The organism is Anaerotaenia torta (assembly GCF_050433395.1).
GTDB classification, from domain to species: Bacteria; Bacillota; Clostridia; order Lachnospirales; family Lachnospiraceae; genus Mobilitalea; species Mobilitalea torta.
Genome location: NZ_JBNPXH010000010.1, coordinates 173015 through 230685 on the forward strand (window position 1 = coordinate 173015; position 57671 = coordinate 230685).

Here is a 57671-nt window from a genome sequence, read left to right on the forward strand (position 1 = left end):
CCAATGGACTGCTTCTGCCCAGCTATCTGCGCTTTGTGGCGAAACAGGAGCCGGAAGCGGTGAAGAGGATTCTGACCGCCATGGGAGTGGATACCATGGACGAGCTGGAAGCGATTTTCTTAAGACTTCTGGGCGAGCGGGAGAAGATCGCGGCAAAGGAGCTGGAGCGCTATGCCGCTATTGCGATCCAGGCGAAGAACGTGGCGAACTCCATTGTCGCCCCCAGCAGGGAGGACATGGAAAATATTTATGCAAGGAGCCTGCAGATACTATAACAAAAATATAATAAAAGTAGGAATGCCGGAAAATAATATATTGACAAAACAGTAATTCTGTTGTTATCATCATAGGTAATATGGGCAAGGGTGTTCCGTAAAGAGGATACCCAGCCCTTTTTGTTTCATGGGAAGGTTTATGGCAGCTTATTATATCAAGTAAGGAGTAGTGATGAAAATGAAGAAGTATACGCGGGAAGATATTATCAGAATGGTAGAAGAGGATGATGTGGAATTTATCCGCCTGCAATTCACGGATATGTTCGGCAATCTGAAAAATGTTGCGATTACTGCGAACCAGCTGGAAATGGCACTGGATAATAAGTGTATGTTTGACGGTTCTTCCATCGAGGGCTTCGTGCGTATCGAGGAATCGGACATGTATCTGCATCCGGATCCGGATACCTATGTCACATTTCCCTGGAGACCGCAGCAGGGCCGGGTGGCCCGCCTGATCTGCGATGTATACCGGGTGGACGGCAGCCCCTTTGAGGGAGATCCGAGATACATCTTACGCAGAACCCTGGCGGAGGCAAAGGAGCTGGGCTATACCTTTGATGTGGGGCCGGAACTGGAGTTCTTCCTGTTCCATCTGGAGGAGAACGGCGAACCTACTACCTTGACTCATGAGAGAGCGGGGTATTTTGATGTGGGACCGCTGGATTTTGGGGAAAATGCACGGCGTGATATGGTTCTGACCATGGAAGAAATGGGCCTGAGAGTGGAGGCTTCCCACCATGAGATTGCGCCGGCACAGCATGAAATTGATATTAAATATGATGATGCCCTGGCCACAGCAGATAATATTATGACCTTTAAGCTGGTGGCCCGTACCATAGCCAAGCGTCACGGCCTGCATGCAACCTTTATGCCAAAGCCCAAGTATGGGGTGGATGGTTCCGGCATGCATGTGAATATGTCCCTTAAGAAGGACGGGAAGAATATCTTTGACGATCCTTCTGATCCGCTGGGACTCAGTAAGGAGGCCTATCATTTTATTGCAGGTATTATGGAGCATATCGAAGGTATCACCGCAATTACCAATCCGCTGGTGAATTCCTATAAGAGACTGGTGCCCAACTATGAGGCTCCGGCCTATATTGCCTGGTCCGTATCCAACCGCAGCCCGTTGATCCGCATTCCGGCCAACCGGGGAGTCTCTGCCCGTCTGGAGCTTCGCAATCCGGATCCGTCAGCAAATCCCTATCTGACATTGGCGGTATGTCTGGCGGCAGGTCTGGACGGGATCCGGAGACAACTGGCCCCTCCGGAGAGTGTTGACTGCAATATCTTTGATATGCCGGAGAAGGACAGAAAGGCTCAGGGAATCCGGCATTTGCCGGCAGATCTGTGTGAGGCAGTCGCGGAGATGGAGAAAAGTGATTTCATCAAGTCGGTGCTGGGAGAACATATCAGCAGGAAATATATTGAGGCGAAGAAGGTAGAATGGGAGGAATACCGGTTCCAGGTTACCCAGTGGGAACTGGACCAGTATTTATACCGGATATAGCAGTTACTCCGTCTTAGACTAATTAGAGCTTCCGGGGGCTGTATCAGGGCCCGGAAGGTATTCATCAGGGGAGAACGGAGGTGAACAGATGTGTTTAGCATAATTGTAGGATTTCCCAAGCTGGAGGATGCCAATAATATTAAGAATCTGCTGAGCAGAGGCGGGTATCAGGCGGAAGCCTGTACCACAGGCTCCCAGATCGTCAGCCGTGCCAATGATTTGGATGAAGGGATCGTGATCTGCGGATACCGGTTTTCCGATATGCATTTCAGCGAGCTTGACAGCTATCTTCCCAAGGGATTTGAGATGCTGCTGATTGCCTCACCGGAGAAGCTGGAATATTGTCAGGATAATAATATCGTCTGTTTGCCGATGCCGGTCAGATCCCATGATCTGCTGAATACGATTCAGATGATGTCATACCGGTATCAGCGGAGGATGAAGAAGGAAAGGGAAGAAAGGCAGCCGAAGGAGAGGTCACAGGAGGAAAAGGAAGTCATTCAGAGGGCGAAGCTGGTACTGATGCACCGGAATCACATGACGGAGGAGGAGGCTCACCGGTATTTGCAAAAGCATAGTATGGACAGCGGTACGAAGCTGGTAGAAATGGCGGAGATGGTGCTGAAGATGTTCACTGAGGAGTGAGTTTGAAGGGCAAGTGTATAAGAATGTGAATAGTGCCTTCTAATGCTAATATCGTGTCCTGCTGTGCCGGATATCTTTACCCAGAGGAGAATGTTTGCTATAATGTCCAAGATGAGCAGTCCTTGAGTTCCTAATCTGCGGATTGCGCATTCTATTAGGGGAAAGGTTGGTAATTACGATGAAGTTTACAAAAATGCATGGCTGCGGCAATGATTATATTTATGTGGATTGTACCACACGGGACAAGACCCCTCTGCTTGAGGAAGATATTCCGGAGATAGCAGTGAAAATCAGTGACAGGCATTTTGGCATCGGTTCGGATGGTCTGATTTTGATCCGGCCTTCTGATACCGCGGATTTTATGATGGATATGTATAATAGCGACGGCTCCAGAGGAAAGATGTGCGGCAATGGCATCCGCTGTGTGGCAAAATATGTGTATGACTATGGTCTGACGGATAAAACACAGCTTCGGATTGAGACTCTGAGCGGCATTAAGGAGCTGAAGCTGACAGTAGAAGACGGCAAGGTAACCTGGGTTACTGTGGACATGGGGGCGCCTGTCATGGAACCGGCCTTAATCCCGGTGATTTCGGATAAGAAGAGCCTGCTTCGGGAACCGGTAGTGATGGATGGGAAGAGATATGAGCTAACCTGTGTCTCCATGGGGAATCCCCATGCGGTCATATTTGTGGAGGATACCGCTTCCCTGCTTCTCGAGGCGGTCGGACCGAAGTTCGAGAAGCATGAGATGTTTCCGGAACGGGTCAACACGGAGTTTGTTCAGGTGCTGGACCGCAGCCATATCAGAATGCGCGTGTGGGAACGAGGGTCCGGTGAGACCCTGGCCTGCGGAACCGGAGCCTGCGCCAGTGTGGCAGCCTGCATTCTGAACGGTCTGACAGAGAACGAGGTTACCGTCAGCTTACTGGGCGGGGAGCTGAAGATCCGATATGATGAAAAGCAAAACACCGTATTTATGACGGGTCCGGCAGTGACGGTTTTTGAAGGTGAGATAAAACTATAGTATAAAATAGAATTTATGCTTGTATCATTTTACATTATAGGTTATAAATAGAATAAAGTTTACTGGAGCATCATTCGCTGTGAGGTGTATATGGCTGCTGGAAAATGATGCTCCGATGGAAAGGTTGGTTACGATATGTTTAAGATTAACGAGAACTATTTGAAGCTGCCGGGAAGCTATCTGTTTTCCACCATAGGCAGGAAGGTCCGGGAATACAATGAGGCACATCCGAACAGCAAAATTATCCGCCTGGGAATCGGTGATGTAACCCTTCCTCTGGCTCCGGCGGTAATCAGCGCCCTTCATACCGCTGTGGAGCATATGGGAAACAAAGAGACCTTTAAGGGATACGCACCGGATCTGGGATATGAATTCCTGCGTAAGACCATTGCGGAGAAGGATTATCAAAGCCGGGGAGTATCCATTGCCATAGATGAGATCTTTATCAGCGACGGAGCCAAGAGTGATTCCGGCAATATTCAGGAGATCTTTGGTGAGAATAACAGAATAGCCGTATGTGATCCGGTGTATCCGGTCTATGTGGATTCCAATGTTATGGCGGGGAGAACCGGTGAGTATCTGGCAGACAGCGGAAGATGGTCGAATGTCATCTATATGCCCTGCACGAAGGAGAATCAGTTTGCTCCGGAGCTGCCGAAGGAAACACCGGACATGATATATTTGTGTTTCCCCAATAATCCCACGGGTTCCACCATTACAAAGGACGGGTTACAGGAGTGGGTAGATTATGCCAATCGTGCCGGAGCCGTGATTATCTATGACGCGGCTTATGAGGCATATATTTCCGAGGATGATGTTCCCCATACCATCTATGAATGTGAGGGGGCGAAGACCTGTGCCATTGAGCTTCGCAGCTTTTCCAAGAATGCAGGCTTTACCGGAACCAGACTGGGCTTCACTATTGTTCCCAAGGAACTGAAATGCGGAGAAGTATCCTTAAACAGCCTGTGGGCCAGAAGACATGGCACCAAGTTCAACGGTGCTCCCTATATCACCCAGTTTGCCGGTGCCGCCGTATATTCCGAGGAGGGCCGGAAGCAGACCATGGAGCAGATCGCTTACTATATGAATAATGCAAAGGTGATCCGGGAAGGGCTGCAGTCGGCGGGCTATACCGTATCCGGCGGAGTCAATGCTCCCTACATCTGGATGGAGGTGCCCCAAGGAATGACCTCCTGGGATTTCTTTGACTATCTTCTGGAGAAGGCCAATGTGGTGGGTACTCCAGGAGCGGGCTTCGGCCCCAGCGGAGAAGGGTATTTCCGCTTGACGGCTTTCGGAACTTATGAAAATACCTTAGAAGCAATTGAGAGAATCAAAAAGCTGTAAAGGAAACGAATTGATCTATGATGAGATCGCAGAGATAGAAACCGGGACGGACAGGGTATCATGATCGATATTTTGTTCGTCCCGGTTATTTATATCATACCTTTTTAACTCAAAAACGCTTGCTTCCAATACCAGGAGAAGTCGGTCCTCATTAATAATCAAAAAGCTCATAGGGATAGAAAAATTCATAAAAGAATACGATACTTCCAAGTCTTAAAGATAACAGATGTTAGATTGGAGAATATCAAAAAAAATTCAGGCAAAGCTAGTAGAATAAAATTTTAAGTATTGACAGATTAGAAAAAACAATTTAATATAGGTATATACCCCCCGGGGGTGGGGTAGTTAATATAAATTGCAAAGGAGTGTGTTAGAATGGATCAGAAGTTTAGTGTTACGGGTATGACCTGCTCGGCCTGTTCGGCTGCCGTAGAGCGCAGCGTGCGCAAGCTGGAGGGAGTCCGGTCCGTGAACGTGAATCTTCTTTCGAACAGCATGAGTGTAGAGTATGATGAAGCTCTGCTGAATAAGGATACTATTATAAGCGCCGTGGAAACGGCGGGATATGGCGCTTCCGATTTTGTACGGGAACGTGCAGCAGCGGATAAGCTTGCCAAGGTGGACACCGTGGAGCAGGAACAGAAGGAAATGAAGAAGCGGATTATTGTATCCTTCGCGTTTCTGATACCGCTTTTATATCTGGCGATGGGGCATATGTTTCATTTCCCTCTTCCCATGGCCGTCATGGGAACGGAGAATGCTATCACCTTTGCCTTCTCCCAGCTATTGTTGACGGTGCCGATTCTATATGTGAACCGTAAATACTACCAGGTGGGCTTTAAGACCCTGCTGCACCGGAATCCGAATATGGATTCCCTCATTGCTATCGGATCTGCAGCCGCCGTATTCTACGGTGTGTTTGCAATCTACCGGATCGGCTACGGGTTGGGACATAACAATCTGGAGATGGTGAAGCATTACACCCATGATCTGTATTTTGAATCTGCGGGAACCATATTAGCCCTTATTACTCTGGGGAAATTCCTGGAGGCAAGATCCAAGGGCAAGACCTCCGAGGCCATTGCGAAGCTGGTGAACCTGGCGCCGAAGACCGCCAATGTCATCCGGGACGGCGTCGAGCAGGAGATCCCGGTGGAGGACGTGGTAATCGGAGACATTCTGGCAGTGAGGCCCGGCCAGAGCATACCCGTGGACGGTGTTATTGTGGAGGGAAGCTCCTCAGTGGATCAGGCCGCTCTGACCGGCGAGAGCATTCCGGTGGAAAAGCAGGCCGGTGATAAGGTAATTGCCGCCACCATTAATAAAACCGGATATTTTACCATGCGTGCCGATAAGGTGGGCGATGATACCACTCTGGCGCAGATCATCCGGCTGGTGGAGGAAGCAAGCTCTTCCAAGGCTCCCATCTCGAAGCTGGCGGACCGGATCAGCAGTGTGTTTGTCCCTGTGGTTATAGTGATAGCCCTGGTGGCTTCCATTGTCTGGCTGCTGCTGGGATATGATTTCGAATTTGCTCTTTCCATCGGAATAGCCGTACTGGTAATCTCCTGCCCCTGTGCTTTGGGCCTGGCTACCCCGGTAGCTATTATGGTGGGAACGGGAAAGGCCGCCCAGAACGGGATTTTGTTTAAGTCGGCAGAGGCATTGGAGGTGCTGCACCAGGTTAAAACCATTGTTCTGGATAAGACAGGGACCATTACAGAAGGAAAGCCCAAGGTGACCGATATCATTACGGTGCCGGGAGTCACAGAGACACAGCTGCTGCGGATTGCCGCCTCCATAGAGAAGCCCTCGGAGCACCCGCTGTCGGAGGCTATCGTGGAGAGGGCAGGGGAGCTGGGCTTGAGTCAGGAGGATGTGAAGGAGTTCCAGGCGGTCTCCGGCAGGGGGATTCTTGCACGGCTTGCCGACGGGCAGCAATACATTGCCGGTAATGAAAGGTTAATGGAGGAGCAGGGAATCAATCTCGGGGAATACTCCAGCAAAGCCGAGGCCTTTGCAGAGGCGGGCAAGACGTCGTTGTATTTTGCGGACAGTGCCAGACTGATGGGCGTGATAGCGGTTGCGGATGTGGTTAAGCCCACGAGTCCCCAGGCAATCCGTTCGTTTCAGAATATGGGTATTGACGTAGTGATGCTGACGGGTGATAATAAGAAGACAGCTATGGCGATCCAGAGGGAGCTGTCCATTGACCGGGTGGTGGCAGAGGTGCTTCCCCAGGATAAGGAAAGCGAGATCCGCAGAATTCAGGAGAAGGGGCGGAAGACAGCCATGATCGGGGATGGTATTAATGATGCTCCGGCGCTGGCCAGAGCGGATGTGGGAATTGCAATCGGAGCCGGCACCGATGTGGCCATCGAGTCGGCGGACGTGGTGCTGATGAAGAGTAATCTGCAGGATGTGGTTACGGCGATTCAATTGAGCCGGGCGACACTTAAGAATATTAAAGAGAATCTGTTCTGGGCCTTCTTTTATAATACATTGGGAATACCGCTGGCAGCAGGTGTATTCTACCTGGCTCTGGAATGGAAGCTGAATCCGATGTTCGGTGCGGCAGCCATGAGCTTTAGTTCGGTGTTTGTAGTAAGCAATGCATTGAGACTGAGATTTTTTAAACCGAAAAATTAGGCGGCAGTATGGAGCAAGTCAATAAAATATAATATAAAAAAGGAGTAAGTGATTATGAAGAAGATTATTGAAATTAACGGAATGTCCTGCGGACATTGCCAGGCCAGAGTAGAGAATGCGCTCAATGCCCTTGACGGAGCGCAGGCAAAGGTGGAGCTGAAGAAGAACAGGGCGGTGGTTACCCTGGAGAAGGAAATTAGCGATGAAGTACTCCGCAATGCAGTAACGGAAGCGGGATATGAGGTAGTGGGTATCTCAGAGAAAAAAGGACTTTTCTCGTAATGCTTAATTTTTACACGGCAAATTTGTGCTGCCGCCCACATTCGCGGGTTGCGGCAGGATGGAGAATATTATGAGAGCAGATAGAGAGAAGGTTGTCCGCCTGCTGAAAACAGCCAGAGGGCAGATTGACGGCATTCTGAATATGATTGAAGAGAATCGGTACTGTATTGACATTTCGAATCAGCTGATTGCCACGGAAGCAATTCTGAACAAGGTCAACCGGGAGGTGCTTCACGGGCACATTGACATGTGTCTGAAGGAGGCGGTCCAGGAGGGAAATGTCGACGAGAAGCTGGATGAAATCCGCAGCATCATTGATAAACTCACAAAATAAAACGGCGGACATCATGGTATGGACTTTTCAGCCGGAGCTGTGCTATAATGGCTTTAACAAAGGTGAGGGATGTGATTTTTTTGAGCGATAATGAACTATTGCTGGCTTTATCCGCAATGCTGGATAAGAAATTATGTGCTCAATTAGAGCCAATGAAAGAGGACATCAATCATATAAAGAATGAGCTTAAAAAAATCAATATCATTCTTGAAAATGACATACGTCGGGATATCAGGCTCCTGGCAGAGGACTATCTGCCTTCCGCTGAACAGCATGAGAGAGCCGGCAGGGAGTATGAGGCAATGCGAAGTGACATAGCGCTGCTGAAGAAGGTGGTCACGGAGCACAGCGAGAAGCTGCAGAGTATGCAGGATAAGCCAATCTAATAATGAGTTTACAAGGTCTTCGACTGTTTTGTGCAGGAGAAGACTTTTTTCTGATATAATTAATTAGATGGGTAGCTTATCCAAAAAGTGAGTTTGCGAATTATCGGGAAAAGTAATAAAAAAGATGAATGACATTTGCAGATTTTGTGCTAAAATAAGGAAGGGAAGTATTTCGTACAAACAGAGAAAGTGTGTACTTTAATAGAATGGAGAATGATTATGTTAAAAGAGCTTAAATTAAATCCCTTTACAGTAAAGGAAATAAAACCTCAGGGATGGTTGAAAAAGCAATTGGAGATACAGGCGGATGCTTTAAGCGGGAACCTGCATAAATTCTGGCCTGACATAAAAGAGAGCAAATGGATCGGCGGAGACAGGGAAGGCTGGGAGAGAGTGCCTTACTGGCTGGACGGTTATATTCCTCTGGCATTTCTTCTGGAAGATGAGGAAATGAAGAAGGTGGCAAAGCAATACATTCATGCCATTCTTGACAGCCAGAAGGAAGACGGCTGGATCTGTCCCTGCGAGGACGGAGAGAGGCCGCATTACGATATGTGGGCATTGTTTTTAATCCTGAAGGTTTTGACGCTATATCATGACTGCATTGACAACCGGGAGGAACAGGATAAGATTCAAACGGCTGTTTTCCGTGCTCTGAAAAACCTGGAGGAGCATATTGATACCTTCACGCTGTTCGGGTGGGCGGCGGCCAGATGGTACGAATGCCTGATTTCTATTTACTGGCTGTATGATAAGGCGGGGGAGGAATGGCTCCTTATGCTGGCCTATAAGATCAGGGTGCAGGGCTTTGATTACCAGGCTCTTTATGAAAACTGGGATTATGAAGCTCCCAAGAGGCGCGGCGCATGGAGCCAGATGAATCATGTGGTCAACCAGGCCATGGCTGTTAAGGCGGGAGGCTTGTTTTACCGGGTGAGCAGGAAAGAGGATGACCTGGTATTTCCCAAGGAAATGCTGGAGAAGCTCTCCTGGTATCACGGTACGGTTACCGGGGTATTTACCGGAGACGAATGTCTTGCAGGAAGAAGTCCCATCCAGGGCACTGAGCTCTGTGCGGTAGTGGAGCTGATGTATTCCCTGGAGCAGCTGATTGGGGTCTCGGGAGATGTGGAATATGCGGACCGTTTGGAGAAGGCGGCCTTCAATGCTCTGCCGGCTACCTTCAGTGAGGATATGTGGACCCATCAGTATGACCAGCAGGTAAATCAACCCTGCTGTCAGAGAATACCCGAGGAAGAGGTGCATTTTACCACAAATAGCGGGGAATCCCATTTGTTTGGCCTGGAGCCCAATTACGGATGCTGTACCGCCAATATGCATCAGGGGTATCCTAAATTCGCCCTGTCCTGTTTTTACAGAACGGCGGAGGGAATTGCGGCGGCAGTATTGGCCCCCTGTGCGGCAGAGACAGTGATCAAGGGGAAGGCCGTTAAGATTTCCCTGGATACCGAATATCCGTTTTCGGATGCTCTAACCTTTACCGTTGAGGCGGAAGAGCCTGTAGAATTTCAATTAGATATCCGAATTCCTGGATTTGTTCAATCAGCCAGAGTGAATGGAGAGGATGCGGAGACAGGCCGGTTCTATTCCATGAAGAGGATCTGGGAAGGAAAGAGTACGATAATCGTGGAGCTGAATACCGACATTCGGCTGGTGGAGAGAGGCAACGGCCTTGCTGCGCTGGTTAAGGAGCCCTTGGTATATTCCCTTGCCATTGAAGAAAATTGGAAAATGATCGACTATGGAAAGGACGAGAGCCTGCGGGTATTTCCTCACTGCGATTATGAGGTTTACCCTGCTTCTTCCTGGAATTACGGATTTGCCGGAGAGAAATTTGAATTCCGGTACCATGGTATAAAAACCTCGGCTTTCTCTGCAAAGTATCCGCCCTGTACCATAGAAGCAGCAATGGCGGAGGTTCCCTGGTCCATGAAGCACGGGATTCCCGGCGGGATGCCAGATTCTACGGAAGCGGTGAAGGAAGCGGAGAGGAAGATATTCTATCCCTTTGGGTGTACCACCCTTCGGATGACAGAAATGCCCAGGATCAATTCCTGAGAATGAGGATGGAGGTCAGGATATGTTATACCCAAAAAATCTGGAAAAGGGCTGTAAAATAGGAGTGACGGCGCCCTCGGCGGGCTTTGCTGACGAACCGGATCTGATCCGGCTGGAGAGCGGGATCAAGCATTTTAATCAATTGGGATATTCGGTGGTTACAACGGAGAATGTGCGAAAATGTGAGAAGGGGAGGAGCGGCGACGGAGCCGCCAGGGCCAGGGAATGCATGGAGTTATTTCTTGATCCGGAGGTGAGAGCGATCATTTCTGCCAGCGGAGGGGATTACCTGGTGGAAATGCTTCCCTATCTTGATCTTGAAGCCATAGGAAGGAACCCTAAATGGGTGCAGGGCTTTTCGGATAACACAGGACTGGTGCTTACCCTAACGACGAGTCTGGATATGGCTACGGTCTATGGATATAATTTCAGTTCCTTCGGAATGGAGAAATGGCATCCTTCCCTGGGGGATCATATAGCTCTGCTGGAAGGCCAAAATATTGTACAGCAGAGCTCTTGCCGTCATCAGACAGGATATTATCCTAGGATTACCGGTCTGGAGGAATTTGTTCTGACTGAGGAGACCCGCTGGGTGAATCTGAAGCCGGGCAGCAGGCAGGGCGGTGAGGAACTGGCAATGCGCGGACGCGCTCTGGGAGGCTGTTTGGATGTCTGTCTCTGTCTTGCGGGAACCAGGTATGATAAGGTGAGGGAATTCTGTCACCGCTACAGAGAAGATAGGATACTATGGTATCTGGAGAGTTATGAACTGAATACCGAGGCCATGATACGGGGACTGTGGCAGCTCCGGGAGGCCGGATGGTTTGAGCATGCCTGCGGCTTCGTCTTTGGGCGGCCCTGCATGTATGAATCCCATACGGATACCTCCTATGGGGAAGCCGTGCTTTCTGTACTGGGGGAATTGGGCCTGCCTGTTATATTGGATGCGGATATCGGGCATAAACCGCCCCAGTTTGCTATGATAAACGGAGCAATTGCCACAGTCAGAAGCAGCCATGGAGCGGGAAATATTAGTTTTGAGAGAAAATGATCTGACAAATAGATAAAGGATGGATGAAGAGAGCCATCGGATTTACCGAAGCAAAAGAATTAGGAGGAATGAAGAGGCATCATGGAAGAGAAGGATATCACCGAGCAGAAAGAGGAGGCAGAACAGACCAGGAACGAAGACCCAGAAGGAGAAGGACAGACTGGAGTTGAAGAACAGACGGAAGGACCGGAACAAGCCGTGGCGGAAGAGCAGTCAGAAGGACCGGAACAAGCAGGGATCGAAGAACAGGCGGGAAGACCGGAACAAACAGAGGAAGAAGGGCCAGGGAAGCTGGAGCAGGCAGAGTTGTTATTACCGGCAGGGGATATCGATGCAGGCGGAAGTACGGCTTCTAAGATCAGCCGCATATGGAACGGACTTCATAAGACAGGCCGAAGGTTCATCAACAAAGCGGCGGAAACCCGGGAGAATCCGGATGGAAGAGGCAGTTCATACATAGGGAGACTGTGGTTTCCATTATTCTATTTTATCGGGCTGATCGTATATCTGGAAGTGGTATTTCATTTTCTGGTTTTTGGAAGCTTTGATGTTAAAATTATATACCCGGTGTTATTTGCCCTGCCCTTTGCCGCTATATTGACCATAATCACAGGGGTATTCTCCGGCAGAGGGAGAGTGGCGGCAATATGGGTGGTTTCCGCGTTGATCTGTATTATATTCCAGGTGCAATTGATCTATCACTATGTCTTTAAGGTGTTTTTTACTTTTCAATTGCTGGGCATGGCAGGGGATGCCGTAACGGAATTTGGAAGGGACATTCTGACAGCAATGAAGGAAAATATAGTGGGGCTCGCTCTTTTATTACTGCCCTTGATTCTTCTTGGCTTTCTCATGAAAGGCAAGAGGAAGGAGAGCCGGAGGGGGCTGAAGGAGCAGGGGATGCTGCTGGGAGGTGTTGCAGTATTTCACGTCGCGGCATTACTGGCCTTGCTTAGTCTGGGACAGGCGGATTATTCCCCCTATGATTTGTATTTCAATTCCCATATTCCCAGTATGTCCGGTGAACAGTTGGGCGTGATAACCCTGACAAGGTTTGATGTCTCCAGTCTGCTGTGGAAGCAGGAAGAGGAACTGATTCTGGTAGATGCCATGAAGGATACAGAAAGAAAGACGGACCTTGATATAGATCCGGTAACGGATTCCCAGTCTGTTTCCGGTTCGGTGTCCATAGAGATTGGACAGGGACAGAAGGAAGAGCCGAATTCTGGTTCGGAAGCAGAGCCGGTTGCGCCTGCAAAACCGAATGCAACACCGACTCCGACACCGCTGCCCACTCCGACGCCCATTGATACCTCGCCCAATGTAATGGACATTGATTTCCAGGCATTGGCGGACAAGGAAAAGGATAAGACAATTAAGACGCTGCACAGTTATTTTGCTTCGGCAGAGCCTACCAATAAGAATGAATATACCGGCAGATTCAAGGGATATAATCTGATCCTGATTACTGCCGAGGGCTTCTCCCCCTATGCGGTTCATGAGGAGACCACCCCGACCCTGTACCGGTTGGTGCGGGAAGGCTTTGTCTTCAATAATTTCTATACCGCATTATGGCAGACCAGCACCAGCGACGGCGAATATCTTCCCCTGACGGGCCTGATTCCCCTGGGAAGCCGGAGCATGTACCGGGGAAGAAAGAATCTGTGGCCTTTTTCCCTGGCACACCAGTTTAATAAGCTGGGAGCAGAGAGTAAGGCATATCATAATCATACCTATACCTATTATCAGCGGGATGATACGCATCCCAATCTGGGTTATCTCTGGAAAGCCATAGGGAATGGGCTGAAGCTTCCCAGCAACGGATGGCCCCGTTCTGATGTGGAAATGATAGATGCCACGGTGGAAGAGTATGTGGACGAAGAGCAGTTCCATGTATATTATCTGACGGTTAGCGGACATATGAACTATACCTTTGCCGGTAACAGCATGGCTGCCAAAAACAAGGCACTGGTAGAAAATCTGCCGTATTCCAATGATGCCAAGGCTTATCTGGCTTGCCAGCTGGAGCTGGACCGGGCTCTTGAGCTGCTGATTGCAAAGCTGGAGGAAGCCGGAGTGGCGGATAAAACCGTAATTGCACTCAGTGCGGATCACTATCCTTACGGATGGGAGAAGGAGAAGCTGGATGAGCTGGCCGGACATGTGGTGGATCCGGATTTTGAGGTATATCGAAATCATTTTATTCTGTGGAGTGAAGGAATGGAGGAAACGGTTGTAGTGGATGAGCCTTGCTCCAGTCTGGATATTCTTCCTACCCTGTCCAATTTGTTCGGGTTGGAGTATGATTCGAGACTGCTCATGGGACGGGATATCTTCTCGGATGCCGAACCCCTGGTGATGCTGTCCAACCGGAGCTTTATCACGGACAAGGCAAGGTATAATTCCGAGACGGGTGAGGTGACGGTGCTTACGGAGGATCCTCTGCCGGAGGATTATACTGAGAATTTAATTCGTGAGGTTAAAAACAAGTTCTCCGTATCCAAGAGCATCCTGAAGGAGGACTATTACCGCATTTTGTTTCAAGAGATAAAGGAATAAAGAAAAGGGTTCCGCCAAGGATAACTGGTTTAAAGCCCTTGCAGGTTGGATTGTAATATTTTTATAAATTATTAATTATTACTCTTGATTTTGTAAAAACTATGTGCTAATATAAGTCAACAGCAAAGGTGTTGTTTCTCACAATACCTTTGTATTTTTATAATTTGTTTTTATAACTCAATAGAAATATCGGCTGAGAAGGAGACTTTATGCTGCCCAATAACCGAAAGACAGGAATGGTGAGCCACCGACTGAGAGCACACCTGTGGTGATAAGCTGTATACGGAACACTCCGGAGCCCGCGGATTGAAAGATCAGTAGGTTCGCGCGCGGCACGCGTTAAAGTGTAACAGAACATGGTTCTGTAAAAAGCGGAGAGCGGATTCGTGCTCTCAAAGCGGGTGGTACCGCGGGAAATTCGACTTCTCGTCCCGAAGAATGCAAATCGGCATTCTTCGGGGCTTTTTTGATTCCACCGGAAAGTTTTGATACTCTTCCAGCCCAAGAATGCAGCTCCAAGGCAGTCGAAGCCAAGGAATTGTAAGGAAAAGGAGGAATTGGAATGGATTTTATTACAGGCATATGCCCGAAGGAAACCAGGGAAATCAGCGAGATACTGAGAGAGAAGGAAGAACGTCTGCAAAAAACGGCCGGAGAAGTAAAAATCAACGGATGTATCCATACGATCCGGCATATGGGCGAGGTGGCATTTGTAGTGCTTCGCAAGAGAGAGGGTCTGGTGCAGTGTGTCTATGAGGAAGGTGTTACCCAGTGCAGCCTGAAGGAGCTGAGAGAAGGCATGACCGTGGAAGCGGCCGGTTTTCTTCAGGAAGAAGACCGGGCACCCCAGGGCTTTGAGATAAGGCTCACAAGGATACGCGTCCTGACCTCTCCGAAAGAGGATGCCCAGTCTCCTCTCCCCATATCTAAGTGGAAGATGAAGACTTCCCTGGAGACTAAGCTAAATTACCGGCCCATCGCTCTGCGTAATATTCGGGAGAGGGCAATCTTTAAGCTTCAGGAGGGAATTGTCAGGGGCTATCGTGATTTTCTGTTCTCCCAGGGCTTCACGGAGATCCGCAGCCCGAAAATTGTGGCGGGCAACGCGGAGGGAGGCGCCAATGTGTTTAAGCTGGAGTACTTCGGAAGAAAGGCGTTCCTCGCCCAGAGCCCCCAGTTCTATAAGCAGACCATGGTGGGTGTCTATGACAGGGTATTTGAAGCGGCGCCGGTGTTTCGTGCGGAGAAGCATAATACAACGAGACATCTGAACGAATATACCAGCCTGGACTTCGAGATGGGATATATTGACGGCTTTGAGGATATCATGGCTATGGAGACCGAGCTGCTCCGCTTCGTCTTTCTCTTCCTCAAAGAGAAGTATGCCAGGGAGCGGAAGCTGCTGGAGGTAACTCTGCCGAGGGTGGAGAAGATCCCTTCCGTGCGCTTTGACGAGGCCAAGGCTCTGGTTGCCGGGAAATACAGCCGGAAGATCAAGAACCCCTATGATCTGGAACCGGAGGAGGAAGTATTAATCGGCAGATATTTTAAAGAAGAGTATGACAGTGATTTCGTATTTGTAACCCACTATCCCTCCAAAAAACGCCCCTTCTATGCAATGGACGATCCGTCGGACCCCAAGTTCACCCTAAGCTTTGATCTTCTGTTCAAAGGGATGGAGATTACTACGGGAGGGCAGAGGATTCATGACTATGAGGAACAGACGGCCAAAATGAAGGCAAGGGGTATGAATCCGGAGGAGTTTTCCGATTTCCTGATGATTCATAAGCACGGAATGCCGCCCCATGGGGGTCTTGGCATTGGTCTGGAGCGGCTGACCATGAAGCTTCTGGATCAGCAGAACGTAAGGGAGACGACGCTGTTTCCCAGAGATGTATCCCGGCTGGAGCCGTAATCGATTGGATAGCAATGTGCCGGATAATTAAGAGCAAAGAGAGGTGGATGACCGATGACAATAACGGAGGAAACAATTCAATATGTGGCAGCCCTTGCAAAGCTGAAGGTGACAGAGGAAGAGAAGGTAAGAGCCGCCCAGGATCTGAACCGCATTCTGGATTATATGGAGACCATGAATGAACTTGACACGGAGGGAGTGGAACCCATGTCCCATGTTCTTCCCATCAAGAATGTATTTCGTGAGGATGAGGTGACCAACGGGGAGAACCGGGAGGAGCTGCTGAAGAATGCCCCCAGGCAGATTGCAGGCAGTTTTGCCGTGCCGAAGACCGTGGAATAGCCGTCATAGCGATGATACAGGCGAGTTTATAAGGAGGTTGAAGGTTGAGAGAAATAGAATATATAGATGAAAGGGGGACCGGGTCCATGCCAGCACTTTCATGGCGATTTGTGCGGGATCGGGCATGGACATAAATATGAAGGATATCACATCATTATCTGCGCTGAAGCTTGGACGGATGATCAGAGAAAAAGAGATCACCGCTGCGGAAGCAGTGAAGGCGCAGCTTGACATAATAAAACAGCGGGAGAGCAGATATCAGTGCTATATTACCCTTCTGGAGGAGGAAGCCTATGCCCAGGCGGCGCTGGTACAGCAAAGAATCGATGCGGGAGAGCTTATGGCCTCTCCTCTTGCCGGGGTTCCCATGGCAGTGAAGGATAATATCTGCACCAGAGGAATAAAAACCACCTGTGCTTCCAGGATGCTCTATAATTTTGAGCCCACCTATGATGCCGGTGTAATAGAGAAGCTGAAGGCGGCGGGGGCGGTTATCATCGGCAAGACCAATATGGATGAGTTTGCCATGGGCAGTACCACGGAGACTTCTTTTTTCAAGGAAACCAGGAACCCGTGGGATACGGGGTGTGTCCCCGGCGGTTCCAGCGGCGGATCTGCCGCCGCGGTTGCGGCCGGAGAGGCTTTCTACGCCCTGGGCTCCGATACCGGCGGTTCCATAAGACAGCCCGCAGGCTACTGCGGTGTAACCGGAATGAAGCCCACCTATGGTACGGTGTCCCGTTATGGGCTGATCGCCTATGCCTCATCCCTGGATCAGATTGGAACCTTCGGAAGAAATGTGTCCGACTGTACGGCGGCACTGGAGGCGATCTCCGGTCATGACCTCAGGGATTCGACCTCGGCACCGGAGCAATGCTATGATTATACTACGGCGCTGGTGGATGACGTAAAGGGGATGAGAATCGGTATTCCCAGGGATTACCTGGCAGCAGGGATAGAAGAGGAGGTGCGGGCTGCGATATTGGATGCAGCAGAGGCATACAGGAGCCTGGGAGCAATCGTGGAGGAATTTGAGCTCCACAGCGTGGAATATGCGGTACCTTCTTATTATGTAATTGCCTGTGCGGAAGCGAGTTCAAACCTGTCCAGATTCGACGGCGTAAAATATGGTTACCGCACACCGGAGTTTGAAGGACTTCAGGAGCTGTATAAGAATACGAGAACGGAAGGCTTTGGGGAGGAAGTGAAACGCAGAATGATGATCGGCGCCTTTGTGCTCAGCTCCGGCTATTATGATGCTTTTTATAACAAAGCCTTGAAGGTTCGGGCGATCATCAACCAGGGCTTTATGAAAGCCTTTGAGCGCTACGATGTCCTTCTGGGGCCTACGGCCCCCCAGACAGCTCCCCGCCTGGGAGAAAGTCTTTCTGACCCGCTTAAGATGTATCTCTCCGATATTTATACCGTGTCGGTTAATCTGGCCGGGCTGCCGGCGGTCAGCCTTCCCTGCGGAAGAGATCACCGGGGGCTTCCCATCGGCCTTCAGCTAATAGGAAGGCATTTCGGGGAAAAGGATATCATTCGTGCCGCCTATAGCTTTGAGCAAACGAGGAATTATGAAGCACCTCCGATGCAGGAGGCCGCCCGGAGCCAGAGAGCGGGCACTGCCTCCGGTGTAAATTCCGGCGCACATTCAGATACAGAAAAGGAAAGGAGGCAAGCGCTGTAATCAACGCTGGTTGTGACCAACGCTACATGATATGAAAGCATATGAAACTGTCATTGGTCTGGAGGTTCATGTTGAGCTTGCCACCAAATCCAAGATCTTCTGCGGGTGCACCACCCAGTTCGGCGGAGAAGTGAACACCCATTGCTGTCCGGTCTGCACCGGTATGCCGGGAACCCTCCCGGTACTGAATAAGAGAGTGGTGGAATTTGCCATGGCCGCCGGTTTGGCCCTGAATTGCAGTATTACCCAGCGGTGTAAATTTGACCGCAAGAATTATTTCTACCCCGATCTTCCTAAGGCGTATCAGGTATCCCAATTATACCTGCCCATCTGCAGGAACGGAGGGATTGAGATTGAGACGGAAGCCGGGAGGAAGGAGATCCGCATCCATGAAATCCATATGGAAGAGGATGCCGGAAAGCTGGTGCATGATCCATGGGAGGACTGTACTCTGGTGGACTATAACCGCTGCGGTGTCCCTTTAATCGAGATCGTAAGCGAGCCGGATATGCGCTCAGCCCAGGAGGTTGTGGCTTATCTGGAGAAATTAAGGCTGATTCTTCAATACCTCGGGGTATCCGATTGCAGAATGCAGGAAGGCTCCCTGCGGGCGGATATCAACCTCTCCGTCCGTGAGGTGGGCGCGCCGGAATTTGGAACCAGGACGGAGATGAAGAATATGAACTCCTTCAAGGCTATTTCCAGGGCCATTGAAGGGGAGAGAAAACGGCAGATTGAGCTGCTGGAGGAGGGAAGAAAGGTAATTCAGGAGACCAGGCGCTGGGACGATAACAAGGATACCAGCTTCGCCATGCGCTCCAAGGAGGACGCCCAGGATTACCGGTATTTCCCCGAACCCGATCTGCCGCCCATTGAAATCAGTGATGAATGGCTGGACAGCATACGGAAGCGGCAGCCGGAATTAAGAGATGAAAAGATGCGGCGCTATGAAAGGGAATTTGATATTCCGGCTTACGATGCCTCCATTCTCACGGGCTCCAAGCAGCTGGCGGATCTCTTCGAGGAGACAACGGCGATCTGCAAAAAACCGAAGGAGGTATCCAACTGGCTGATGGTGGAAGCCATGCGTCTGCTGAAGGAGCAGGAGATGAATCCGGAGGAAATCACCTTTACTCCCGCACAGCTGGCGGCATTGATACAGATGGTAGACAGCAATGAAATCAACCGGACCGTAGCCAAGGAGGTCTTTGAGAAGATATTCAAGGAAAATGCAGACCCTCGGGAATATGTCAAGCAGCATGGCCTTGGAATGGTATCCGATGACGGACTGCTGCGCGGCACGGTTCAGAGGATCATGGAAGACAATCCCCAATCCATCGCCGACTATAAGAGCGGCAAGACAAAGGCGATGGGCTTCCTGGTGGGGCAGGCCATGAAAGAGATGAAGGGCAAGGCGGATCCGGGCAAGGTGAATCAGCTGGTCAAGGAAATGCTGGACGGGATGTAATACACCAAAATAATAGATTTACGATAATAGAATTACAGACTCTTGACTCTCCCCCTGGGACATAGTTTACACTATATCACAGGGGGGGATTTTATTATGAAATTACTGAAGAAATTAATTTTCAAGAGAGGGTACCTAAGCTTATTAACCATTGGAATCAGTGCGGCTTCCATTGGCATATCCCTCTGCTGGAATGCACAGCTTAGCGAAATGATCAATGCAGTCAATTCTGCCCGCAGGATATCCTTGGAGCATATTTTGATTGCCGTTGTCATTATTATAGTGAGTTCAGGCATGGCATATACTCTGGGCATGTGCTCAAGCTGGTGCCTTGAGACAATCTGCCATGATCTTCGTATGGGCTATGCCGCGTATTTTACCGCCCTTCCTCTCCAGGAGCTGGAGGAGCGCAATGTGGGCAGGGAGCTGTCAAAGCTGCAGAATGAAATGAATGATGTATCCGTCTTTTTGCGTTCCAACCTGTTTACCATAATCGATGATCTGGTGAAGTTCATCGGCACTTTTTCATGGATGCTCTGGAAAAATCCCAGGTTAACCCTGTTGGTCAATCTGCCCACCCTTTTCCTTCTTGTGTATACGGTATATTCCAGCCGGTTAATCGGAAAGACCGCCGTAGAAAGCCAGCAGGCTAATACTCAAATGAATGGATTTACCGATACGCTGATTACTGTTTTCCCGGTTCTAAAGCTGTTTGATGCCGCCTCTCTTATGAAAAAGCAGTACAGGGAGGCTCTGGACCGATGGCAGGACCGGACGGTGCGGGAGGAACGCAGGAGGGCGGGGCTGATGTCCCTCTCCGCCTTCCTATCCTGCCTGCCGCTGATTATGCTGTTTCTCATCGGAGGAAGACAGGTGATCCGGGGAGCGGAAGAGATCGGGACATTTTATGTCTTTATCAACCTTTCCGGCAATGTATCGGGAGTAATGATGAATATGCCGGGGCGCATTGCAGGCTTTCGAAGATTTGCGGCGGGAATGAAAAGGCTGGAGTCATCCGTATTAATAGAAGAGGGGGGAAGTAAATCATGAGCATTTATATTACAGGACTCTGTTTCAGCTATGGCAGCAAGGAGATTCTGCATGATATCAACCTGACCGTTCCCACAGGAAAAAAGGCAGGGATCATTGGTGTAAGCGGAGGCGGTAAGAGCACGCTGCTGAGGCTGGTTTCCGGTTTATACCCATCACGGTTCGGAAGAATAGAGGTGTTCCGGGAGACGAAGCAGGAGGAAATCCGCAGAAACGTGGCCATGGTCATGCAAAATGCAATGCTGCTGCCGGTATCCATCCGGGAGAATATTACCTGCGGGCATCCCATCTCCGGTGAGATGTTTCAAAGGGCCTGTGACGCGGCGCAGCTTACGGAGTGGATCGGCACCTTGCCGGAGGGAGCCGATACCTTTGTGGGAGAGCGGGGCGGCAAGGTGTCCGGGGGCCAGGCACAGCGCATTGCCATTGCCCGCGCCATTGCCAGAGACGCACCGGTCATCCTGCTGGACGAAGCCACAAGCGCCCTGGATCAGGAGACGGGCAGCGCGGTATTGGAGGCCCTTGCAAATCTGACGAAAGGGAAGACGGTCCTCAGTGTCAGCCACCGGCCGGAAGCTCTGGCGGATATGGATGAGATTTACCGTCTGGAGGGAGGCCGGCTCTTTCATGCGTGACTTAAAGAAGCTTTTTTGTTCCATCGGCGGAGTGCGCCGTTTTATCCTGCTCACCCTGTGCCGCTGTCCCTTCGATGCGCTGAACACGGCACTGCAGGCCAGCTTTCTTCATTATGCCTTCCGGGCAATGAACAGCAATCATTTGCATGAACTTTATGTCACCTGTGCCATGTACGGTATTGGAAGTTTGCTGCTTTTCCTGTATAATGGAACGGTATGGAGCTTATATGCCGCCTACGTTATAAAGTGGGTGGGAGTGCTCCGGAGAAAGCTGTTTGAGCATATCGCCGGCTTATCCCTCCGGCAGATAGAGGCCGGAAGCTCCGGCGACTGGATTACCCGCCTGAACTCTGATGTCCAGGCGGCGGCAGCGGTGCTGAATCAGTCCATCCATCTGCCTCATGCGGCGGTAGCTTTGGTAAATATTATTGTGTCCTCCGCGATACTTGTGGTAATGAATCCTTCGATCTATGGGCTTGTCCTGCTGTTCCTGATTCCCCACATGCTCATCAGCCGGTATCTGATTGCAAAGCCAATGACGAAATTATCCCTGGAGGCACAGCAGGCGGCAGCAGATAATACCACGGATATGGCGGCGCTGATTACCTGTGCCGACACCGCAATATTATACGATGCCCGGGGATTTTTAACGGGGCACTTTGAAGAAAGCAGCCTGAGGCTGAGAAGAGCCAATATGAGAATGCGGCGGCGGAATGCTCTGGGAAGCGGAATACAGCCGTTAATGGGACTAGGCGGCTATCTGGTCATCCTGCTGTTGGGCAGTATCTGGATTGCTGACGGGAGGATGAACTTTAGCGATCTTACGGCAGCCTTTCAGTACAGGGGGGGACTGCTGGTAGGAGGGATGATGCTTATGAACAGTCTCATTAACATGAAAGCCGCTCTTGCCGGAGTAAAACGTATCAACGAGACCATGGAGATATCACTGGAGGAATAAGAGGATGGAAGATCAGGAAGTATTCATGAAAATTGGAGAAATAGCGGCATTTTTTAATGTGTCCGTAAAGGCGATACGCTTATATGAAAAAAAGGGTATTATTGTTCCTGCCAAGACTGATCCGGCAACGGGGTATCGCTATTATTCCGCTGATCAGGTGCAAATCCTGAATGCCCTTATCGAGCTCCAGTCATTGGGGTTTTCCTTATCCGAGATAAAAGCCGTCTTAACAGAGGAGACGGATACGGAGCACCTGAGAGCGGCCCTCATTCAAAAGCGCATAGCCTGGCAGGATGCCATTGCCGCGGCTGAAAATAAAATAGATGCCATTGATAAAATATCACAGCGTTTATCAAAGTCGAAGGATGCCGCCAAACTCCAACAATTAACCGAGGAGCAGCGAGCATGGCTGCTGGTAAAGATGGTCTGCGTTGAGGATATGCGGGGGCAAAGTGTTCTTAGTGAGGCATTATGGCTGTAACAGACGGTAAAATATAAAATAGGAAAGGAATGAATGTTTTCTCTTAATTTGGTAATAATCTTGGTCATAGAAATTACAAAATCATCACCAAATTAAGGAGGGAACTTTATGAAAGCGAGAGCAACATTACTATCCGTGATTTTACTGGTGACTGTTTTAGCAGCCATGACGGGATGCGGGAAGAAAGCAGGACCTGGTACCAATACAACAGGTACACCCAATCCAACGGCAGGTGTAACCGCCACAGCCGCCCCCGCAACGACGGAGCCCAGTGCCACAGCCGAGCCCACGAAATCTGCCGATGTGACACCGGATGCGGTGAGCAGCGCTTCTATTGTGGATACGGAGGAAGCATTTCTAAAGGCAATCGGTAAGGACGGAACCTGGATCATCTGCCTGACCAAGGATCTGAGCATTGACAAGGAGCTGCTTATGGAGGGCGAATTCAAAAACGGCAAGAAGGACGATGCCGGAAAAGAAGAGATTCAGCGTAAGCTTGCCCTGTATGACCAGGATGATAATCGCAATATTACCGCCAGATATACTCTGACGGCGCCGAAGCTGGTGGTAACCAGCCCCATGGCAAGCATACAGAGAGGAACCTTCAAGGGAGATCTCTATATCAACGTGGAGAATTTTGAGCTGGTGGATGCGACCATTGACGGAGACATATATTTTATGACCGAGGAAGCAAAATCCACCTTCAAGATGGACAATACCAGCAAAATTACCGGAAGCACGAAGATGGCAAAATAAGCAGGGAAGGGGTACTGTTTTCCTGCAAAAACATGAATTGTGAATATGGGTGTATGTACAAGGTGAATGGCACAAAGCTTCGTCTTGTATATACACCCCGTTTCATTCCTGTTTCCGAATGACGGTAATTTGCATGATTGTTTTCTTGGGGGGATATGTGATATAATGCTAAAAATGCGTGGGAATAGATACTCATACCAAAGCAGAGAAAGGAGGTAACTATGACAGATAAACTGGGAGAATTGGACCTGGAGTGGAAGGGCCTGTTCATGGAATCAAAATTTGAGGAGCTGGTGGAGGCTCTAAACCGGCAGCCGGAAAGCATAATAAAAGAAGCCAGTGACTATAACTGGAATATTGTCAAGAAATATTATGATACGGAGCGGTTTGATCTCCTTCTTACCCATTTAAAATTTGTAGCGTACACCTGCTTTATTGTAGAATACGCACACAAAATCGGAGTAGTGGGGGATGAGGTGTTCCGTATCATGATGATGATATATAATGATATCTATGAATTGAAGAAGGGACAGACTGAGTAAGCGATGTCATTAGGGATCCCGTTACAGTTCACAGGGCAGTAAGTTAAGACCCGAGCGCTGTACCAAGTCCCTTTTGCGCTGACCGTCTGAGCGTATCTTGTGAAGCGGAGCGTTCTGAACACGCGAAGGTAAGGCAAGTAAAAGGGACTTGGTACAGCGCTCGGGTCTTAACTTACTGCCCTGTGAACTGTAACGGGATCAGCCGCATTCTTATACACAAACATTGACAAAGTATGAATAAAAATGTAGAATATGCTACAGAGTATACAAGCTTTATATTGACAGCCATGTATAGGTTTTAATGAGAAATTCGGGAGGATGAACAATGAGACTTGTAGTGCCGGAAGGGTATAAACCGCAGATAGACATTAAAGAGACAGAGATTGGTATTAAATATTGTAAGGACTTCTTTGAAAGAGAGCTGGCGAAGCAGTTGAATCTTACCAGAGTATCGGCACCGCTCTTTGTAAAGCCGGAATCAGGATTGAACGATAATCTGAACGGAGTGGAGAGACCGGTCATCTTTGGAATAAAGGAGCAGGACGACGCGGTTGTGGAAATTGTGCATTCCCTGGCCAAATGGAAGAGGCAGGCACTGAAGCGCTACGGCTTCTCTCAGGGAGAAGGGCTGTATACGGATATGAGCGCCATCCGCCGGGATGAGGATACGGATAATATTCACTCCCTCTATGTGGATCAGTGGGACTGGGAGAAGATTATCGACAAGAGCGAGCGTACCATCGAGACCTTGCAGGAGGTGGTCCGCAAGGTATATAAGGCTTTAAAAAATACGGAGAGCTATATGGCCTCAAAGTATGATTATATTGGAGAGATTCTTCCGGAAGACATTACCTTTGTATCTTCCCAGGAGCTGGAGGACCGGTATCCTGATCGGACGCCAAAGGAAAGGGAGCATCTGATTGCGAGAGAGAAGGGAGCCGTATTCATCATGCAAATCGGAGGAGCCCTAAACTCCGGCGAACGCCATGACGGAAGGGCACCCGATTATGATGACTGGAAGTTAAATGGGGATATTATTGTCTACTATCCTTTGTTGGACATTGGTCTGGAGCTGTCCTCCATGGGAATTCGGGTGGACGAGGATTCACTGGTGGAGCAGCTGAAGACCAGCGGCTGTATGGAGCGAGCCGAGCTGGCCTTCCAGAAGGCCCTGATTAACAAGGAGCTTCCTTATACCATCGGGGGAGGAATCGGACAATCGAGGATCTGTATGTTTTATCTTCGCAAAGCGCATATCGGTGAGGTACAGTCCTCCATCTGGCCCCAGGATGTAATAGAGGAAGCGGAAAGCAAGAATATTCATTTTCTATAGGAAAGGGCAGACAATGGCTGGATGATGTAAAACCAGCCTTTTGTTGTGATATAGGAGAGAAGGCACAGGCGATCATGGAATTGAACGGAGGAAAAGAGATTGAATAAGAAAAAAGCAGTTATCTTTGATGTGGATAATACCTTAATCGACCGCAGGAAATCCTTTCGTGACTTTTGTGAGTATTTTATAGGACGGTATGGGGAGCAGTATCCCTTTGAGATGACGAAGGAGGAGCTGGTCCGGTACATGGTTGAGGTGGATAAGGATGGCTATGGCGGATTGGTCAACTTTATTATTCAGCTGAAGCAGGTATGGGACCTGCCCCATTCGGTGGACGGCTTTATTAAGGAGCGCAATGAGATATTCGGCAGTTTGACCGTTCCTTACGAAGAAACCCATGAGGTGCTGGAGGCTCTGCGGGGAAGATATAAGCTGGGCATTATCACAAACGGATATTCCACGGTGCAGAGAGAGAAGATCCGCATGGCGGGGGTAACGGATTATTTCCGGGATATTATTGTATCGGGAGAAGAAGCATTTGAAAAGCCGGATGAAAGAATTTTCCTCCTGTCCTGCAAACGTCTGGAAGTGGAGCCGGAAGAGGCGGTTTATGTCGGGGATTATTATCCCAACGATGTTGCAGGTGCGCTGAAGGCAAAAATAATGCCCATCTGGATCAGTACTGACCCAGAGGAGCATCAGGAATACGATGGAATACGGGTAAGCCGGTTAAAGGAGATTATGAATTATCTGTAATTCTCCTTCAGCCACCGGGCAACACTGTCCTCCCGGTTAGACCCGATCACCAGATCCGCCCTTTCCCGCAGTGCCAGAACGGCATTGCCTACGGCGATTCTGTAATCGGCGGCATCAAAGAGGGATAGATCATTGGTATTATCTCCAAAGCAGACAACGCGATCCAAATTCAGATAATCGCGCAGAAACTGTACGCCGTGATACTTGGAGGCTGCCTTGTGGTAGATTTCCAGATACCAGAGATCAGGCGAGTAATTATCCTTGTAAAAGACACAGTTTAAATCGGGAATATCCTTCAGGCGCCGGTGAACCGGCTCCAGCCTTTCCTGCCGGTCGATCAGAGAGAAATAGATCAGCGGTTCCCCGGATAACTGGTCAAAGCGGTCAATCTGTGTAAAACGTTTGCGGTAGAGATCCACCCGCTCCTGATAGAAATTTTGCAGCGCCGGAGTATTCAGATCCTCATAATAGGTGGACATGACCCCGTTCCGGATGGTGTAAGCAAAGCCCTTCAGCTGATATTCCCGGATTACTTCCATCAGACTGGATATCCCTGCTTCCGGTAAAGTCTCTGTCTTAATATATTTCTCCGTTGCGAGATCGTAGATACATACGCCGTTCATGAGGATGACCGGCACTGTGACCTGGACATCTTTCAGCAGGGGCTTTACGGATGCGATAGATCTTGCGGTAGCCGCACTAAAGAGCATCCCTTGGGAGATCAGCTCATTCAGCGTTTGTATGGTGCGGGAGGAGAGTGTAATGTCCGGCTGCAGAAGGGTGCCGTCGAGATCCGATATATAAAGTGTTTTCATATTATTTCTACCTTCTTATCCCTGGATTATCCTATTTACGAAAAGCAGGGGAGCTGCTGCTCCAAGGCTTCGTATGATTCAACCATCCGGTCCATCCAGGCATCAAATTCAGGATCCTTCCGCTGGTACTGGGGATGCTGCTCCAGGAAGGCCAGCGTCTGGCGCACACCTTGATCAAAACGCACTGTGGCCGCATATCCAGGTACAAGCCGCTTCAGCTTGGAATTATCAAAGATTACAGTATTGGATTTGTCGCCCAGCAGGCCGCCGAGACAGTCGGGGTATGCTTTTGCCAGAGTGTCGGAAGGAATATGAACCAGCTGCGGCTGACGGCCCAGCGCATCACCAATAATACCATAGATCTGATTCCAGGTGAGGCTCTCGTCCGAGGTAATATGCACGGTCTCGCCGATGGCATGGACATTGCCCATAAGGCCTACAAATGCCTTGGCAAAATCCGTATTATGAGTCAAGGTCCATAGGGAGCTTCCGTCACCGTGGACAATGACCTTTTTACCCTGGCGGATGCGTTCAATGATGCTGTAGCTGCCGTTTCTGCCATGCAAAGCCACCGGAATATCATAATTGCCGTAGGTATGGCTGGGACGGACGATGGTGATGGGGAAGCCCTGGCGGCGGTATTCCTCCGTGAGATATTCCTCGCAGGCTATTTTATTTCTGGAATACTCCCAGTAGGGATTGGCTAAAGGGGTGCTTTCCGTAATGAACGGACTGGACAGGGGCTTCTGGTATGCGGAAGCAGAGCTGATAAAGATATACTGCTTTGTCTTTCCTGCGAATAAGCGGACATCCCGTTTCAGGGCGTCGGGATGGAAGGCGATGAATTGGGCAACCACATCAAAGCTCATGCCCTTGAGCTTTTCCTCCACATCAGCCTCATTGTAGATATCGGCCTCAATCACTTTAACTCCCTCCGGAACCAGTTCATTTCGATTACCGCGGTTTAACAGATAGAGCTCAAAGCCGCAGAGGGGAGCCAGCTGTGTGATCGCCGTGCTGATGGTTCCGGTACCTCCGATAAATAGTGCTTTCATGCGTATCCTCCTTATGATCTTCTATATTTTTTGATTTTTCTCGTAGTCTTCCTTTAATAACCCAAAGATATAATAATCTGTCATTACATTGATAATAGCGCCCTGGCGGATGAAGCCCTCCTGGGTGAAGCCCATCTTCTGGGCGACCCGCAGCGAGGCCTGATTGTCGGCAAAGCAGCGAAGCTGGATGCGGGTCAGCCCCATGTGTTCAAAGGCCGCTTTGATGACTGCCTGTCCGGCCTCCGGGGCAAAGCCCATTCCCCAATAGGCCTTGCTGATGCGGTAACCGATATCCGCCTGCCTGCGGAGCCGGAAATCATAGAATACAATCTCACCGATGACCTTATGGCTGTCCTTTAATTCCATAAGCCAGGTCAGCTCCCTCCGGGCCCGGTATTCCTTCATGGTTGCATTATAATGGTAGTCCAGCTTGATCTTTTTCTTCGGCCGTTTCCGTCCGCCGGTATCCCTGGCTTCATCGTACACGCCCCAGAAACGGTACACACTGTAATCATTGATAAATTCCAGGCTGTCCCTTCCGTCGGAGGGGCTGTCGGTAATCTGGCGAAGAATTAGCCGTTCCGTCTCAAGCCTGGGCAAATTTTCAAAGAAAGCCTCGTAGCTCATCTGCGTTCTCCTTTTATATCATGCTTTGTTAATATGATTCATTCACGGAAAGTTATAACCTATAGGTTACAAAACTGCCCAATATTGTACCATCTGTATTCTTGACCGGTGAAATGCCAAAGTTATTCTTTGCCCACAAAGCATGTGAAGCTTCATTATTAATGTCACAATAGGCTCTGATTTGCATTGAACCGGCTTCGGAAGCAATCCTTTTAACTTCATTTATGAAAGCACTTCCTATTCCTTTCTTTCTGCAGGAGGGGTCAACTACATCAATTACATTAATAAAATCCTCGGTTTTTCCATGTAAAGGAGCAGGAATTTCCCTTCTAAAGACGGAAGCGAAAGCAATCGGACGGTCATAATCCATTGCTATCAAAGTATATCCGTCTTTACCGGTGCATAAAACAGGCTTTATTCCTGGAAACATATTAATTAAATTATCTATATCTTGTTCATTTGCTTGTTTTATATACAAAATCAGATCCCTCGTATTCTCGGAAAGCAGCACCATAATATTACTATTATCATAGCACAATTATGGAAGGATTACAATGATGAAGAGGATGTGGACAAGAGCACCCTGTTGCGGCAGCACTTTCCACATCCTTGTATCATGATGATATAGCCAATCAAATTCAAAATGCAACTGCATACCAGTTGCATTTTGAAAAATTTATTAATTTGGGTCTTATCATAATTCAAGCTGCTGTTTTTCTCCCCGAGGGATGGAGCGAGAGGAGGGTCAGTACAATTCCGGCAAAGGAAAAGACAATCCGGCTGGCGATAAAGGCCGAAGAGTATGTGAACTCATACATCCCCGGCAAGGTATATTCTTCGGCAACCAGAACGGATACGGCGGAGCTTTCGAGGATATCGATGAAGTCCGGCAGAGTCAGCCGGAAGATACCCAGCACTAAAATTACCGTCAGCAAAATAGAGAATGCGGTTCTTCTTCTGGTTCGAAAAAGCATTGCAGCTCCGAACAGAAGGATTGCCGGTGGCAGGAGAAGAAGCAGAGCCGTCCATAGCAGCGGGAGGAGAGTGGGATAGGCTGTAAATAGCATATCTCCAAAAACCGTCCGATAAAAAAGAAAGCAGGCTGACACCGGCAGCGCAGCGGCAACCAGGAATGCGCAGGCCGCGGCGGCACAGCGCAGGAGCCGGAAGACGGGAAGGGGCATGGGTGTTGCACCGACGATGGCTTCCGCCCGCAGTTCGGATGCCAGGGACTGTCTTCGGCACAGTACCAGCAGCAGAATTAGAAGGAACGGTGTGAGAGAGGAGCAATAGGTACTGAAGGTCAGCTGGGAAAATGGTGCGGTATAATTGGTGCCGTACAGCACCATGCTGCGGAGCAGCGAAATCCCATAGACCAGTGTGGCCACAAGGAGGAGCAGATATTCTTTTGAAAAAAACAATCTTTTCATTTCATATTTAAAAATAGTACTCTTACGCAAGTTCTATCGCCTCCTTCGTCAGTCCTATTATGGCTAAAAAATCATCATAGGTAATGGTCTGTCCCAAATGTGTTTTGTAAAGCTGGGAGAGCTTACTCTGAAACTCCCCTGTTCCGCCCAGGAGAGCCTCCGCTTTCAGCATCATCAGCGGCATAAGGTCATACAGCTTCCGGTTGAGGAAGGAGCCCATGATGTTTGACGCATCTGCCTCAGATAATTTTGCCAGGTACTCCGGGTTCCGGATATAAAATGCGTTCCGATAAGTGTCCCAGCTCTTCTGCCAGTCCTTTGTATAGCGTTCCTGTGCATACTCCTCTCCGAAATATTCCTTCATAAAGCAGTAGGTGCTGTAGCAGGTGATACCCTCCGCCGACCAGCCGGAGGCGGTGTCCTGTACCGGCATGGTAGCAAGCCCCCACCACTGATGCGCAATCTCATGGACAAGAACGTCTATGCCGCCGCTCCCATGGAGATTCGAGGGATCGGCAGGAAGATACCCTTCCGAAGCAAAGCTTGTCTCATCCATGGCGCTTATGGTGCCTGTAGCGAAGCCGCCGCTTACATAGGCGGGAAGCTCCAGCATGATAAGCTCCCCGCTGTAACGCAGCGGTCCATAGGCATCTGTAAAATAGTCAATGGCGGCCTTGATTACGTTTACCGCATCCATGGAGGCAATGGATTCTTCATGCTTTCGAAAATACTTCAATTGGATGGCAAGCCCTCCGGCTTCAAAGGAGCTGGTTCCGTACTCGGCGGCGAGGATGCCCGTACCCTGGGAGCCCTTGTTCCCGGTGTACTGCCACCGGATTTTCCCGTCTATACGCTCCCTCTTTTCTGCCTTGCCTAAGGTGAAGACCGGTTCCAGCTCCTCGTCCAGAAGAAGCGTACCGGAGAAGGCGCCGTCTTCTGCGATCCGTATATCCAGACTGGGGGCAACGGCAAAGACCGGGAGCCGGACAAAGCCGCGGGAAATACCATAGAGGGCTACCTGGAGAATGGTATTGTTGTTTTGGAGCCCGCCTGAATAATTGATCTCAACCTCATATTCCGAGGCGGCGGGTAGCTTGATATTCCAGTTTGCTATGCTGTTTTCTCCGGTCTCCCCCCGGATCGCCTCACCGGCAGCCCCGTTAATCCGAATCCGGTTGATCTTAAGGCCGGCATTTATCAGAACCGGGAGTGACTGAGGTTCGCCTGTCCCGTTATACAGCTTGTAGCGTGCAGTGCCGGACAGCTTGCGGCTTCCGGTGCGGATATCCAGCTCAAAGCTCTTTTCTGTCTGCATCAGCTCGGGGTTTTTGATCTTTGGCTCATCGCCGGAGGAGACAATGATCCCCGTGCCAGAGCTGACCATATTGCTGAAATCAGTCGGCTTGCTGTCGTCAAAAAGCGGCTCATGGACATAGATGATGCCGGCTAATAGAATAGAGGAGGCCAGCAGAAGCGGGGGCCAGATACGGCGGCAATTGACAGAAAATGATCCAGGGAGCCCCTGTCGGTAACGCCGGAAGGAGCAAAGTCCCAATGCCCATATACCAAGGGATGCCGGCAGGCAGAAGAGCCGGTTCCACAAAAGCATGTCAATTTGAAACTGGTTTGGGACCAGATCGGAGAAATTATATGCGGTTGTCTGAACCCAATAGAGAAGATAACTGGGATTTAAGGTATACATGCTTCTTAACTGGATGGAGAGGAAGATCAGCCCCATCATGATAATAAAAGCGGCTCCCACATGCCCTGTCAGCATGGAAATGCCCATGGATAGCAGCACGGCAAAAATCAGAGAACCCAGAAAGATAAGGTACCATGCGGACAGAAAGGTTGCAGTCTGGAAATAACTGTCCGTCTTTATCATGCCAAACCAAAGTGTGAATACGGAGATCAGAAGGGTGGTCACGACCGCGGTGCAGATCAGAGCCAGTGTTCTGCGGATCTGATGGCGGAGAGGGTCTGTGGCAGCCAATATAATAACATCCGTATTATTTTTATAATCTCTGTGAAACTGTGCCAGGGAGAGCAGCGTGAAGAGCAGAGCGCCCAAAAATGCGCTGCTTTGGGCGGCGCTTACCATATAAATATCGGAGGCGGTTCTGCCTTGCCCGTTCAGGCAGAACCACACTGTGCCTGCCCCAGTCAGCGCCATGATGAGGAGCGTCATGCGCTCGCCCAGCATCCGCCGTATCTCATGCATGAGAAGGGGTGTCAGGCACCCGGTTTTTGGTTTCTGCATCCTATTCAAGGGTGGCACCCCCATTCATCAGACTCATATAGGCATCCTCAAGGGAGGAGGCATGTTCCTGTGCCATCAGCGCGTCAGGTGTTCCAACATAACGGATTTCTCCTTGATTTAATACAATGAGATGGTCACAGGCAGACTGTACATCCTCAATGATATGGGTGGAGAGGATGATCAGCCGGTTCTTTGCTTCTGCTGCGAAGAGGTTCCGGAAGGCCAGTCTTTCCGCCGGGTCCAGCCCTACGGTTGGCTCGTCGAAGATCAGGAGCCGGGGGTCTCCCAGGAGAGCCTGGGCAACTCCGACACGCTGTTTTTGTCCCCCGGAAAGGGTCCTTATTCTGGCCTTACGCTTGTCCTGCAAATGTGTGAGGCTTATAACCCTGTCAACCTCCTTTTTAACCGCTTTTTTCCCGATGCATTTCAGGGCGGACATATAATCCAGAAACTCCGTGACGGTGAGATCCTCAAACAGCCCAAACTCTTGGGGCAAATAACCGAGGCTGGATTTGACATACGACGAGGGGCTTGGGGCTTGCCGCTGCTTAAAGGGGCCTTCCTGCCGGATCAGGGGCTGCTCGTCAATGAGTATTTCCCCGGCGCTGGGGAGGAGATGGGCGGTGAGCAGCTTCATCAGCGTACTTTTGCCGGCTCCGTTGGGACCCACAAGGCCGATGAGACTTGGGCTTTCCAGGGTCAGGCAGATATCCTTCAGCGCATTCTTTCCGCCTTTGTAGGTTTTCTGCAGGTTCTTTAGTTCAATTTTCAAAAAATCAACTCCATTCATCCGTGATGCCTTAAGCATAACACCGGAGAATGGAGCTGGTATGAAAGCCGTGTGTAGCGGATATGAAATTCAAAAATAAATGGTGAACCGCATCCCCTCCGGCTCGGCCATGGGCTCAAAGCGGTACTCCAGCCCGAGGCGGCGCAGTATGGTTTCCACAAGGTAGAGGCCGAGGCCGTTTCCCCCGGTCTCCCGGCTCCGGGAGAAGTCGGGGCGGTAAAAGGGCTCATATAGCCTTGCAATCTGCTCCGCAGGTATGGGAACGCACTCATTTTCTATGATAAGACGGCGTTCCTGACAGTGGATTGAAACAGCTCCGCCTGGCACTGCATACAGAACAGCGTTGGAAAAGAGGCTGGCCAGGGCTTTCTCCAGAGGCTTTGGCTGGACAGTGACAGGGAAGGATTCCTTCCAGTCGGTGGTGACAGATAATCCTCTGGTGCGGGCAAGAAGGAGATAAGGCTCCAGAACCCCGGTACAGATTGTCTCTATGCTTATTGCGGCGTTGGGCTGGGATGCGGTCTCCCGGTGGGAAGAAGCCGGATCAGGGAAAGCCTGGCAAAGAGAATCCTGCAGGAAGAAATCCTCCTGCCTGGAGGCATCCAGAATATCATGCAGCTTGCCGGATAAGATATCGGTCAGCTCCTTGCATTTGGGAAGCCATTGATCATGATCCTTGTATTTTCCTATACCCAGCATTATATTGTCCATGATTACACTTATGGCGGTTACCGGTGTCTTCAGCTCATGGGAGGCGGCACGCAGAAAATCGGTCTTGGCCTTTTCAGCGGCTTCAGTCTTCTTGAGCTCGGCTTCCAGGGAGACTATGGTACACAGCAGCTTCTGGTAAAGTCCGTTCAGATCATCGGCAAGCTGGCCGAACTCATCCTTCGAGCGGACGGTGCACCGTGCATCCGGCTCCAATAATGTCATTTGCCGGGTCACGCCGGAAATGGCCTTAATGGGGCGGGTAATGGCACGGGCATACAGCAGGGAGAAAACAACCGCAATGGCGATGCACAGGAGAAGGGACAGGGGAAGCAGTGATACAATGACCGCTGCCGCCTCACGGACAGGAGCCAGGGTCATGGATACGGTAAGAGTACCCGCTTCCCCTTCCATGGTGAAGCTGCGGCTGGCCTTCATGGTATTCGCCGGGACATGGATGCTGTCCTGGTCAAGGGAGAGGAAATCCTCTGGGATTATGATGTGATAGACCCGGCTGGTGTCACCGTCTGTGAGCGTGGCAGAGGAGGAAGGAGCGGTATTATCCTGGCCGGATTGCTGATCCGGGTAGGTCATGGAGGTCACGATGACAGAGGTTGTTATATCTCCACTCATTTCTGCTTTGCTGAAGGAATAGTTGTCCTCACCCAGCTGTATCACAATATTGGATTGTCCGGGAATGGCGGAGGTTCCCATCAGGCTGGCGATATCCTCCCGCTTCGCTGTCTCCAGCCGCTGTACCAGCCAGTCGGCCTGATTGGTGAGAGTCTGGCGTTTCTGATTGGTATAGAAGTGCGGCAGGAGAGTGTAAATCAGCCCGCTGGCCAGCAGCGCAATCAGCGTCAGCAGAACCAGGGTATAGAAAAAGGTTTTGGGGAAAATCCTCATTGCTCCACCTCCAGCTTATAGCCCACGCCGGTGATGGTAACGATACAGTCCAAATCCAGCTTTTTTCTTAAATTCTTGATATGTGAGTCCACCGTCCGGTCAAAAACAGGCCGGTCTTCTCCCCACAGCCTGTCCAGAATCTGCCCCCTCGTCAGCACCTTCCCTTTATGCTCCGCAAGAAGCTGCAGGAGCATGATTTCCCTTGGGGTGACTTCGATGGGGCCGTCCTTACCCCTGGCTGTATATCCGGTGAAATCAACCGTTACATCTCTGTACTGCCACAGGGCGGGGGTAGCCGCGGGTCTGCTGCGCCGAAGCAGCGCCTCCACACGCTTTTCCAGCAAAACAATGGAAAAGGGCTTTGTGACATAATCATCCGCTAATCCGTCAAAGCTGACAGTCTGGGTATATTCATCCCCGATGGCGGTGAGCATGAGAACAGGCACATTGCTTGACTTGCGTAATTCGTGAAGCACAGCCAGCCCGGTAAGTCTGGGCAGCATCACATCCAGCAGAATAAGATCATAGGAAGCCTGCCTCGCAAGAGCCAGAGCCTCTTCCCCGTCATAGGCGGGAGTGACTTCGTATCCCGCAACCTTGAAATATTCACAGATGCCGTCACTGGTATCCCGGTCATCCTCCACTATAAGAAGCCTCATATCTTCCTCCATTCCTGCACATGTATCCTGTATCTGATCGATTTATGATATTAGTTTAGCATCAGGATGTGTAGCAATTATGAATTTCAAGCATTTTTTTAGCATACACCTGTGAGGAAGCCTATACTGTTTGTACCAGAATATGGGCGGAATTACATAAATTGATTTTCCGTAAATATTTTTAATCCGATGAAAAGCAGTACCACACCTCCTGCCACTTTCGCCCGCAAGCCCAGCAGGGAGCCGAAGCTTTTCCCTATGTAAACACCGGCGGTACACAGAACGAAGGTGATCAGCCCGATCAGAAGGGCGGCATACAGGATATGGATATTCAGTACGGCAATGCTCACTCCGGCAGCCAGGGCATCGATGCTGGTTGCGACGGCCTGTATCAGCAGATTCTTCACACTGAAAATATTACGTGTGCTGCAGGCAGATACGGTTCCGGCACTTTTCCATTCCTTAAAGGTGTCCACCAGCATATTAATTCCGATTGCGCCCAGCAGGATAAGAGCGATCCAGTGCTGGAAGCGGCATACAAAATCAGAAAAGGTTCTCCCCAGGATAAAGCCCAGAACCGGCATCAGAGCCTGAAAAAACCCAAAGGCGAGACCGGTGGCAACTGCGTGTTGTTTGGTTATCTTACTGCTGCACATACCGTTGGTAATTGCTACGGCAAAAGCATCTGCGGATAAGCCAAGAGCCAGTAATACAAGAGTTATTAAGTCCATGTTCATTTTCCTTTCTTATCGGTTATTATCAGGCAGGGGAGTCCTTCCTGAATTTAAGCACAAAATAAAACCCATGCATGGCCAAAGCTCTAGCCATACATGAGTCTCGTTCATTAAGGTAAGCCAGATTTCGTACGAAATCAATATGTTGACTTGCCACATACTTAATTGTATGCAAACTACTCCCTCATTTAGTACCTGTCACAAATTAATAAAATAGTATCATGTAAGTCCCCGTTTGGCAAGGAGAATTTTAAACTTTTGATAAGAAATTATCAATAGTAATCCGGATCAAATTATTTTGCTAAATTTTTTCTTGCCTCATGGGGCAAAAGGGTGCATAATAATGGACAGTGCCTTTTGACAATGCCGTATTGCGCGGCATCCGGGGGAAAAAGGTAAATTATAATCGGAAAGTAGGTTATATCATGTCTCTTGCTGCTACCGCATTTAACCAGATAGCAATTATGTTTCTTCTCATTGCAGTAGGATTTGCCAGTTACAAAGCTAATCTGATCGATAAGGAAACCAATAAAAAGCTGTCAGACCTGGTGCTGATGCTGGTGAATCCCATCGTTATATTCATATCCTATCAGAGAGAATTTGAGGTTGCGTTATTGAAGGGGCTTCTGATCTCCCTGGTACTGGCGGTGATAACCCACGTCATAGGAATTGCTGCCGGTTATGTACTGCTCCGTGGCAATAAGCAGAAAGCGGAGCTGGCAATTGAGCGTTTCGCGATTGTGTATTCCAATTGCGGTTTTATCGGCATCCCCATGGCGGGCGGGCTCTTCGGAAGTGAGGGTGTATTCTATATCACCGCTTATATGACAGTATTTAATCTGATGGTCTGGACGCATGGTATCATCCTTATGACAGGAAAGGCGGATGCAAAATCGATTTTCAAGGCAATTCTGTCCCCGTCGGTCATCGCCACGATCTCCGGCTTCTTGCTGTTTACTGCTCGGATTATGCTGCCGGGGACAATTCGGGATACCCTGGCTTACCTGGGTGATATGAACACTCCTCTGGCGATGCTGGTTGCAGGGGTAACCATTGCCCGGACAGATATCAGAATGCTGCTTGGTAAGTTGAGAATCTATTACATAGGCCTACTGAGGCTGCTGGTAATTCCCATAGCCATGTTGTTTCTGTTTCATTTCTTTCCGATTCCCCGGGTGGTGTTGCTGACCCAGATATTGGCAGCCGCTTGTCCTACGGCAGCGACGATTAACCTGTTCGCCCTGCGTTATGATAAGGACTATCTGTATGCCTCGGAAATATTTGCGGTCACCACGCTTTTGTCCATGGGAAGCATCCCCCTGGTAATGTTTCTTGCAAATATAATTTAATAGAAGTTTTTAATCTTGAGTTTCTAATCTGCGGATGTTATGATAGAATGAAAGTGTAGTGAGCAGTGCGAGAAGGACACTTGCACATCAAGCTTGTTTGAAGCATGCGATCGGAGCTGAAGATCATAAACACGGTCTATGTTCATGATACATAAAAGCGTAGTGAACATGATGCGAGCTTGCTCGTGATTATGTGAGCGGAGCCAGAGATCATGAACATGAGATTTATGTTCATGATATAGTGAGCAACTCAGAATGAACATATAAAGGAGTTATACGGATGAACAATTATGTGATTGTAACAGATGCGACTCTGGACTTACCGGCGGGCATCATTGATGAATATGGGATCAGAGTGATTCCCATGGGCATATGCCTGGATGAAGTGGAATTCTTTCATTATCCCGACGAACGGGAATTGACCGTTGAAGACTTCTACCGGAAGCTGAAGGAGGGTGCGGTTTCCCGGACAACTCAGATTACACCTGCAATATTTATGGATTATTTTGAAGATATACTAAAACAGGGACAGGATATTCTATATATCTGCTTCTCATCGGGATTGAGCGGCACCTATCATACCTCGCAGGTGGTAATACGCGATCTTTCGGAGAATTATCCGGAGAGGAGAATCTATGGAATTGATTCTCTGTGTGCTTCCATCGGGGAAGGACTGCTGGTATTGAATGCCGCGATTCAGAAAAAGAACGGATTGGATCTGGAGCAGCTGCGCGATTGGGTAGAGGCCAATAAGAGACGGGTCCGCCATTGGTTTACGGTAAAGGATCTGTTTCATCTCAGGCGCGGCGGAAGGCTCAGCTCCATTGAGGCCATGGTAGGCACGGCTTTGAAGATCCGCCCTATCTTAAGTACGGATTCGGCCGGTAAGCTTACGGTGGTGTCAAAGATCCGGGGTAGCCGGGCTGAGCTGGAATTCATGCTGAACAAAATTGAAGAAGAGGGCGAGGATTTATCCTCCCAGATCCTTATTATCGGCCATGGGGACGACCTGGAGCAGGCGCAGGAATTGGAGAAGCTGATCCGGAGCAGGCTCCGGGTTCAGGAAATTATCATTTCCAAAATCGGTCCTGTGATCGGTTCTCATACCGGACCGGGCATGCTGGCGCTGGTATTCGTGGGGAGCACCTTGCCTTCCGCCTGACTGCCCTGTGAACGGTAGCATATTCTGCTTAAAATGTTTGTAAAGTGGAAGGAATCCAATTGCTTTCCTCTGCCAAATTAAGTATAATTATAGTAGGGTCGTATCGTAGTCCAATATGATACGACCTTCTTGTTTCGCACAACTATGCATAATTATAATAGAATAGAATGAGTACAAAAGCAATGTATGATTGACACAAGAGTAATGGGAGGATAATTGCTTGGACAATGATAAAAGGAGAATATCCGGCCCGGAACAGGGTCAGATAAAGCCATATAAAAAGGATGCGGATTACTCTTATACACTGGGGGCGTTTCCCACCTATGAACTGATTAAGGCAAGGCCGGAGCAGGTAATCAAGGCAGTGATGGATACCGGCTTTACAGACCGGGATAAGCTGGCGGCGCTATGCGAAGAAAATCACATCCCCGTGGAATACAATAATAAATTAATTGCTAAAATCAGTGATAAAGAGAACTGCTATGCTGCCGGTATATTTCATAAATATGATTGCAGGCTGAAAGAGGACCGGCCCCATATCGTCTTGGTGAATCCCAGCAATATGGGGAACCTGGGAACCATTCTGCGGACCGCGGCAGGGTTTGGCATCTATGATATTGCTATTATACTGCCGGGGGCGGATATTTATCATCCGAAGACGGTGCGTTCCTCCATGGGGGCGCTGTTCCGGCTGAATTTCCATCACTATCATGATTTTAAGGAATACCGCAGGGAATTTCCGGAGCATGAGATCTTTACCTTCATGCTTGACGGTAAGAAGCCCCTGACGGTTAAGGATTGCCCCAAGGCAGAGCTTTTTTCTCTGGTCTTTGGCAACGAGGCCACGGGCCTGGATGCCTCCTATCTTGAGGTTGGAACCAGTATCTATATCCCCCAGTCACCAGATGTGGATTCTCTGAATCTGACCATTGCGGTGGGGATTGGAGCATATATTTTCACAAATCAAGCATAATATGCGGTCGCCCGGATAGGGCGGAAGGAGGAAGTATGAGGTTAAACTATAAGAGGACATTCTTTGTAGGGCTTGCATTTCTGTCGATTTGTGCCTTTTGGCAAATGTATGACAATATCATTCCGCTGATATTGAAGAAAACCTTTGGCCTTGGGGAAACGGTAACAGGGGTTCTGATGGCTTTGGATAATGTACTGGCCTTATTTTTGCTGCCCCTGTTCGGGTCCCTTTCGGACAGGGTGAGTACTCCCTTGGGGAAGAGAACGCCTTTTATCTGCGGGGGTACGCTGGCAGCTGTGGTGGCCATGTCCTTTCTTCCCATCGCCAATAAGGCCGCCAGCCTGCCTATGTTCATGATTGCTCTTGGAGTAGTACTGATTGCCATGGGTTCCTACCGGTCTCCGGCGGTTGCCCTGATGCCGGATCTTACACCCAAGCCGCTCCGAAGCAAGGCCAATGCCATCATTAATCTTATGGGAGCCATCGGCGGTGTCTATGCGCTGGTTATGATTAAGCTGCTGGTGAAGGAAGGGACCGCTTATCAGGAAGTATTTCTCTCCGTTTCGGTTCTCATGGTGATTGCCGTAATTATCCTGCTTCTCACCATAAGAGAGAAGAAGCTTGCCGCATCGGTTGACCTGGAAGCAGGGGCCGTACATAAAAAAGAGGAGGCCATATCTCCCGCCGGCGAAAAGCAGGGGGGCGGGATGCCGAAAGAGGTACGGAGAAGCTTTATTCTGCTGCTGGCATCCATTTTCCTATGGTTTACCGCTTATAATGCCGTCACAACAGCTTATTCCAGATATGTGGAACAGGTATGGGGGCTGGGTGAGGGAGGCTTTGCGGACTCTTTGCTGGTGGCTACCATTGCGGCGATTCTAAGCTACATCCCCATCGGTATTATTGCCAGCCTTGTGGGACGTAAGAAGACCATACTGGCAGGTATCATTTTTATGACCGCTTCCTATTTATGCGGAGCTTTGTTCACCCAGTATTCCCCCTGGATCAATGTGGTATTTGCCTTCACCGGAATCGGCTGGGCGGCTATTAACGTGAATTCCTATCCCATGGTGGTTGAGATGTGCAAGGGCTCGGACATCGGCAAATACACGGGGCTTTATTATACCTTTTCCATGACGGCCCAGACGTTAACACCCATTGCATCGGGAGCGCTGCTGGAGTATGTGTCCTACCGGACCCTGTTCCCTTATGCGGTAATCTTTTCCGTAGCATCCTTATGCACGATGCTCTTTGTAATGCATGGAGACTCCAGGCCGGTGAGAAAGAAGGATATGGTAGAGAATTTTAACATTCCCGATTAAACGGGGATTGACGGCAGTGCAGACTATATGACATAAACGGAGGCAAAATTATGTTACTTAAGATACTAATCATTGTTATTGTTACCGTATGTATTTTATATTTGCTGGCTATCATGCCGAAGCTTCGGCCAGGTAAAAAGATTGCTTCCATGGACGGCTGGCTCTATGCACACCGGGGACTGCATAATAACAAGAGCGAAGCGCCGGAGAACTCTTTGAAAGCCTTTGCCCTGGCAGTGGAGAAAGGGTATGGCATTGAACTGGATGTTCAGCTGACAAAGGATCAGGTTCCGGTTATTTTGCATGATTATACCTTGCAGCGTGCCTGCCATAAGGATATCCAGGTATCCTCCCTGACCTGCGAGGAGCTGCGGCGGTACACCCTGTTTAAATCCAAGGAGCGGATTCCCACCTTGAAGGAAGTGCTGGAGCTGGTGGATGGCCGTGTGCCCCTGATTGTTGAACTGAAGATTCCCTGGAAGGCGGAGCGCTTGTGTACGGAGGCAGCGAAGCTGTTGAAGGATTATAAGGGCTTCTATGTGATAGAATCCTTTAATCCCTTCGGTTTGATATGGTATAAGAAGCATTATCCCCAGGTAATCAGGGGGCAGTTGTCCTCTGATTTCAAAAAGGATGAAACGGAAGGAAATTCGTTTCAATATTTCCTACTAAAACACCTTTTAATGAACTTTTTAACAAAGCCAGATTTTATAGCCTATAATCATCTTTATAAAACGGCCCTTTCTTTCACGATCTGCAGAAAGCTGTACCGGGTGAAGACAGCCGCCTGGACTATAAAATCCCAGGAGGAACTGGAGAGCAGCTCGAAGTATTTTGATCTCTTTATATTTGATAAATTTATCCCCGGCGGAAAGCTGGCGGCAGGAAAGCAGGATGGCGGCTGATTGATCTCAGGCATGCATAACCCCCCGGATATTTGGGAATAATGATCCCATAATTTTTCGGGGGGATTTTATTATGCTGAAATTTATTGGAGTATGGATGATTGAATGGCTATGGTGTCTTTCCGATTTGATCTTAAAGCCCAGAAAATTGCCCTATCATAAGGGCTATCAGAGAGAAATGGATTGTAACAGAGCGAATCCGGAGGAATATTATGCCTGGGATAAGGAGATCTTCACCTTGAAATCGGATTATGGCTACCGGCTTTCCTGTGAGCTGCTGGATGGCAGGAGCAAGGAGCTGCGAGAGCAGGACGAAAGGAGGTCTCACAGCAGGGTGGTAATCCTGTGTCATGGCCTTGGCTGTGCGAAATACACCAGCTTAAAATACGCCGCCATGTTCTTCCGGCTGGGTTTCCGGGTGCTGATCTATGATCACCGCAATCACGGCTACAGCGGGAAGGCTCATACCTCCATGGGATTTTATGAAAAATACGATTTAAAGAAACTGGTAGACTGGTGCATCGAACGCTTTGGAACTGACTGCAAAATCATTACTCACGGAGAGTCCATGGGAGCGGCCACGGTTTTGATGCATCTTGGAATTGATCACAGAATCAGTGCCGCAATTGCAGATTGTGCCTATTCGGATCTGACACAGTTATTATGCCACCAGTTAAAGCAGTATTATCATCTGCCCTGTTTTCTTATTCCGGTGGAAAGCCTCCTCACTTATCTGAGGGCAGGCTTTTGGTACAGTGAGGTGTCCCCGGTATCAACGGTCCGCCGTACTCTGACCCCCATCCTGTTTATCCATGGGAAGAATGACCATTACGTGCCTGCCGCGATGTCCAAAGAAATGTATGCCTGTAAAAAGAAGAATAAAGCGCTCTATCTTGTGGCAGGAGCCCGCCATGCCGAAAGCTATTGCAGGAATAAGGAGGGATATGAGAAGGTGGTGGAGAGATTTCTCAGGAACTGGGAGAAAGGGCATGGACGATGGTATGACAGATAAAAATCCGGTGATCAGAGGATGCAAGTGGAATAGACGCATCCTTTCATCACCGGATTTATGATTTATTCCTGATCCAGGGAAGCCATCTTCATTGCGCGAACCTTGAGGGACAGGCCGAACAGGTTGATGAAGCCTTCTGCATCATGATGATTATACAGACTTCCTGTGGTGAAGGAAGCAATGCTTTCGTTATACAGGGAATAGGGGGAAGTGGTTCCCTGCTTAATGATATTTCCCTTATAGAGCATCAGCTTGACCTCTCCGGTTACATATTCCTGGGTCACATCTACAAATGCCTGGTATGCTTCCCGCAGAGGAGTGAACCATTTGCCCTCGTATACAATATCAGCAAAACGGTTGCCGACTTCCTTCTTCGCCGTCATGGTGGCACGGTCCAGAATCAATTCCTCTAACTGCATATGTGCTTCCATCAGGATGGTGCCGCCGGGAGTCTCGTATACGCCGCGGGATTTCATGCCCACCACACGGTTTTCAACAATATCGACGATGCCGACGCCGTGCTTGCCGCCGATGGTATTCAACTCTTTGATGATATCTGCCGCAGTCATCGCCTTGCCGTTCAACGCGGTAGGGATGCCCTTCTCAAAGGTGAGGCTGATGGTCTCGCCCTCATCGGGAGCTTCCTGAGGAGTAACGCCCAGAACCAGCAAATGATCATAATTAGGTGCGTTGGAGGGAACCTCCAGTTCAAGTCCTTCATGGCTGATATGCCAGAGGTTGCGGTCACGGGAATAGCTGTTATCGTTGGAGAAGGGAAGATGGATGCCATGCTTTGCGCAGTACTCGATTTCTTCCTCGCGGGAAGCCATGGTCCAGATTCTCCAGGGAGCGATGATCTTCAGGTCGGGAGCAAGGGCCTTAATGGTTAATTCAAAACGTACCTGGTCGTTTCCTTTTCCCGTTGCGCCATGACAGATTGCGGTGGCTCCCTCGATACGGGCGATTTCCACCAGCCTTTTGGCAATAACCGGGCGTGCCATGGAGGTTCCCAGGAGATACTTGTTTTCATACACGGCATTGGCCTTTACACAGGGAATTACATAATCGTTGACAAATTCGTCGACCACATCTTCAATATACAGCTTTGTGGCACCGGATAGCTTGGCTCTTTCCTCCAGACCGTCCAGCTCGTTACCCTGTCCTACATCGATACACACACAGATTACATCATAATCGTAATTTTCCTTTAACCAGGGAATGATGGCGGTGGTATCCAGACCACCGGAATAAGCAAGAATTACTTTCTCTTTCATAAGACTACCTCCGTATACTCTTTCATAAAGTGGGAAAATTTCTATTTGCTTAAATATACATCATATTTAATTATTATGCAATAGGTAAAAATAAATAAAAGTATAAAAATACAAAACTATTCTTTGTATTAAAGTGACAGTTCAGCCTGTGGCTGTGCGGAGGCTGAATTGTTACTTTAAGTGACAAGCAGATCAATCTGCTGGAATAATGGAGGAAAATCGATTATAATATTTGAGGCGTCTGGTTTTAACCGGACTATATTAAGGAAAGCACAGGGAAGCTCAACCCAGGGACAGCAGCCCCGGAAAGGATAAGAATGTATCAAATCATACTGGCATCAGAATCACCAAGGCGCAAAGAAATCATGGAGAATATGGGAATTCCCTACCAGGTTCTTACGAGCCGTGTAAAGGAAGTGACAGAGGAGACTGTTCCGAAGAAGATGGTACAAGCTCTGGCGGGATTGAAAGCAGCGGCGGTTAAAGAAGAAGCAAAGGCTCGGGCAGGAGCGGATACGGATCTCATTATCATCGGAGCCGATACCATGGTATTTTATAAGGAACATGCTCTGGGCAAGCCCAGGAATGAAGCGGATGCGGTAAGAATGCTGCGGCTGCTGTCCGGTGACATCCATGAGGTATTGACAGGGGTCAGTATTATAATTCTGCACCGGGAGGGATGGGAAGAGGAGCTGCATTTTTCCATCTGCACCAGAGTGACGGTAAATCCGCTGACAGACCGGCAGCTTCTTGATTATATTGCATCCGGAGAACCCATGGATAAGGCGGGTGCCTATGGGATACAAGGGAGTTTTGGCATCTATATTAAGGAAATTGAAGGAGACTACTATAATGTTGTAGGTTTTCCTATTGCGGAAATCTATGCCGTGATGCTTCGGCATGGGATTGATTTAAAAAACTTAAATTAAGTATTGCATAAAATTAAATTTGGATGTATAATTATAAATATTTTAGCGGCGCTTGATTTTGCATATTCCAAGGAAGCATATGAAACATGCATATTAATGAGCCGGAATGAGAATGACAGTGAAAGGCAGGGTGTGTCGGATGAAAGTGATAGATGGAGGGGTGACAGCCCCTCAGGGTTTTCAGGCAGCAGGGATATATGCCGGAATTAAGAAGAAGAGAAAGGATATGGCACTGGTCTGGTCCTCAGTGCCGGCGAAGGGAGCGGGAACCTTTACAACCAATGTTGTGAAGGCAGCTCCGGTAAAATGGGATATGAAGATAACGAAGGAAAGTCCCTTCGTTCAGGCGGTGGTCCTTAACAGCGGTGTAGCCAATGCATGTACCGGGGCGGAAGGGGATACGAATAATGAGAGAATGGCCGCGGCTGTGGCAAAGGCCATGGGCATTCCCGTAGAAGCGGTCTATACGGCCTCCACCGGTGTGATCGGAAAGCAGATGCCCATTGATGTAATCGAAGAAGGGGCAAAACTTCTGGCCGGAGAGCTGAAGGAAGGAAGAGAGGCTGCTTTGCTGGCGGCAGAGGCAATTATGACCACGGATACCTATTCGAAGGAATGCGCGGTCAGCTTCCTGGTTGACGGTAAAGAGGTGAAGGTAGGAGGCATGGCCAAGGGTTCGGGAATGATTCATCCCAATATGGCAACCATGCTGGGTGTGGTGACCACGGACTTAAAGATCAGCAAGGAGCTGTTGCAGGAAGCGCTCAGCGCGGATGTAAAAACCACCTTTAATATGATCAGTGTCGACCGGGATACCTCCACCAATGATTCTCTGCTTCTATTAGCCAACGGATTGGCTGGCAATGCGGAGATTACGGAAAAGGGCGAAGCTTATGATGCTTTCTGCAAGGCTCTGAATTATGTCACAGCAGATCTGGCGAAGAAGATGGCTGCGGACGGCGAAGGAGCCACCAAGCTCTTCGAGGTACAGGTACAGGGTGCCCCGACCTGGGAGGAGGCGTCCGTTCTTGCCAAGTCCATCATCACCTCCAATCTCGTGAAGACCGCTGTGTTCGGAAATGATGCCAACTGGGGAAGAATCCTGTGCGCCATGGGATATTCCGGCATCAGCTTTGACCCTGACCGGGTGGATCTGTATATTGAAAGCGCGGACGGAAGGCTGAAGCTGGTGGAGAACGGAATGGCCACGGATTATTCCGAGGAGACAGCGACCCGGATCCTCTCCGGCAAGGAAGTAAAAGCTATGGCAGACCTGAAGGCAGGAAATGCCGCGGCAACTGCCTGGGGCTGTGACCTGTCCTATGATTATGTGAAGATCAATGCGGATTACCGCTCATAATACCGGAGAATCGTTGCCGGAAGATTAGTATGATTGGAAAGGAATGCAGAATGGAACAAATGGAGCAGATATTAATGAAGGCCCAGACTTTGATTGAGGCCCTTCCCTATATTCAGAAATTTAACAATAAGAAGGTAGTGGTGAAATACGGCGGAAGCGCTATGCTGGATGATGACCTTCAGCATAATGTGATCAAGGATGTGGCACTCTTAAAGCTGGTGGGTATGCAGCCCATCATCGTCCATGGCGGCGGCAAGGAAATCACCAAATGGCTGGGGCTGCTGGGGCATGAATCCAGATTTGTGGAGGGCTTACGAGTCACCGATGAGCAGACCATGGAAGTAGCTGAGATGGTTCTGGGCAAGGTGAATAAAAGCCTGGTGCAGATGGTGGAACAGCTGGGCGTCAAAGCGGTGGGCATCAGCGGGAAGGACGGCTGCACCCTGAAGGTGGAGAAGAGAACCGTGAACGGTCAGGATATCGGGTTTGTAGGCAATATCAAGGAGGTTAATACGGATCTCATTGATACTCTGATAGAGAATGATTTTGTACCGGTCATTGCACCCATCGGTCTGGATGATGAATATCAGAATTATAATATTAATGCCGATGATGCCGCCTGCGCGGTAGCCACAGCCATCGGTGCGGAGAAGCTGGTATTTCTCACGGATATTGAGGGGGTCTATGCCGATCCCAAGGACAAGGACAGTTTGATATCCGTCCTGACGCTGGATAAGGCGGATGAGCTGCTGGACAGCGGCTTCATTGGCGGCGGCATGCTTCCGAAGCTGAAAAATTGCGTGGATGCGGTGAGAAACGGTGTATCCAGGGTACATATTCTGGACGGAAGAATAGAACATTGCCTGCTGCTGGAGTTCTTTACCAACCGGGGAATCGGTACTGCCATTATTGATCAGGCGGGTATCTATGAGAACGAATTATCCTAGACACAGATATCGGAACGGCATTCAGGAGCCTGTAACGGCAGGAATATGAGTATAGAGGCAGGAGCAGGAATGAAAGCATAGGGCAGAGACGCAATGGGGAGTATAAAGCAGATGTATCGAAGGAAAGGATATGGTATTGATGAATTATTATATAGAAGAAGCGGAAAAGGTGCTGATGCATACCTATAACCGTTATCCGATCGTTCTGGATCGGGGGGAAGGAGCGTACCTGTACGATACCCAGGATAAAAAATATTTGGACTTTGCCGCAGGCATTGCGGTATTCGCCCTTGGCTACGGCAGCAAAGAATTTAACCTTGCCCTGAAGACACAGGTGGATAAGCTGCTCCATACCTCGAATTTGTTTTATAATGTTCCGGCTGTGGAAGCGGCCCGGAAGCTGGCGAAGGCCTCCGGCATGGACCGGGTGTTCTTTACCAACAGCGGTACGGAGGCCATCGAAGGTGCGTTAAAGCTTGCCAGAAAATACTATTATAAAAAGCACGGTATCGCGGACAGCCAGGTGATTTCCATGTATCATTCCTTTCATGGCAGAAGCATGGGTGCTCTAAGCGTAACCGGCAATCAAAAATACCGGGAAGCTTTCGAACCGCTCATGGGCGGAGTTGTATTCGCTGAGTTCAACAATCTGGACAGTGTGAAGGAGCTGGTGAACGACAGGACCTGTGCCGTCATCCTGGAGCCGGTTCAGGGAGAGGGCGGCCTGTATCCTGCGGACAGGGAATTCATCGAAGGGGTCAGGAAGCTCTGTGATGACAGGGGAATTCTTCTGATCCTGGATGAAATTCAGTGCGGTATGGGAAGAACCGGTCATTTCTTCGCCTATCAGCACTACGGAGTGAAGCCGGACGTCATAACCACTGCCAAAGCATTGGGCTGCGGGGTTCCCGTGGGAGCCTTTGCTGCGACGGAGGAGGTGGCAGCCGCTTTTGAGCCGGGAGATCATGGCACCACCTATGGAGGCAATCCCTTTGCCACAGCGGCGGTGAGCAAGGTTTTTGATTTATTTGAGAACCAGAAGCTGATAGAGCATGTCCGGGAAATCTCCGGGTATCTGGAGGAGAAGCTGGATGAGCTGAAGGCAAAGCATAAGATTATCCTGGATCGCCGCGGAATGGGGCTGATGCAGGGATTGGAGCTGAGCATACCGGTGAAGGAGATCATTCCCAGAGCCATGGAGGCCGGTTTGATTCTGATTACGGCGGGAGCCAATGTAATCCGGTTTGTTCCGCCCCTGGTAATTGAGAAAGAGCATGTGGATGAAATGACAGCCATATTGGATCAGGTTCTGCAGCTGCCCGACTTTGCAGGGTAATGGCAGGGGGAGTCCGATGGATCGCTGAGCCTGGGAAAAGATCTGTGTACAAAAGACAGACCTTTTCTCAGGCTTAATTTTGTGGTATAAATGATTTAAAGGTAAATTGTAAGAAATATGTAAGAAATCCCTCAACAGTTTTGTAAGGAATTCCATTTATGATAAAGACAGTTTTTAAGGAGGAGCCGGTATGAGCGAATGTGTACTTGTGGTGGACGATGACAGAGAGATAGTGAAAGCCATTTCCATACTGCTGGAGGGGGAAGGATATGAGGTTTTGAAGGCCTATGACGGAATGCAGGCTTTGGATATGCTGGCTGTGAATCCGGTGCGGCTTGTTCTGATTGATGTGATGATGCCAAGGCTGGACGGCTTATCTGCCATTATGAGAATCAGAGAGAAACAGAATATCCCCATCATTGTGTTAAGCGCCAAGAGTGAAGAAACGGATAAGGTTCTGGGGCTTTCCATGGGAGCTGATGATTACGTAGCCAAGCCCTATAACCCTCAGGAGCTGGCAGCCAGAGTCAGGAGCCAGCTTAGACGCTACACCCGTCTCGGCGATATTCATGCCAATTCGGTTTCCGGCAGGATCAGGAACGGCAGGCTCTGCTATCACATGGACGAAAAGGTTCTGTATGCGGATGAGGAGCCGGTGAGGCTGACAGCCACGGAAACGAAGATTGTAGACCTGTTAATGCGCAACACAGGAAGAATCTTTCCGGCAGAAGAGATTTACCGCCGTGTCTGGGAGGAAGACAGCTTTGCCCCGGAGAATACGGTTATGGTGCATATACGGCGTATTCGTGAAAAGATTGAGCTCAATCCGAAAGAACCAGAATATTTAAAGGTGGTGTGGGGCATTGGATACAAAATCGAAAAAATTTAGAATAGCGGCAGGTTTCATCGCGTTTTTCCTGGGTCTCAGCCTGCTGCTGGGCAGCATGGTTGATCTGGCGGGAGGGATGCTGACGGGTAAGGGGCTCCGGTTCCGGTACTCTGCGAACTCCCACGGCGAGATTATGGGGAGAGATTATCAGAAAACGGCGGATTTCAGGCAGTATGTCTCCGACCGTCTGGAATGCTTTCTCGGGATGGCGACAGGAGCTCCGGTAAGCACATCGGGGAGTTTTTACTGGTATAACGGTACGGATACAGGCGTTGAGAGTTTCGCGGAGGGAGAAGTTTCCCAGGACCAGGAGGAAGGCTGGGGGGACTTTTGGCGCAATTTCGCGGATATGTTTAAACCGAAGACCGCTTCGGATGAAAATAAGAAGATGGCGGAAAAACTGCATCTCTATCTGCAAAAGGATAAAAATCTCCTTTATGCCATCTCTTATGATGCAGAGCTGCTTTATTCCAACGGGGACCGTGTGATGGAATGTGCAGAGACAGAGATTCTGCCTGAGGGCTACAATTTTATGCTGTATTTTAACGGAAGGAAGGTTAAGCTGATCAAGGACGGCAAGGAGATTGACGTATACGGGGACGGATACTATCGGGATTCCTCCGAGTGGTATGTGCCGGGATATCAGAATTTCCCTGCCGGAACAGGTATGGAGAAAGCCAGGGTTTGTATGCTGGCAGCACAGACACCGGTATCCTATTCCTATAGTGAGTATGGTAAGTCTGGCTATCAGCAGGGACAGAATGAATTATACTGGATCTGGTATAATCTGCGGCAGGAGGGAAAGCGGTTTGACCGGGACCGGGCCGCTCTGGGAATCGGAGTATTGCTCCTTCTGGTCTATGTCTTCCTGCGCCAAAACAAGAGGGAAGGGGACAGGATACTGGCAGGTCTGATGAGGCGCCTCTGGTTGGAGGTTAAGATAATTGCGGCAGTATTCATTGCAGGGATCATGTTATCCCATACCGGCAGCCTTATCTCTGTTGCGACGATAAACAGTATCACAGTTCCTGTACAGGAGGTGACGACAGAGAGTGCCAGCGCTTCGTCTTTCACAGGGATGGACGACACCTGGTTGGAATGGACAGGGGAAGCCAATGTTGTACAAGGGGAGACGACGGCGGCAGAAGGAGGGAGAGAGGCGGGCAGGCTTCTGCAGAATCTTGCGGAGATCCTCCGAAGTATTTTTACAGAGCCGGTTCTGGTGGTACTGCTGTTCTGGATGGGATATTTTGCCGTACTTGACGTGAGAAGGAACTGGCCGGTATGGAAGCAAAGCCTTCTTTATAAGGCAATGCAGCGTTACCGGGCGGAGGAGATGAAGCTGCCCCTTGCGAAGAAGCTGATCCGCCGGGGGATTATCATGACAGGAGCCTGTACGCTGGCGGTTCTGGCCGGGATAACCGGCTGGGTGCTGTCCGGGCGGAGTTATGGGGCGGGACCGGTTGTTCTGATACTCTGCTTTTTGTGCCTCATTCTGGGCACACAATATTTCTATCTGTATGAGAGCGGCAGGCTGGCAAAGGATCTTGATCTGCTGGCACGGCGTACGGCATCCATCCGAAAGGGGGAATATTCGGGTCAGGGAGGATTTCCGAAGGATTCGGATCTTTCGGCTATGGCATATGATCTGGAGGATATCGGCCAGGGGATGGAGAAGGCAGTAGAAGAGCAGGTGAGGAGCCAGCGCATGAAAGTGGAGCTGATTACCAATGTGTCCCATGATATTAAAACGCCTCTGACCTCCATTATCAGCTATGTCCAGTTTCTGAAGAAGGAGGAGGGATTGCCGGAGCATGTGTCGGATTATATCCACATTTTGGACGAAAAATCCCAAAGGCTGAAAAATATGGTGCAGGACGTCTTTGATGTCAGCAAGGCTGCATCGGGAGAACTGCCGGTGCATAAGGAAGAGCTGGATCTCGGCAAGCTGCTGCGTCAAACTCTGGCAGATATGGAGGAGCGGATACGGAGCAGTCCGGTGAAGGTGAGAGCGGAGATACCGGAACTGCCGGTGATGATTGAGGCGGACGGACAGAAGCTGTACCGGGTATTCCAGAATCTGATACAGAATGCCCTGCTGTACTCTCTGGAGGGCTCCCGTGTCTACCTTATTGTGAGGACGGAGGGCGGGACGGCGGTAGCCAGCGTGCAAAACACCTCCCGCTATGAGCTGGCAGCGGATAAGGATTTTGCCGAGCGCTTTGTCAGAGGCGACGAGAGCCGGACGGACGGAGGGAGCGGACTGGGGCTTTCCATTGCAAGAAATTTTACGGAGGCCTGCGGGGGAAGCTTTCAGCTGGAGACCATTGCGGATTTGTTTGTGGTGACCGTTTCTTTTAATATGGTGTAAAAAATATTTAAATACCGGAAATTCATTAAAACGTTAGAGTTCGTTTGATGGGTTCCGGTATTTTCTTAATATAAAAGCGGCGGGAATAATTCAATACCAAACTGGAAATGATGTAAGAATAGATCAGGAAAGGTGTGGTGTTTTATTTATGTTAGGATATCTTATTGCCATTTTATCCGGCGCTTTAATGAGTGTGCAGGGGGTATTCAATACCGGGGTGACAAAGCAGACCAGCATCTGGGTGTCGGCAACCTTTGTGCAGCTCACAGCCATGCTGGTGTGTGTCGGAGCCTGGGTCGTCACCGGACGCCAGGGACAGTTTTCCGCTCTTTTTAAGATTGAAAACAAATATATGCTCCTGGGCGGGGCCTTGGGAGCGTTTATCACCTATACCGTCATAAGGAGTGTGGATTCATTGGGCCCGGCCATGGCCAATATGTTTATTATTACAGCCCAGCTGCTGGTGGCATATCTGATCGAACTCCTTGGGCTTTTTGGCTCGGAGAAGGTGACTTTCCAATGGCATAAGCTGGTGGGACTGGTTCTGGTGGCTGCCGGAATTGTGGTTTTCCAATGCAGTTGGAAAAAATGTTGAGGAAATTAATTATTTCTGTAGGAATTACCTATTGTAAATGATGGGTAGATTATGTAAAATGAGAGTGTCTTGTTAAAAGTATAGAGGGTACTTTTTAAGTCTTCTTTCCAATGAAAGAGGATGAAATAGGATGAAAAAGTATTGTGTTCCAGTAATCACCTGTGTGCTTCTGCTGCTGGCAGGTATCTGCTATAGTTTTGTTTACCGGAGAGATGCCTCTCAGGGGGTTGAGATATCCGAACTCTCCAGCCGGTCAGAAGAGAATGCAAGAGAGAATAAAGGAAAAGAGAATGAAATCGAAATCCCGCCTTCTGCCGGGACGGCTTCGGAAGAGGCTTCTTTGGAAGACAGAATGATTTATGTACATCTGTGCGGCGCGGTGCTTCATCCCGGAGTATACCGGGTACCGGAGCAGTCCAGGGTAGTGGATGTTATTACCCTTGCGGGTGGCCTGCTGGAGGCTTCTGCCGGAGATTATATCAACCAGGCGGAGCCGGTGGCGGACGGGCAGAGAATCTATATTCCTACAGGGGAGGAAACAGCGGATCGTTCGGCGGAGGAATATTACGCCAGGAGCAGTGCTGCCCCGGGGAAGGAAGAGTCCGCGAATCGGATGGTCAATGTTAATACGGCCGGGAAAGAGGAGCTGATGAAGCTGCCGGGGATTGGCGAAGCCAAGGCTGCCAGTATCATAGAATACCGGCAAGCCAACGGAGAATTCCGGGCGATAGAGGATTTGATGAAGATACCGGGTATTAAGGATGGTTTATTTCATAAAATATCATCCTATATTACGGTAAAATAAGGTCCAGGATGAGCAGATTAGTCCATGAGTATCTAATCTGCAGGGTATATATGATAATGAGGTGAAGAGATGGCAAAGAAAGTTTTGGTAGTGGATGATGAGAAGTTAATTGTCAAAGGGATCCGTTTCAGTCTGGAGCAGGACGGAATGGAAGTGGACTGTGCCTACGACGGGGAAGAAGCGTTGGATGCGGTGAGAAAGAAGGAGTACGATGTGGTGCTCCTGGATGTGATGCTTCCGAAGCTCACCGGCTTCGAGGTATGCCAGCAGGTCAGGGAATTTTCCATGGTTCCGATTATCATGCTGACCGCCAAGGGTGATGATATGGACAAGATTCTCGGACTGGAATACGGTGCCGATGACTATATTACAAAGCCCTTTAATATTCTGGAGGTAAAGGCAAGAATTAAAGCCATCATTCGCCGGAGCAATAAAGCGGCGGGAACCTCCGGTCCGGATGTCAAGATGGTGAGCTTTGGAGAGATGAAGATTGACTGTGAGAACAGAAGAGTCTATATCTCGGAGAAAGAAGTGAATCTGACGGCAAAGGAGTTCGATTTGCTGGAGCTGCTGGTGTTTAATCCGAACAAAGTTTATAGCCGGGAGAACCTTTTGAATATTGTATGGGGCTATGATTATCCGGGGGATGTCAGAACGGTGGATGTTCACATTCGAAGATTGCGCGAAAAGATTGAAAGTAATCCAAGCGAGCCAAAATTTATACATACAAAATGGGGTGTTGGCTATTTTTTCCAAAATCAAGGCTAAATTACGTTTTCTGAACAGCATGAGGGTGTATCTGCTGCTTATTTTTACTGCCATCGGGGTGATACCTCTGTACTTCTTTACTCATGTTTTGCTGAATACTTATGAGGAGAAGGCTCTCGGCAACCGGGTCAGAGAGATGGAGAATCAAGGCTATATGCTGTCCGGTCTGCTGTATCCCAGGGGCTTTCTGACGACGGGTGAGGATGCGGAGGTGGAGCTGGAGGTTACCAGGATCTCGGATATCTATGGGGGCAGAATCGTCATTGTCGACGGCAGTACGAATATTGTGAAGGATACCTATTCTCTGGAGGAAGGGAAATACCTGATCTCCGGTGAGGTAATCCAGTGTCTGCAGGGAAGCGGTCCCCGCTCGGTGTCAGACCGCAAGACCCGATATATAAAGCTGATCTATCCCATTACTCATAATGAGAGCAAGGAAGTTATGGGTGCTATTATCATGAGCTTTTCTACAAAGGATATCTACAGCATCCGCAGCAGCATGGAACAGAGAGTGGTTCTGTTCGCTGTTATACTGGGGATCATCAACATATCCTTTGCCATCTATTTCTCCGGTATTCTGACCAAGCCCCTGACCAGGGTTGTGAATTCCATCGACCGTATCACCGACGGCTATATGAATGAAAGCGTGTCAATCAAGGGGTATACGGAAATTGAGAAAATATCCGATTCCTTTAATCATATGATGAACCGGATGCAGAAGCTGGAGAATTCCCGGCAGGAATTTGTGTCCAATGTCTCCCATGAGCTGAAGACCCCCATTACCTCCATCAAGGTGCTGGCGGATTCTCTGCTGATGCAGGAAGAGGTTCCAGTGGAGCTGTACCGGGAATTTTTGGTTGATATTACGGATGAGATCGAGCGGGAGAATAAGATCATCAATGATCTGCTCTCCCTGGTTAAACTGGACAAGACGGCCGGGGATATGAATATCGCGCCGGTTAATATCAATGAGCTGCTGGAGCTGATCCTCAAGCGGCTGACCCCCATTGCAAAACGCAGGAATATCGAGATGATCTATGAAAGCTTCCGTCCCGTTGTTGCGGAGGTGGATGAAGTGAAGCTTTCTCTTGCCCTGTCCAATCTGATTGAAAATGCCATCAAGTACAATACGGAGGATGGCTGGGTCCGGATATCTCTGAATGCGGATCATAAGTACTTCTTCGTTAAGGTTTCTGATTCGGGAATCGGCATCCCCCTGGAGGCCCAGGATTTCATATTCGAACGTTTCTACCGGGTGGACAAGGCCAGATCCAGGGAGACGGGAGGTACGGGCCTGGGACTGGCGATCACCAAGAATGTAATCCAGATGCACCGGGGTGCCATTAAGGTTTACAGTAAGGAAGGGGAGGGCACTACCTTCAACGTCCGCATTCCGCTCAACTATATCCCTTAACAGAAGGGGATGCATGCCGGGGAAGCTCGGGTTTTACCTGGCAGGCATTGAAGAAAGGCATGGTCAATGATATGAGAAAAAAATATGCATTGCTTCTGCTTCTTCTGGCCGGTCTCCTGGGAGCCTGCAGCAATCAGAAAAACAGAACCTATACCACCGGAACCGAGGTTTTGGTGTATTATATTGATACCAGCACCTCCGGCCTGACGGGGGAAGCTTATCGGCTGATCAGTACGGAACGGAAGGAGCAGATCGATGAGCTGCTCTATATGCTGAAGCTGAATCCGGAGAATCTGGAGCTGAAAAGTACCTTTACCAACGCGGTGACGGTGAAGGAATACTATTTTAACGAAGACAGCAGCCTTACCATTAATTTTGAAAGTAACTACAGTGAGCTTACTGGAATTGGAGAGGTGCTGTGCAGAGCCGCGGTGGTAAAGACCCTGAGCCAGGTGGCGGGAGTGGAATATATCCAGTTTGCTGTCAACGGTCAGCCCCTGATGGATGCGGGCGGCAATCTGGTGGGAATTATGAGAAAAGAAGATTTTATTGATAATACCGGAACCACCACCAAGGTTAAGCTGTATTATGCCAATGGGACAGGGGATGCCCTGGTGGAATATGTGACCAATATTACGTATACCGGTACCGGTTCTCTGGAGGAGCTGGTGCTGGAGGAGCTGATCAAAGGGCCGACAGAGATCGGTATGTATCCTACCATTCCAGAGGGAACGAAGCTGCTGGAGGTGGAGATGAAGGAGGGAAGCTGCTATGTGAATTTCGATGAGAAATTCCTGGAGAAGCTTCCGGAACTGAAGGATAAAACAGCCATTTATTCCGTGGTTAATACATTGATTGAACTGCCGTATATCAAAAGGGTGAAGTTTTTGATTAACGGAGAGGTTCAGAATACCTTTGGGGATGGGACGGCCTTAGACGGCTTCTTTGAACGGAATCTCTCCCTGATTGATGAGAGCTAGGTAAGGGGGGATTCTGTGATTAAACGCCCGCTGGTGTGGATGCTGGGGGCATATTTATCCGGCTTGATTCTGGGCAGCCGGCCGCGGACCGGTGCGGCAGTTATTCTGTGTCTGCTGTGCTATCTCCTTTTATTCTGTGTCTGGAAAGGCAGGAAGGATACATCAGTAATCCGTGAAAAGGACGGATTTCTGTGGCTTCTGCCCCTGCTTCTGCTCTTGGGATATGGGGTCATGAGGGAGAATCTGAGGCTGCCGGAGCTGTCCCATGCCTTTGAACAGCAGACGGCCTGTGAGCTGAAGGGCCGGATTAAAAGGCTGGTAAGAAAGCAAAACAGCCTTGCCCTATATGTTGAAGAGAACCATATCTCCCTCCCGGAGGGATCCCTTACGAAGGGAGGGGATTATAATTGTGAAAATATCATTGTCTATGTATCTGACGGGCAGAGTTACCGTGTTGGTAACGGCATTACCGTCCAAGGTGTTCTGAAGAAATTCTCAAAGGCCTCTAATCCGGGCCAATTCAATGAAGAAGAATATTATCAAATGGAGAATATTGATTTTAAGCTGATGGCGGAGGAGGTAATCATTACCGATCCCGGCTATTCCAGGTATCATACTTTTCTTGACAAGATGAAGGAGAGGCTGATTCGTTCCTACCGCGAGATACTGGGAGAAAGGGAGGCGGGGACGCTGATTGCCATGCTTTTGGGTGAGAAGTTCCTGCTGGAGGATGAGATTAAGCAGCTCTACCAAGTGAATGGGATCTCTCATATCCTGGTTATCTCAGGACTTCATATTTCGTTCATCGGCATGGGTGCCTTCTGGCTCTTTTGCAAGTGCGGGCTGCCCCGGGCGCCAGGGGTTTTTCTTACTCTGATTACGATTTACAGCTATGGTGAACTGACGAACTTTGGCGTATCGACTTTGCGGGCTGTTATTATGACCGCTGTTATGCTGATGGCGCCGCTTTTGGGGAGGAGCTATGATATGTTGTCCGGGGTGGCCTTCAGCGCTTTGCTTATCCTGCTGGAGAACCCCCTTCAGCTTCAAAGTGCGGGATTTTTGCTATCCTATAGTGCAGTCATTGGAATTGCAATTATCTTGCCGGAGCTCCGGCATCTCTTTCCCGGAAAGAACCCAGTCAGGGACGGTCTCTTGGTCAGCTTCAGCGCCATGTTTGCCACCGCCCCTTCCCTTCTCTGGTTCTTCGGACAGTTTCCGGT

General features: G+C 49.4%; 51 protein-coding genes and 1 pseudogene (2 of these 52 running past the window's edge). 41 read left to right on the forward strand and 11 right to left on the reverse strand.

All coding sequences use genetic code 11. From position 1 onward, the window contains the following. From HNQ56_RS16690 to HNQ56_RS16800, 23 genes and pseudogenes are all read left to right on the forward strand, one after another. A protein-coding gene (locus HNQ56_RS16690) for an iron-containing alcohol dehydrogenase family protein (protein WP_429148610.1) crosses the window boundary here: on the forward strand, positions 1–275 show its 3' end. Its footprint begins 835 nt before the window's first position; the window shows 275 of its 1110 coding nt (coding positions 836–1110); the start codon falls outside the window, past its left edge; it ends in the stop codon at positions 273–275. A gap of 178 nt (positions 276–453) precedes the next feature. Beyond that, complete coding sequence (gene glnA, locus HNQ56_RS16695) at positions 454–1785, forward strand: type I glutamate--ammonia ligase (RefSeq protein WP_429148612.1); 1332 nt, start codon at positions 454–456, stop codon at positions 1783–1785. Positions 1786–1875: 90 nt separating this feature from the next. After that, positions 1876–2430: an ANTAR domain-containing response regulator gene (locus HNQ56_RS16700; RefSeq protein WP_429148614.1), complete on the forward strand. Its 555-nt coding sequence runs from the start codon at positions 1876–1878 to the stop codon at positions 2428–2430. Positions 2431–2608: 178 nt separating this feature from the next. After that, complete coding sequence (gene dapF / locus HNQ56_RS16705; protein ID WP_429148616.1) at positions 2609–3457, forward strand: diaminopimelate epimerase; 849 nt, start codon at positions 2609–2611, stop codon at positions 3455–3457. Between the two features lie 135 nt (positions 3458–3592). Further along, positions 3593–4807 (forward strand): LL-diaminopimelate aminotransferase, encoded by a 1215-nt coding sequence (locus tag HNQ56_RS16710; RefSeq protein WP_429148618.1) that lies wholly within the window; start codon positions 3593–3595, stop codon positions 4805–4807. A gap of 375 nt (positions 4808–5182) precedes the next feature. Next, a pseudogene (locus HNQ56_RS16715) lies at positions 5183–7738 on the forward strand (heavy metal translocating P-type ATPase). 70 nt (positions 7739–7808) lie between these two features. Next, positions 7809–8072 (forward strand): metal-sensing transcriptional repressor, encoded by a 264-nt coding sequence (locus tag HNQ56_RS16720; protein ID WP_429148620.1) that lies wholly within the window; start codon positions 7809–7811, stop codon positions 8070–8072. A gap of 47 nt (positions 8073–8119) precedes the next feature. Next, a complete protein-coding gene (locus tag HNQ56_RS16725) occupies positions 8120–8458 on the forward strand; it encodes a hypothetical protein (RefSeq protein WP_429148622.1) in 339 nt (112 codons plus the stop codon). A 219-nt stretch (positions 8459–8677) separates the two neighbouring features. Continuing rightward, complete coding sequence (locus tag HNQ56_RS16730; RefSeq protein ID WP_429148624.1) at positions 8678–10537, forward strand: beta-L-arabinofuranosidase domain-containing protein; 1860 nt, start codon at positions 8678–8680, stop codon at positions 10535–10537. 22 nt (positions 10538–10559) lie between these two features. Next, entirely contained in the window at positions 10560–11588 is a 1029-nt protein-coding gene (locus tag HNQ56_RS16735; RefSeq protein WP_429148626.1) for a S66 family peptidase, read from the forward strand. Between the two features lie 81 nt (positions 11589–11669). Continuing rightward, complete coding sequence (locus HNQ56_RS16740; RefSeq protein ID WP_429148627.1) at positions 11670–14147, forward strand: LTA synthase family protein; 2478 nt, start codon at positions 11670–11672, stop codon at positions 14145–14147. Between the two features lie 562 nt (positions 14148–14709). After that, complete coding sequence (aspS, locus tag HNQ56_RS16745) at positions 14710–16062, forward strand: aspartate--tRNA(Asn) ligase (RefSeq protein ID WP_429148629.1); 1353 nt, start codon at positions 14710–14712, stop codon at positions 16060–16062. Positions 16063–16116: 54 nt separating this feature from the next. Next, a complete protein-coding gene (gene gatC / locus HNQ56_RS16750) occupies positions 16117–16404 on the forward strand; it encodes an Asp-tRNA(Asn)/Glu-tRNA(Gln) amidotransferase subunit GatC (RefSeq protein WP_429148631.1) in 288 nt (95 codons plus the stop codon). A gap of 124 nt (positions 16405–16528) precedes the next feature. Next, positions 16529–18094, forward strand: coding sequence for an Asp-tRNA(Asn)/Glu-tRNA(Gln) amidotransferase subunit GatA (gatA, locus tag HNQ56_RS16755; protein ID WP_429148723.1), 1566 nt, complete (start codon positions 16529–16531; stop codon positions 18092–18094). A 31-nt stretch (positions 18095–18125) separates the two neighbouring features. After that, positions 18126–19562, forward strand: a complete 1437-nt coding sequence (gatB, locus tag HNQ56_RS16760) for an Asp-tRNA(Asn)/Glu-tRNA(Gln) amidotransferase subunit GatB (protein ID WP_429148633.1) — start codon at positions 18126–18128, stop codon at positions 19560–19562. 96 nt (positions 19563–19658) lie between these two features. Then, on the forward strand, positions 19659–20612 hold the full coding sequence (locus HNQ56_RS16765) for an ABC transporter transmembrane domain-containing protein (protein WP_429148635.1): 954 nt from the start codon (positions 19659–19661) through the stop codon (positions 20610–20612). After that, entirely contained in the window at positions 20609–21247 is a 639-nt protein-coding gene (locus HNQ56_RS16770) for an ATP-binding cassette domain-containing protein (protein WP_429148637.1), read from the forward strand. Before HNQ56_RS16765 ends, HNQ56_RS16770 begins: the two co-directional genes overlap by 4 nt. Further along, entirely contained in the window at positions 21240–22205 is a 966-nt protein-coding gene (locus HNQ56_RS16775) for an ABC transporter transmembrane domain-containing protein (RefSeq protein ID WP_429148639.1), read from the forward strand. The genes HNQ56_RS16770 and HNQ56_RS16775 overlap by 8 nt, the downstream gene beginning before the upstream one ends. A gap of 4 nt (positions 22206–22209) precedes the next feature. Further along, positions 22210–22686, forward strand: a complete 477-nt coding sequence (locus HNQ56_RS16780; protein WP_429148641.1) for a MerR family transcriptional regulator — start codon at positions 22210–22212, stop codon at positions 22684–22686. A gap of 108 nt (positions 22687–22794) precedes the next feature. Beyond that, complete coding sequence (locus tag HNQ56_RS16785; protein ID WP_429148643.1) at positions 22795–23442, forward strand: hypothetical protein; 648 nt, start codon at positions 22795–22797, stop codon at positions 23440–23442. 221 nt (positions 23443–23663) lie between these two features. Next, positions 23664–23984, forward strand: coding sequence for a hypothetical protein (locus tag HNQ56_RS16790; protein ID WP_429148645.1), 321 nt, complete (start codon positions 23664–23666; stop codon positions 23982–23984). Positions 23985–24309: 325 nt separating this feature from the next. Continuing rightward, on the forward strand, positions 24310–25317 hold the full coding sequence (asnA, locus tag HNQ56_RS16795) for an aspartate--ammonia ligase (protein WP_429148646.1): 1008 nt from the start codon (positions 24310–24312) through the stop codon (positions 25315–25317). A gap of 99 nt (positions 25318–25416) precedes the next feature. Then, complete coding sequence (locus HNQ56_RS16800; protein WP_429148648.1) at positions 25417–26073, forward strand: HAD family hydrolase; 657 nt, start codon at positions 25417–25419, stop codon at positions 26071–26073. Here the strand turns inward: HNQ56_RS16800 and HNQ56_RS16805 are convergent. The 10 genes from HNQ56_RS16805 to HNQ56_RS16850 all read right to left on the reverse strand — a co-directional run bounded on the left by HNQ56_RS16805 (position 26064) and on the right by HNQ56_RS16850 (position 36054). Continuing rightward, positions 26064–26888 carry an HAD family hydrolase gene (locus HNQ56_RS16805; protein ID WP_429148650.1) on the reverse strand — a complete coding sequence of 275 codons (825 nt, stop codon included), beginning with the start codon at positions 26886–26888 and terminating at the stop codon, positions 26064–26066. The two genes, HNQ56_RS16800 and HNQ56_RS16805, sit on opposite strands and share 10 nt — an antisense overlap. A gap of 35 nt (positions 26889–26923) precedes the next feature. Beyond that, entirely contained in the window at positions 26924–27943 is a 1020-nt protein-coding gene (locus HNQ56_RS16810) for an SDR family oxidoreductase (protein ID WP_429148652.1), read from the reverse strand. Between the two features lie 21 nt (positions 27944–27964). Further along, on the reverse strand, positions 27965–28570 hold the full coding sequence (locus tag HNQ56_RS16815; RefSeq protein WP_429148654.1) for a GNAT family N-acetyltransferase: 606 nt from the start codon (positions 28568–28570) through the stop codon (positions 27965–27967). 52 nt (positions 28571–28622) lie between these two features. After that, the gene (locus tag HNQ56_RS16820) at positions 28623–29084 is read right to left on the reverse strand and encodes a GNAT family N-acetyltransferase (protein ID WP_429148656.1); all 462 of its coding nucleotides are present in this window, start codon (positions 29082–29084) and stop codon (positions 28623–28625) included. Between the two features lie 187 nt (positions 29085–29271). Next, on the reverse strand, positions 29272–30030 hold the full coding sequence (locus tag HNQ56_RS16825) for a hypothetical protein (RefSeq protein WP_429148658.1): 759 nt from the start codon (positions 30028–30030) through the stop codon (positions 29272–29274). Further along, entirely contained in the window at positions 30023–32260 is a 2238-nt protein-coding gene (locus HNQ56_RS16830; protein WP_429148660.1) for a M1 family aminopeptidase, read from the reverse strand. Before HNQ56_RS16830 ends, HNQ56_RS16825 begins: the two co-directional genes overlap by 8 nt. A 1-nt stretch (position 32261) precedes the next feature. Further along, positions 32262–33032 (reverse strand): ABC transporter ATP-binding protein, encoded by a 771-nt coding sequence (locus HNQ56_RS16835; protein ID WP_429148662.1) that lies wholly within the window; start codon positions 33030–33032, stop codon positions 32262–32264. 87 nt (positions 33033–33119) lie between these two features. Then, positions 33120–34664: a sensor histidine kinase gene (locus HNQ56_RS16840; protein ID WP_429148664.1), complete on the reverse strand. Its 1545-nt coding sequence runs from the start codon at positions 34662–34664 to the stop codon at positions 33120–33122. Continuing rightward, positions 34661–35323 carry a response regulator transcription factor gene (locus HNQ56_RS16845; RefSeq protein WP_429148665.1) on the reverse strand — a complete coding sequence of 221 codons (663 nt, stop codon included), beginning with the start codon at positions 35321–35323 and terminating at the stop codon, positions 34661–34663. The genes HNQ56_RS16840 and HNQ56_RS16845 overlap by 4 nt, the downstream gene beginning before the upstream one ends. Positions 35324–35475: 152 nt before the next feature. Further along, complete coding sequence (locus HNQ56_RS16850) at positions 35476–36054, reverse strand: manganese efflux pump MntP (protein WP_429148667.1); 579 nt, start codon at positions 36052–36054, stop codon at positions 35476–35478. A 353-nt stretch (positions 36055–36407) separates the two neighbouring features. Here HNQ56_RS16850 and HNQ56_RS16855 point away from each other — a divergent pair, with 353 nt between their 5' ends. The 6 genes from HNQ56_RS16855 (at position 36408) to HNQ56_RS16880 (ending at position 42780) form a co-directional block, all read left to right on the forward strand. After that, on the forward strand, positions 36408–37406 hold the full coding sequence (locus HNQ56_RS16855; protein WP_429148669.1) for an AEC family transporter: 999 nt from the start codon (positions 36408–36410) through the stop codon (positions 37404–37406). A 280-nt stretch (positions 37407–37686) separates the two neighbouring features. Continuing rightward, positions 37687–38568, forward strand: a complete 882-nt coding sequence (locus tag HNQ56_RS16860) for a DegV family protein (protein ID WP_429148671.1) — start codon at positions 37687–37689, stop codon at positions 38566–38568. A 220-nt stretch (positions 38569–38788) separates the two neighbouring features. Continuing rightward, positions 38789–39541 (forward strand): TrmH family RNA methyltransferase, encoded by a 753-nt coding sequence (locus HNQ56_RS16865; protein ID WP_429148673.1) that lies wholly within the window; start codon positions 38789–38791, stop codon positions 39539–39541. A 35-nt stretch (positions 39542–39576) separates the two neighbouring features. Beyond that, positions 39577–40863 (forward strand): MFS transporter, encoded by a 1287-nt coding sequence (locus HNQ56_RS16870; protein ID WP_429148675.1) that lies wholly within the window; start codon positions 39577–39579, stop codon positions 40861–40863. Positions 40864–40913: 50 nt separating this feature from the next. Next, on the forward strand, positions 40914–41768 hold the full coding sequence (locus HNQ56_RS16875; RefSeq protein ID WP_429148677.1) for a glycerophosphodiester phosphodiesterase family protein: 855 nt from the start codon (positions 40914–40916) through the stop codon (positions 41766–41768). A 73-nt stretch (positions 41769–41841) separates the two neighbouring features. Beyond that, positions 41842–42780, forward strand: a complete 939-nt coding sequence (locus HNQ56_RS16880) for an alpha/beta hydrolase (RefSeq protein ID WP_429148679.1) — start codon at positions 41842–41844, stop codon at positions 42778–42780. A gap of 62 nt (positions 42781–42842) precedes the next feature. On the opposite strand, the gene HNQ56_RS16885 is transcribed toward HNQ56_RS16880, so the two are convergent. Then, a complete protein-coding gene (locus tag HNQ56_RS16885) occupies positions 42843–44054 on the reverse strand; it encodes an argininosuccinate synthase (RefSeq protein WP_429148681.1) in 1212 nt (403 codons plus the stop codon). 317 nt (positions 44055–44371) lie between these two features. On the opposite strand from HNQ56_RS16885, the gene HNQ56_RS16890 reads away from it, so the two are divergent. From HNQ56_RS16890 to HNQ56_RS16945, 12 genes are all read left to right on the forward strand, one after another. Next, a complete protein-coding gene (locus HNQ56_RS16890) occupies positions 44372–44983 on the forward strand; it encodes a Maf family protein (RefSeq protein WP_429148683.1) in 612 nt (203 codons plus the stop codon). 139 nt (positions 44984–45122) lie between these two features. Beyond that, the gene (gene argJ, locus HNQ56_RS16895; protein ID WP_429148685.1) at positions 45123–46343 is read left to right on the forward strand and encodes a bifunctional ornithine acetyltransferase/N-acetylglutamate synthase; all 1221 of its coding nucleotides are present in this window, start codon (positions 45123–45125) and stop codon (positions 46341–46343) included. A gap of 29 nt (positions 46344–46372) precedes the next feature. Next, a complete protein-coding gene (argB, locus tag HNQ56_RS16900; protein WP_429148687.1) occupies positions 46373–47290 on the forward strand; it encodes an acetylglutamate kinase in 918 nt (305 codons plus the stop codon). Positions 47291–47429: 139 nt separating this feature from the next. Next, the gene (locus HNQ56_RS16905) at positions 47430–48626 is read left to right on the forward strand and encodes an aspartate aminotransferase family protein (protein ID WP_429148688.1); all 1197 of its coding nucleotides are present in this window, start codon (positions 47430–47432) and stop codon (positions 48624–48626) included. Positions 48627–48816: 190 nt separating this feature from the next. Beyond that, entirely contained in the window at positions 48817–49515 is a 699-nt protein-coding gene (locus HNQ56_RS16910; RefSeq protein WP_429148690.1) for a response regulator transcription factor, read from the forward strand. Continuing rightward, complete coding sequence (locus tag HNQ56_RS16915; protein WP_429148692.1) at positions 49490–51886, forward strand: sensor histidine kinase; 2397 nt, start codon at positions 49490–49492, stop codon at positions 51884–51886. The genes HNQ56_RS16910 and HNQ56_RS16915 overlap by 26 nt, the downstream gene beginning before the upstream one ends. Before the next feature lie 148 nt (positions 51887–52034). Continuing rightward, entirely contained in the window at positions 52035–52481 is a 447-nt protein-coding gene (locus tag HNQ56_RS16920) for a DMT family transporter (protein WP_429148694.1), read from the forward strand. Positions 52482–52611: 130 nt separating this feature from the next. Next, positions 52612–53286 (forward strand): helix-hairpin-helix domain-containing protein, encoded by a 675-nt coding sequence (locus HNQ56_RS16925; RefSeq protein WP_429148695.1) that lies wholly within the window; start codon positions 52612–52614, stop codon positions 53284–53286. A 69-nt stretch (positions 53287–53355) separates the two neighbouring features. After that, positions 53356–54054: a response regulator transcription factor gene (locus tag HNQ56_RS16930; RefSeq protein ID WP_429148697.1), complete on the forward strand. Its 699-nt coding sequence runs from the start codon at positions 53356–53358 to the stop codon at positions 54052–54054. Then, the gene (locus HNQ56_RS16935; RefSeq protein WP_429148698.1) at positions 54023–55468 is read left to right on the forward strand and encodes a sensor histidine kinase; all 1446 of its coding nucleotides are present in this window, start codon (positions 54023–54025) and stop codon (positions 55466–55468) included. The genes HNQ56_RS16930 and HNQ56_RS16935 overlap by 32 nt, the downstream gene beginning before the upstream one ends. 71 nt (positions 55469–55539) lie before the next feature. Then, complete coding sequence (locus HNQ56_RS16940) at positions 55540–56448, forward strand: GerMN domain-containing protein (protein ID WP_429148700.1); 909 nt, start codon at positions 55540–55542, stop codon at positions 56446–56448. A 15-nt stretch (positions 56449–56463) separates the two neighbouring features. Further along, positions 56464–57671: the 5' portion of a DNA internalization-related competence protein ComEC/Rec2 gene (locus HNQ56_RS16945; RefSeq protein WP_429148701.1), read on the forward strand. Its footprint extends 976 nt past the window's final position; the window shows 1208 of its 2184 coding nt (coding positions 1–1208); the start codon lies at positions 56464–56466; the stop codon falls past the right edge of the window.

Excerpts from the sequence above, each read along its gene's own strand:
- dapF (WP_429148616.1), top strand. The coding sequence starts at position 2,609 with ATGAAGTTTACAAAAATGCATGGCTGCGGCAATGATTATATTTATGTG.
- gatC (WP_429148631.1), top strand. The coding sequence starts at position 16,117 with ATGACAATAACGGAGGAAACAATTCAATATGTGGCAGCCCTTGCAAAG.
- HNQ56_RS16850 (WP_429148667.1), bottom strand. The coding sequence starts at position 36,054 with ATGGACTTAATAACTCTTGTATTACTGGCTCTTGGCTTATCCGCAGAT.
- HNQ56_RS16805 (WP_429148650.1), bottom strand. The coding sequence starts at position 26,888 with ATGAAAACACTTTATATATCGGATCTCGACGGCACCCTTCTGCAGCCG.
- HNQ56_RS16740 (WP_429148627.1), top strand. The coding sequence starts at position 11,670 with ATGGAAGAGAAGGATATCACCGAGCAGAAAGAGGAGGCAGAACAGACC.
- gatB (WP_429148633.1), top strand. The coding sequence starts at position 18,126 with ATGAAAGCATATGAAACTGTCATTGGTCTGGAGGTTCATGTTGAGCTT.
- HNQ56_RS16875 (WP_429148677.1), top strand. The coding sequence starts at position 40,914 with ATGTTACTTAAGATACTAATCATTGTTATTGTTACCGTATGTATTTTA.
- HNQ56_RS16785 (WP_429148643.1), top strand. The coding sequence starts at position 22,795 with ATGAAAGCGAGAGCAACATTACTATCCGTGATTTTACTGGTGACTGTT.
- HNQ56_RS16920 (WP_429148694.1), top strand. The coding sequence starts at position 52,035 with ATGTTAGGATATCTTATTGCCATTTTATCCGGCGCTTTAATGAGTGTG.
- HNQ56_RS16890 (WP_429148683.1), top strand. The coding sequence starts at position 44,372 with ATGTATCAAATCATACTGGCATCAGAATCACCAAGGCGCAAAGAAATC.
- HNQ56_RS16840 (WP_429148664.1), bottom strand. The coding sequence starts at position 34,664 with ATGAGGATTTTCCCCAAAACCTTTTTCTATACCCTGGTTCTGCTGACG.
- asnA (WP_429148646.1), top strand. The coding sequence starts at position 24,310 with ATGAGACTTGTAGTGCCGGAAGGGTATAAACCGCAGATAGACATTAAA.
- HNQ56_RS16720 (WP_429148620.1), top strand. The coding sequence starts at position 7,809 with ATGAGAGCAGATAGAGAGAAGGTTGTCCGCCTGCTGAAAACAGCCAGA.
- HNQ56_RS16820 (WP_429148656.1), bottom strand. The coding sequence starts at position 29,084 with ATGGTGCTGCTTTCCGAGAATACGAGGGATCTGATTTTGTATATAAAA.
- HNQ56_RS16810 (WP_429148652.1), bottom strand. The coding sequence starts at position 27,943 with ATGAAAGCACTATTTATCGGAGGTACCGGAACCATCAGCACGGCGATC.
- HNQ56_RS16870 (WP_429148675.1), top strand. The coding sequence starts at position 39,577 with ATGAGGTTAAACTATAAGAGGACATTCTTTGTAGGGCTTGCATTTCTG.
- glnA (WP_429148612.1), top strand. The coding sequence starts at position 454 with ATGAAGAAGTATACGCGGGAAGATATTATCAGAATGGTAGAAGAGGAT.
- HNQ56_RS16930 (WP_429148697.1), top strand. The coding sequence starts at position 53,356 with ATGGCAAAGAAAGTTTTGGTAGTGGATGATGAGAAGTTAATTGTCAAA.
- HNQ56_RS16845 (WP_429148665.1), bottom strand. The coding sequence starts at position 35,323 with ATGAGGCTTCTTATAGTGGAGGATGACCGGGATACCAGTGACGGCATC.
- HNQ56_RS16710 (WP_429148618.1), top strand. The coding sequence starts at position 3,593 with ATGTTTAAGATTAACGAGAACTATTTGAAGCTGCCGGGAAGCTATCTG.
- HNQ56_RS16905 (WP_429148688.1), top strand. The coding sequence starts at position 47,430 with ATGAATTATTATATAGAAGAAGCGGAAAAGGTGCTGATGCATACCTAT.
- HNQ56_RS16790 (WP_429148645.1), top strand. The coding sequence starts at position 23,664 with ATGACAGATAAACTGGGAGAATTGGACCTGGAGTGGAAGGGCCTGTTC.
- argB (WP_429148687.1), top strand. The coding sequence starts at position 46,373 with ATGATTGGAAAGGAATGCAGAATGGAACAAATGGAGCAGATATTAATG.
- HNQ56_RS16925 (WP_429148695.1), top strand. The coding sequence starts at position 52,612 with ATGAAAAAGTATTGTGTTCCAGTAATCACCTGTGTGCTTCTGCTGCTG.
- HNQ56_RS16735 (WP_429148626.1), top strand. The coding sequence starts at position 10,560 with ATGTTATACCCAAAAAATCTGGAAAAGGGCTGTAAAATAGGAGTGACG.
- HNQ56_RS16815 (WP_429148654.1), bottom strand. The coding sequence starts at position 28,570 with ATGAGCTACGAGGCTTTCTTTGAAAATTTGCCCAGGCTTGAGACGGAA.
- HNQ56_RS16770 (WP_429148637.1), top strand. The coding sequence starts at position 20,609 with ATGAGCATTTATATTACAGGACTCTGTTTCAGCTATGGCAGCAAGGAG.
- HNQ56_RS16775 (WP_429148639.1), top strand. The coding sequence starts at position 21,240 with ATGCGTGACTTAAAGAAGCTTTTTTGTTCCATCGGCGGAGTGCGCCGT.
- aspS (WP_429148629.1), top strand. The coding sequence starts at position 14,710 with ATGGATTTTATTACAGGCATATGCCCGAAGGAAACCAGGGAAATCAGC.
- HNQ56_RS16885 (WP_429148681.1), bottom strand. The coding sequence starts at position 44,054 with ATGAAAGAGAAAGTAATTCTTGCTTATTCCGGTGGTCTGGATACCACC.
- HNQ56_RS16830 (WP_429148660.1), bottom strand. The coding sequence starts at position 32,260 with ATGCAGAAACCAAAAACCGGGTGCCTGACACCCCTTCTCATGCATGAG.
- HNQ56_RS16780 (WP_429148641.1), top strand. The coding sequence starts at position 22,210 with ATGGAAGATCAGGAAGTATTCATGAAAATTGGAGAAATAGCGGCATTT.
- gatA (WP_429148723.1), top strand. The coding sequence starts at position 16,529 with ATGGACATAAATATGAAGGATATCACATCATTATCTGCGCTGAAGCTT.
- HNQ56_RS16725 (WP_429148622.1), top strand. The coding sequence starts at position 8,120 with ATGGCTTTAACAAAGGTGAGGGATGTGATTTTTTTGAGCGATAATGAA.
- HNQ56_RS16880 (WP_429148679.1), top strand. The coding sequence starts at position 41,842 with ATGCTGAAATTTATTGGAGTATGGATGATTGAATGGCTATGGTGTCTT.
- HNQ56_RS16940 (WP_429148700.1), top strand. The coding sequence starts at position 55,540 with ATGAGAAAAAAATATGCATTGCTTCTGCTTCTTCTGGCCGGTCTCCTG.
- HNQ56_RS16765 (WP_429148635.1), top strand. The coding sequence starts at position 19,659 with ATGAAATTACTGAAGAAATTAATTTTCAAGAGAGGGTACCTAAGCTTA.
- HNQ56_RS16730 (WP_429148624.1), top strand. The coding sequence starts at position 8,678 with ATGTTAAAAGAGCTTAAATTAAATCCCTTTACAGTAAAGGAAATAAAA.
- HNQ56_RS16860 (WP_429148671.1), top strand. The coding sequence starts at position 37,687 with ATGAACAATTATGTGATTGTAACAGATGCGACTCTGGACTTACCGGCG.
- argJ (WP_429148685.1), top strand. The coding sequence starts at position 45,123 with ATGAAAGTGATAGATGGAGGGGTGACAGCCCCTCAGGGTTTTCAGGCA.
- HNQ56_RS16910 (WP_429148690.1), top strand. The coding sequence starts at position 48,817 with ATGAGCGAATGTGTACTTGTGGTGGACGATGACAGAGAGATAGTGAAA.